The organism is Candidatus Krumholzibacteriota bacterium, assembly GCA_034520215.1.
Classification (GTDB): domain Bacteria; phylum Krumholzibacteriota; class Krumholzibacteriia; order Krumholzibacteriales; family WJIX01; genus JAGHBT01.
Genome location: JAXHNR010000001.1, coordinates 1,326,446 through 1,384,116 on the forward strand (window position 1 = coordinate 1,326,446; position 57,671 = coordinate 1,384,116).

The 57,671-nt window shown below is 42.3% G+C and carries 45 protein-coding genes and 3 tRNA genes (2 of these 48 running past the window's edge); 5 read left to right on the forward strand and 43 right to left on the reverse strand.

The genetic code is table 11. The features are described 5' to 3' along the window. From U5O15_05735 to acs, 14 genes are all read right to left on the reverse strand, one after another. Positions 1-595, reverse strand: the 5' end (the start) of a protein-coding gene (locus U5O15_05735) for a Smr/MutS family protein (protein ID MDZ7860154.1). 1,778 nt of this gene lie to the left of the window's left edge; the window shows 595 of its 2,373 coding nt (coding positions 1-595); it begins with the start codon at positions 593-595; its stop codon lies off the left edge, out of view. 48 nt (positions 596-643) lie between these two features. Then, positions 644-1,276: a CvpA family protein gene (locus U5O15_05740; protein ID MDZ7860155.1), complete on the reverse strand. Its 633-nt coding sequence runs from the start codon at positions 1,274-1,276 to the stop codon at positions 644-646. Positions 1,277-1,282: 6 nt separating this feature from the next. Continuing rightward, entirely contained in the window at positions 1,283-1,744 is a 462-nt protein-coding gene (locus U5O15_05745) for a GatB/YqeY domain-containing protein (GenBank protein ID MDZ7860156.1), read from the reverse strand. Between the two features lie 181 nt (positions 1,745-1,925). Next, on the reverse strand, positions 1,926-2,645 hold the full coding sequence (locus U5O15_05750; GenBank protein MDZ7860157.1) for a 16S rRNA (uracil(1498)-N(3))-methyltransferase: 720 nt from the start codon (positions 2,643-2,645) through the stop codon (positions 1,926-1,928). 68 nt (positions 2,646-2,713) lie between these two features. Beyond that, positions 2,714-3,871 (reverse strand): molecular chaperone DnaJ, encoded by a 1,158-nt coding sequence (gene dnaJ / locus U5O15_05755; GenBank protein ID MDZ7860158.1) that lies wholly within the window; start codon positions 3,869-3,871, stop codon positions 2,714-2,716. Between the two features lie 165 nt (positions 3,872-4,036). Then, positions 4,037-4,741, reverse strand: coding sequence for a nucleotide exchange factor GrpE (locus U5O15_05760; protein ID MDZ7860159.1), 705 nt, complete (start codon positions 4,739-4,741; stop codon positions 4,037-4,039). Between the two features lie 53 nt (positions 4,742-4,794). Further along, on the reverse strand, positions 4,795-5,817 hold the full coding sequence (hrcA, locus tag U5O15_05765; protein MDZ7860160.1) for a heat-inducible transcriptional repressor HrcA: 1,023 nt from the start codon (positions 5,815-5,817) through the stop codon (positions 4,795-4,797). 181 nt (positions 5,818-5,998) lie between these two features. Continuing rightward, positions 5,999-6,607: a signal peptidase I gene (lepB, locus tag U5O15_05770; protein ID MDZ7860161.1), complete on the reverse strand. Its 609-nt coding sequence runs from the start codon at positions 6,605-6,607 to the stop codon at positions 5,999-6,001. Between the two features lie 78 nt (positions 6,608-6,685). After that, positions 6,686-7,354 carry a DUF5683 domain-containing protein gene (locus U5O15_05775; protein ID MDZ7860162.1) on the reverse strand — a complete coding sequence of 223 codons (669 nt, stop codon included), beginning with the start codon at positions 7,352-7,354 and terminating at the stop codon, positions 6,686-6,688. Between the two features lie 110 nt (positions 7,355-7,464). Then, positions 7,465-7,562 (reverse strand) — tRNA-Sec (locus U5O15_05780). Positions 7,563-7,668: 106 nt separating this feature from the next. Then, complete coding sequence (locus tag U5O15_05785) at positions 7,669-8,046, reverse strand: RidA family protein (protein MDZ7860163.1); 378 nt, start codon at positions 8,044-8,046, stop codon at positions 7,669-7,671. A 146-nt stretch (positions 8,047-8,192) separates the two neighbouring features. Next, a complete protein-coding gene (gene glmS / locus U5O15_05790) occupies positions 8,193-10,025 on the reverse strand; it encodes a glutamine--fructose-6-phosphate transaminase (isomerizing) (GenBank protein MDZ7860164.1) in 1,833 nt (610 codons plus the stop codon). A 54-nt stretch (positions 10,026-10,079) separates the two neighbouring features. Next, the gene (glmM, locus tag U5O15_05795) at positions 10,080-11,426 is read right to left on the reverse strand and encodes a phosphoglucosamine mutase (GenBank protein MDZ7860165.1); all 1,347 of its coding nucleotides are present in this window, start codon (positions 11,424-11,426) and stop codon (positions 10,080-10,082) included. A gap of 568 nt (positions 11,427-11,994) precedes the next feature. Next, the gene (gene acs, locus U5O15_05800) at positions 11,995-13,956 is read right to left on the reverse strand and encodes an acetate--CoA ligase (protein ID MDZ7860166.1); all 1,962 of its coding nucleotides are present in this window, start codon (positions 13,954-13,956) and stop codon (positions 11,995-11,997) included. A gap of 368 nt (positions 13,957-14,324) precedes the next feature. Between acs and U5O15_05805 the strand changes: the two genes are divergently transcribed. Then, positions 14,325-15,929, forward strand: coding sequence for a citrate lyase subunit alpha (locus U5O15_05805; protein MDZ7860167.1), 1,605 nt, complete (start codon positions 14,325-14,327; stop codon positions 15,927-15,929). A gap of 125 nt (positions 15,930-16,054) precedes the next feature. Here U5O15_05805 and nifJ read toward each other — a convergent pair whose 3' ends face one another. From nifJ to uvrA, 16 genes are all read right to left on the reverse strand, one after another. Then, positions 16,055-19,624, reverse strand: a complete 3,570-nt coding sequence (gene nifJ, locus U5O15_05810) for a pyruvate:ferredoxin (flavodoxin) oxidoreductase (protein MDZ7860168.1) — start codon at positions 19,622-19,624, stop codon at positions 16,055-16,057. A 183-nt stretch (positions 19,625-19,807) separates the two neighbouring features. Then, positions 19,808-20,317, reverse strand: a complete 510-nt coding sequence (locus U5O15_05815) for a 3-isopropylmalate dehydratase (GenBank protein MDZ7860169.1) — start codon at positions 20,315-20,317, stop codon at positions 19,808-19,810. A 95-nt stretch (positions 20,318-20,412) separates the two neighbouring features. Further along, positions 20,413-21,663: a 3-isopropylmalate dehydratase large subunit gene (locus U5O15_05820; protein ID MDZ7860170.1), complete on the reverse strand. Its 1,251-nt coding sequence runs from the start codon at positions 21,661-21,663 to the stop codon at positions 20,413-20,415. 1 nt (position 21,664) lies between these two features. Next, positions 21,665-23,596, reverse strand: a complete 1,932-nt coding sequence (locus U5O15_05825; protein ID MDZ7860171.1) for an aconitase/3-isopropylmalate dehydratase large subunit family protein — start codon at positions 23,594-23,596, stop codon at positions 21,665-21,667. A 34-nt stretch (positions 23,597-23,630) separates the two neighbouring features. After that, on the reverse strand, positions 23,631-24,977 hold the full coding sequence (locus U5O15_05830) for an NADP-dependent malic enzyme (protein ID MDZ7860172.1): 1,347 nt from the start codon (positions 24,975-24,977) through the stop codon (positions 23,631-23,633). A 254-nt stretch (positions 24,978-25,231) separates the two neighbouring features. Next, positions 25,232-25,307 (reverse strand) — tRNA-Thr (locus U5O15_05835). A 145-nt stretch (positions 25,308-25,452) separates the two neighbouring features. After that, positions 25,453-26,622 (reverse strand): FAD-binding oxidoreductase, encoded by a 1,170-nt coding sequence (locus U5O15_05840; protein MDZ7860173.1) that lies wholly within the window; start codon positions 26,620-26,622, stop codon positions 25,453-25,455. Beyond that, positions 26,609-28,702, reverse strand: a complete 2,094-nt coding sequence (locus U5O15_05845) for an FAD-dependent oxidoreductase (GenBank protein MDZ7860174.1) — start codon at positions 28,700-28,702, stop codon at positions 26,609-26,611. Before U5O15_05845 ends, U5O15_05840 begins: the two co-directional genes overlap by 14 nt. 24 nt (positions 28,703-28,726) lie before the next feature. Further along, a complete protein-coding gene (locus tag U5O15_05850; GenBank protein ID MDZ7860175.1) occupies positions 28,727-30,652 on the reverse strand; it encodes a pyruvate carboxylase subunit B in 1,926 nt (641 codons plus the stop codon). Between the two features lie 44 nt (positions 30,653-30,696). Then, on the reverse strand, positions 30,697-30,897 hold the full coding sequence (locus tag U5O15_05855; protein ID MDZ7860176.1) for a hypothetical protein: 201 nt from the start codon (positions 30,895-30,897) through the stop codon (positions 30,697-30,699). Positions 30,898-31,086: 189 nt separating this feature from the next. Then, positions 31,087-31,162: transfer RNA gene (locus U5O15_05860), tRNA-Phe, on the reverse strand. Positions 31,163-31,214: 52 nt separating this feature from the next. Continuing rightward, on the reverse strand, positions 31,215-31,898 hold the full coding sequence (locus U5O15_05865) for a PAS domain S-box protein (protein MDZ7860177.1): 684 nt from the start codon (positions 31,896-31,898) through the stop codon (positions 31,215-31,217). A gap of 43 nt (positions 31,899-31,941) precedes the next feature. Continuing rightward, positions 31,942-32,352, reverse strand: a complete 411-nt coding sequence (locus U5O15_05870) for a response regulator (protein MDZ7860178.1) — start codon at positions 32,350-32,352, stop codon at positions 31,942-31,944. A 14-nt stretch (positions 32,353-32,366) separates the two neighbouring features. Next, a complete protein-coding gene (locus U5O15_05875) occupies positions 32,367-34,832 on the reverse strand; it encodes a HAMP domain-containing sensor histidine kinase (GenBank protein MDZ7860179.1) in 2,466 nt (821 codons plus the stop codon). 384 nt (positions 34,833-35,216) lie between these two features. After that, the gene (gene galE / locus U5O15_05880; protein MDZ7860180.1) at positions 35,217-36,194 is read right to left on the reverse strand and encodes a UDP-glucose 4-epimerase GalE; all 978 of its coding nucleotides are present in this window, start codon (positions 36,192-36,194) and stop codon (positions 35,217-35,219) included. Positions 36,195-36,209: 15 nt separating this feature from the next. Then, positions 36,210-38,960, reverse strand: a complete 2,751-nt coding sequence (gene uvrA, locus U5O15_05885) for an excinuclease ABC subunit UvrA (protein ID MDZ7860181.1) — start codon at positions 38,958-38,960, stop codon at positions 36,210-36,212. 176 nt (positions 38,961-39,136) lie between these two features. Between uvrA and mazG the strand changes: the two genes are divergently transcribed. Next, positions 39,137-39,925, forward strand: a complete 789-nt coding sequence (mazG, locus tag U5O15_05890; protein ID MDZ7860182.1) for a nucleoside triphosphate pyrophosphohydrolase — start codon at positions 39,137-39,139, stop codon at positions 39,923-39,925. A 125-nt stretch (positions 39,926-40,050) separates the two neighbouring features. Here the strand turns inward: mazG and U5O15_05895 are convergent, their stop codons facing one another. The 4 genes from U5O15_05895 to U5O15_05910 form a co-directional block, all read right to left on the reverse strand. After that, entirely contained in the window at positions 40,051-41,853 is a 1,803-nt protein-coding gene (locus U5O15_05895; GenBank protein ID MDZ7860183.1) for an OmpA family protein, read from the reverse strand. 103 nt (positions 41,854-41,956) lie between these two features. Beyond that, positions 41,957-42,367: a DUF1844 domain-containing protein gene (locus U5O15_05900; protein MDZ7860184.1), complete on the reverse strand. Its 411-nt coding sequence runs from the start codon at positions 42,365-42,367 to the stop codon at positions 41,957-41,959. A gap of 468 nt (positions 42,368-42,835) precedes the next feature. Beyond that, entirely contained in the window at positions 42,836-43,399 is a 564-nt protein-coding gene (locus tag U5O15_05905) for a cupin domain-containing protein (GenBank protein ID MDZ7860185.1), read from the reverse strand. A 36-nt stretch (positions 43,400-43,435) separates the two neighbouring features. Further along, positions 43,436-44,005: an XRE family transcriptional regulator gene (locus tag U5O15_05910; protein MDZ7860186.1), complete on the reverse strand. Its 570-nt coding sequence runs from the start codon at positions 44,003-44,005 to the stop codon at positions 43,436-43,438. 212 nt (positions 44,006-44,217) lie between these two features. Here U5O15_05910 and U5O15_05915 point away from each other — a divergent pair, with 212 nt between their 5' ends. Next, positions 44,218-45,261 carry a glycosyltransferase family 9 protein gene (locus U5O15_05915; protein MDZ7860187.1) on the forward strand — a complete coding sequence of 348 codons (1,044 nt, stop codon included), beginning with the start codon at positions 44,218-44,220 and terminating at the stop codon, positions 45,259-45,261. Between the two features lie 20 nt (positions 45,262-45,281). Beyond that, positions 45,282-46,586 carry a glycosyltransferase N-terminal domain-containing protein gene (locus U5O15_05920; GenBank protein ID MDZ7860188.1) on the forward strand — a complete coding sequence of 435 codons (1,305 nt, stop codon included), beginning with the start codon at positions 45,282-45,284 and terminating at the stop codon, positions 46,584-46,586. A 458-nt stretch (positions 46,587-47,044) separates the two neighbouring features. Here U5O15_05920 and U5O15_05925 read toward each other — a convergent pair whose 3' ends face one another. The 4 genes from U5O15_05925 to U5O15_05940 are packed head-to-tail and all read right to left on the reverse strand — an operon-like array spanning position 47,045 to position 50,746. Next, on the reverse strand, positions 47,045-48,529 hold the full coding sequence (locus tag U5O15_05925; GenBank protein ID MDZ7860189.1) for a sodium:solute symporter family protein: 1,485 nt from the start codon (positions 48,527-48,529) through the stop codon (positions 47,045-47,047). Positions 48,530-48,558: 29 nt separating this feature from the next. After that, positions 48,559-49,728, reverse strand: a complete 1,170-nt coding sequence (locus U5O15_05930; GenBank protein ID MDZ7860190.1) for an alanine racemase — start codon at positions 49,726-49,728, stop codon at positions 48,559-48,561. 13 nt (positions 49,729-49,741) lie between these two features. Beyond that, on the reverse strand, positions 49,742-50,215 hold the full coding sequence (locus U5O15_05935; protein ID MDZ7860191.1) for a GNAT family N-acetyltransferase: 474 nt from the start codon (positions 50,213-50,215) through the stop codon (positions 49,742-49,744). Positions 50,216-50,245: 30 nt separating this feature from the next. Then, complete coding sequence (locus tag U5O15_05940; GenBank protein ID MDZ7860192.1) at positions 50,246-50,746, reverse strand: MarR family transcriptional regulator; 501 nt, start codon at positions 50,744-50,746, stop codon at positions 50,246-50,248. A 152-nt stretch (positions 50,747-50,898) separates the two neighbouring features. On the opposite strand from U5O15_05940, the gene U5O15_05945 reads away from it, so the two are divergent. Then, positions 50,899-51,060 (forward strand): hypothetical protein, encoded by a 162-nt coding sequence (locus U5O15_05945; protein MDZ7860193.1) that lies wholly within the window; start codon positions 50,899-50,901, stop codon positions 51,058-51,060. A 281-nt stretch (positions 51,061-51,341) separates the two neighbouring features. On the opposite strand, the gene U5O15_05950 is transcribed toward U5O15_05945, so the two are convergent. From U5O15_05950 to purD, 5 genes are all read right to left on the reverse strand, one after another. Continuing rightward, positions 51,342-53,867, reverse strand: a complete 2,526-nt coding sequence (locus U5O15_05950) for a C1 family peptidase (GenBank protein ID MDZ7860194.1) — start codon at positions 53,865-53,867, stop codon at positions 51,342-51,344. A 425-nt stretch (positions 53,868-54,292) separates the two neighbouring features. Beyond that, positions 54,293-55,072, reverse strand: coding sequence for a C39 family peptidase (locus U5O15_05955; protein MDZ7860195.1), 780 nt, complete (start codon positions 55,070-55,072; stop codon positions 54,293-54,295). 722 nt (positions 55,073-55,794) lie between these two features. Then, positions 55,795-56,397, reverse strand: coding sequence for an L-threonylcarbamoyladenylate synthase (locus tag U5O15_05960; GenBank protein MDZ7860196.1), 603 nt, complete (start codon positions 56,395-56,397; stop codon positions 55,795-55,797). Beyond that, the gene (gene purE / locus U5O15_05965; GenBank protein ID MDZ7860197.1) at positions 56,382-56,849 is read right to left on the reverse strand and encodes a 5-(carboxyamino)imidazole ribonucleotide mutase; all 468 of its coding nucleotides are present in this window, start codon (positions 56,847-56,849) and stop codon (positions 56,382-56,384) included. The genes U5O15_05960 and purE overlap by 16 nt, the downstream gene beginning before the upstream one ends. A gap of 111 nt (positions 56,850-56,960) precedes the next feature. Next, positions 56,961-57,671 carry the 3' portion of a phosphoribosylamine--glycine ligase gene (gene purD, locus U5O15_05970; protein ID MDZ7860198.1) on the reverse strand. Its footprint extends 552 nt past the window's final position, so the window shows 711 of its 1,263 coding nt (coding positions 553-1,263); the start codon falls outside the window, past its right edge — the gene reads right to left on this strand; the stop codon is at positions 56,961-56,963.

Below are 57,671 nucleotides of genomic sequence, written 5' to 3' on the forward strand. Positions count from 1 at the left end.
ACACTACATATCTATTCCCGCGTACGGTTACAAATTCCCGTCCTCCCCCTCCTTCGCCGGCGGTGGCAAGAGCGGCAAACTTCTTTCTCAAGTTTTTTTGAAAACTTCTAATCTCACTTCTCAGTTTAGAAAGCCTTTTGCTGGCATCATCAACAATTTCGTAATCATCGCCTATCACTGATAATATTCTGGCTGCAAGCTCTTTATTAAGATCAAACTCACTTGAATAATTTGTCAGGACTGGAAAATTCTCTGAATTTTTCGAGAAATATTCCTTAACTTTCTGAGCCCGGTTCTCGCCCCACGCTATTTGAACTATTTTCCTGTTTTCAACAACAGTCCCCTTGGAAGATATCTCCTTTAAAACATCTTTGCTGTCTTCCCAGCCGGCTAAAGGTATAGATTTGCCTATATCGAGGAAATTTACAAGCTCAAAAACTTCTCTCTGATTGCGCTCTATATCCTCCGTGGAATTCAGAGGTTTGGTTGAATATATTTTTTCTCTTGCCCTGTCAGACCGGGCGTACCCGGCAATTATTCCCAGTACAGAGTCAAATTCCAGTTTCTTTGAGGTGTGAAAGAATTCTTCTTCCATGAGCGAAGTATACACAACTGTTTATTCCTTATATATATCTTATTGTAATTATGATTGTAAAGGATCTGTTCCCGGAACGGTTTCATTGATCTTATCTTTCTTTCTATCAATGTTATCTCTGATTTCTTGCATTTTCTTTCTGCTCTTTTCTATAAAGTGATTTTTAGATCGAGTTATTCTGTCAAAATCCAGTTCTCCAGGGCCTATAGAGGCTACCGCGTCAAAAAGTACCGGCAATACGGGCTTAACGAATGAAATTAATCTATCTTTTTGAAGCTCTTTCTTAAAACCAGGATTAATCGGAAGACTGAAAAGAATAACAAGAATCAAGCTCGAACATAACAACCCCTTAATCGCGCCGAACAGACCACCCATGATTCTATCGAAAGGACCGAGAATAGTCATATTAATTAATTTTTTTAAAGTCAGGGATATAAAATGAAAAAGTATAATAATTCCAACGAATAAAATCACCGCTGAAATTATCAGGGAAATATTATAAGAAAGTTCCATGCTTGATTCCAGATACGCGGCTAAACGATGGGCCAAATAAAATGAACCGATAAAAGCGGCGATAATGCCTACAACATCCAGGACTTGCCTTATAAGCCCGCGCCTGATTCCCGAGAGAAGAAAAAAGAAGATTATAATACTTATTACTATGTCAATTAAGGATTTCAATATAAACTACTCACCGGCTTTTAAAATATCAATTGCCATTTGTTTAACCAGACTGCCGTCGACTCTCCCCTTGAATTTGCTCATTATAGGTCCCATAACACGCCCCATATCCCTCGGGGTTGAAGCCCCTGTCTTTTCGATGATCTTCTCAAGCTCAATACGAATTTCATTTTCATCAAGCTGTTCAGGGAGATAGGCGGTTACAATTTCAAGTTCGGCGCGTTCATTAGAAACAAGGTCTTCTCTTGCGCCTTTTTGAAATTCCGCTATAGATTCGCGGCATTTCCTGGCATAGCTCGAGATAACTTCAATTTCCTTTTCTTCATCCAGCTCTCCGCCCTGCTCAATCTGGGCATTCTTCAAAGCACTGAGAAGCATCCGCAGTACTTTCAATTTCACCTTTTCTTTACCTCTAATAGCATCCTTCAAATCTTCCTGAATTCCAGCGGCAAGTTTATTTCCGGCCATAATTTTCCTTTGAATATAAACCAAATTTACAATAATTTAATATACCCCCGTAAGTCATCTTATGTCAACTGCGCAGTTTAAAATATAAACTCCAGGATATCTTATTTAATTATGATTTGAGGAATTTCTCTGAAATATAAATATTGCGGCCGGGTTGGGACGATACTTATGTATCTCTTTATTATTCACAGAATATTCTCATGTAAAATACCAGGCATATCGCCGCGGTTTCGCTTCGCAGCCTTGAATTCCCCAATGAAACAGGGATAGCTCCCCTCTCTTGAAGCATATTCTCCTCGTTCTTTGTAAGCCCGCCTTCAGGACCTGTGATTCCAAGAACCTTATCCGAAGTCACGCCATTTTCTGCTTTGCGCGTCCCGCCTCTTCGCGCCAGATATACTCTTTCATACTCATCAATTATATTTAAAAGATCATTAAAACAGATTATAGATTCAACTTCGGGGAAATAGGCCTGCCCCGACTGTTTGCAGGCGGCAATAACTTTACGATTTAATCTCTCTTTCTTCTTTGCCGCCTCTTTCTTCTCACCGCGCCATATAGTTCTCTCCGACAGATAAGGTATTATTCTACGCGCTCCAAGTTCGGCAGATTTTTCAACAGCAACATCCATCCTGTTTGCTCTTATAAGGGGTATAGCTATATCGGGCCTGAATAAAACTTCTGACTTTTTCTTGCATGTTATTTCAACAAGAGTCTTACGCGCGTCAGACTGCTTGACTCTCGCGTGGTATATACCCCCGCGGCCATCGAGCAGTTTAACTCTTTCACCCTTTTTGATTCTGCTGACTACAGACAGGTGGTGCGACTCACTCTCGGAAAGATACACATTCTTACTATCAATATTATCCTCTGAGAGATAAAAATAACGACTATCTGCCATTTTGACTCTGCGTATTTATTGTTAAAGAAAGGGCCATAAGGACAACAAGCTACTTGGTTAACTGACTGTCATGAATAGATCTTCTTCCCGCATTTTGGGAGTTTGCTATTAATATTCTTATCAAGTTCTTTAAAATACTCTTTATCCTTCTGGCTGAGGTTTTGAGGAGTCCAGGCAACGATACGTACTAACTGATCACCACGGCGTCTTGACTTCAATACGGGAATCCCCTTACCTTTCAATCTTAATATCTTATGAGAATGAGTTCCCTCGGGAATTTTTATAACCACCTTACCGGACAATGTTGGTATTTCAACACGGTCGCCTAGAGCTAATTGAGAAAATGTTACAGGCAAATTACACAAAATATCATAACCGTGTCTTTCAAATACCTCATCTTCCAACTCATCGATAATTATATTAAGAGTACCCGGGGGACCCCCTTTTGGGCCCGCATCCCCTTCTCCCCTGAGCGAAATATAGTTTCCTGAAGTCACTCCCGCCGGTATTTTGACTTCAACTGTTTTTGTACCTTTAACTCTGCCTTCTCCGCCGCATTTAGTACACGGATTTTCTATTACAACTCCTTCACCGCTGCAAGTTGGGCAAACTGAAACATTTATGAACTGTCCAAACAGAGAACTGGAAGTCTGTTTAACTTCTCCCCTTCCCCCGCATGTCGGGCAGGTCTGTTTGGAAGATCCCTTCGCGGCACCTGAACCCTCACAGGCTTTACATGGAACCATTTTCTTAACTTTAATCTTCTTTGTAATACCCTCTGCTACTTCCTTAAGTGTGAGCTTGAGTTTTATCTGAAGATCTCTTCCCCTTCTGACTCTACGTCCCCCTCTGCTTCTTCCACCGCCGAAAAATTCCTCAAACCCACCACCGAACCCCCCTCCACCGCCAAAATCACGCATAAACGCTCTTAAGGCATCACTTATATCAAATCCGCCTCCACCTCCAAAACCTTCAAAGCCCGAAGCGCCGCTTGCGGCACCTGAAAGACCCGCGTGGCCGAATTGATCATATTTGGCTCTGCTTTTAGTGTCCTTGAGGACTTCATAGGCTTCTGTGGCTTCTTTAAACTTCTCTTCAGCTTCCTTGTCACCGGGATTCTTATCCGGATGATATTTTATCGCCAATTTGCGGTAGGCCTTTTTTATCTCATCGGTTCCGGCACTTTTGTCAACGCCTAGAACCTCATAATAATCTCTTTTTCCCATATCTTAATAATTCTCTATTAATTTAGTCGAAAAATCAAAATTTACTCTTTAAAAGCGAACGAATTGATTTTATTACTTATCATTAATATCTGCACTGCTCAATATATCAATATTCCTGCTTTATTGCTAACCTTTATTTCTTTGTTATCCACCTGATAAAAACATTTAACAGTTATTTTCCTTCTTTTTCGCGACTATTACTTTCGCGGGCCGTATTACCATTCCATCAAACGTATAACCTTTCAAAACCACATGAGCCACATTGCCTGATTCAACCCCTTCACTCTCAACTTCACCCATAGCCTCGTGATATTCAGGATTGAATCGATTTCCTTCAGCATCGATTTCCTTAATACCCAGCTTCTCAAGAATACCGTTTAATCTGTTATGTATTAGTTTTATTCCCTTTGTAAAATCATCTCCGTGATTTTTTTCTATTTCAAACGCGCGATCAAAATCATCCAGAACCGGGAGAATATTTTCTAAGACATCAGCGTACATACGTTTTCTCCGCAAATCCTGTTCCCTGCCTATCCTCTTTCTGAAATTATCAAATTCAGCAATCATTCTAAGCAGTCTGTCCTCTTTATTTTTTAACAATTGTTTCGTTTCTTCGAGCTCATCCCGCATCTCCTCGATTATCTCATCCTTTTCATTTAAAGCGCGGACAAGCTCTTTATCACCTTTTTTATCAACTGACTTTTCCGATTTCTTGCTATTCGGACTTTTCTTTTCTTTACCCTTCTTGATGCCCGGAGAATTTTCAAAAACCTTGTTATTAACAGGTTTTTCTTTCTTTTTTACATTCTTATCCTTATCTTTTTTCCTCAATTTATTTTCTTTTCTAGATCTATCTTTTCCTTTAACCACTTAATCATACCCCCGCTTACTTAGAAAAATCATATTTAAATAACAACACAAAATTATTGTTTGCCCAGTTCCTTGACCATTCTGTCAAGAATTGGTAAGACCAATTTATAACTCATCCTAGTCGGACCCACTATACCAAGAAGTCCTTTGTTATCCCGTCTGCAAAAACTATGCGTTACAACAGATAATCTGTTCAATTCCACAGCCTGATTTTCACTGCCTATTGTAACCACGAAATTATGACGCATCCTCTTTTTCATTATCTTCAGCATTAATTCCCTTTGTCCCATTATTGCAACTAGATTCTTCAGGACAATCGGGTCCTCGAATTCAGGTGTATGCCGGGGAAGGTCCATATTTCCTATATAGTACTTTAAATCATAAGACCAATCGAAGAGATTGCCGGCTTCTTTAGTTACACACTCTGTAATCTCTCTTTCCACTCCCGCGCTTTCCCTTATAAAACTTCTTAACCTTCCGGCGGCTTCCTCAAGAGGACATTCAGATATTCTTTCATTAATTATACGGTTAGCCTCTTTTAAAACATAATAGGGATACTGTTTTGGAAATTCAATATATACACTTTTTCTCATGCCGGATGATAATTTTAAAATTATTACTCCACTCTTTCTTTCCTTCGGAATAATATCCAGTCTTATTATATGTCCGTAAGAGTGTAAGACCCCCATCATCAAACCCATGTAGTTTGTTAATTCCCCAAGCAACCTTGAAGCACTAAGCATGATATCACGCAAATCTCCAAAATCTTCCCCGATTCCATTATTTATTTCTTCTATAATGCTTTTCTTCAGCTCGCCTCTCTGCTTAATAGAATCAACATAGAATCTGTAGCCTGAATCGGTAGGAATCCTTCCAGCTGAAACATGAGGTTTGAAAAGAAATTCTTTTTCTTCCAGAGCGTGGAAAATTGTACGGATATTCGCGGTGCTGACAGGGAGTTTATACCTGTTTTTCAACGCCTTTGAACTAACCGGCCTGCCCTTCTTAATATACAGATCTACGGCTTTTGTCAGTATTTCCGATTCTGAAGAACTCATTTCCATGTAGTCAATCATTGTTAGCACTCTCCATGCCTGACTGCCAAACAGCTCGATAAAGTTAATCTTTCTTATACTCCTTGTCAAGTTTGATAACAAAGAGCATCATCAACCGGGAATAAAATCTGAACAAATTAAATGCCTTAAACCTCTAGAAAAAACCTTCAGCATAACGGGCTGTCTAAGTGTAACATATCCCTTATTTAATCAGATCACCTATTCTGCTGAACCTAGGCCAGTGGTTTTGATAATCAATGGAAAAATATAGAAAAAGGGCTTCTCCTCTCAGGAGCTTCTTATCCAGGGGGCCCCAGAAACGTGAGTCATAACTATTATCCCGATTGTCTCCAAGTACAAATATGTGTCCTTCGGGCACACGCGCAGGTCCATAATCTTTCTTCCCGCCCCGAATATATTTTGTGTAATCCTCTTCCAGCTTCTTACCATCGATATAAACACTCTTTCCCTTTATTTCCACAACCTCACCGGGTAGAGCAATGCACCTTTTGATATAATCTGTTTTTCTGTCACCGGGAAATTTAAAAATAACAACATCCCCCCTCTCCGGTTCTCTCACTGCTGGAAGCCTCCAGTCAACAAAAGGAACTTTTGCTCCATAAATAAATTTAGTAGCGAAGAGAAAATCACCCTTAAGAAGGGTATCTTTCATAGAACCTGAAGGTATATGATAACTTTGAATAATAAATGTTCTAACTATGAGGGCCAAAAAAACCGCGGTAACAATAATCTCGATATATTCTCTGATCTTTGATCTGTGTTTGGGCTTTCTGCTTTCTTTTTTAGCCATAATATCCTTTCTACTTAACTTCGATCACTATTTTTGCCGTTATAGCAGTTTTCCGATAACCTATGCGGTCTATGACATTTAAAAATCAATACTTATCTGGAAACCCGGAGTTTGCTCAATACTGACGCTCTCTACCTTAAAATCCATACCATGCAAATGCGCGTCCACATAAGCGTCGAAAATTAATATAACAAGAATTCCGGACGACCACCATAACCAATCAATCTTACGTGCTTTATATTCATTATACCAGGCGTTGTGATAACGCCAGCTTGAACTAATATAGTTATCTCCTGTATCAGATTCTATCCATTTATCGTAACTGTCCCGAATTTTCTTTTCCCTTTTTTCTTGGCGATAATTTAAAAGTATAGTGGTTAAGTACCAGGTTTCCAGTCCCATGGCGAGAGCCGCTTTTACAGGTCTTTCATTGTACATCTGACCCAGGCCTGGGAAAATTAGGGCACACAGCATAGCAACACGCGCGTTCTTTTTATCCTTCCAGTCAAGTTCTTCTTCCCCTCTGCCACCCGTTTCATTTGACAGTACTTCCTTTAACTCCTCCATTGTCCAGCCGGTTTTATGGGGTGATTCTCCTGTAGAATCACCCCTGGAAATTGATGAAAGTTCCGAGGAAATTCCCGATTGACAATATAGTCCTTCAAAAGCCATAGGGCTACGCGTAGTAATCAATAAAAAAAGTGGAAGAAACAAAAGGGTAAGAAGAAATCTAATAACAGTTTTCATATATATCAGCCCGCAAGTTATAGTATGAACAGACTACTGCTGCTTTTTCCATTATAAAACCGCTTTATATGACAAATATGATACAATAAAAAAATCCCAGTCATTAATAATGGCGGGAACGTGTGGGAATCGAACCCACCCCGGATGGTTTTAGCACCCGGCAGAAGGATTTGAAGTCCTCGGGATTCACCAGAACCCATCCATTCCCGCGAGTCCACTAAAGCTGTCCAATTCAGGAATAAGCGCGATAAAAACCACTCAGCCCCTATTTACAACAAGAAAAGTCTTGAAGGTAAAATAACAGCTTTGAATCTTTATTCAAAATACGCGACAGCTTCAATTTCGACTAAGGCTCCCAGGGGAAGTTTAGATACCTCATATGCTGCTCTTGCAGGAGGATCTTCCTTGAAATACTTCATATAAACATTATTCATTTCCTTAAAGTCGTCCATTGAATCAAGCATTACAGTAGTTTTTACTATTGATTGAAGCCCCCCTCCGGCAGCTTCAGCTACTGCTTTGAGGTTATGTATAACCCGCTCAACCTGACTTGACAGATCTTCAGCCAATTTTCCGCTATCGGGATCCATACCAAGTTGGCCTGAGATAAAAAGGAAATTTCCCGCACGAACAGCCTGATTGTAGGGTCCTATTGCTGCTGGAGCCGACTCGGTTCTAATAACTTCTTTCATACTTTTACCCTTCTTCTATAATCTGTACAACCAAAAATAACAAAAATATTATACCCTTATAACTAAAACAATAATAGAAGAAAAACTCACTTATTGAAAAATCTCTCCTATCTCAAACACAATATAACAAATTATTAACTTATTCCCTACTCAACCGTTACACTCTTAGCGAGATTCCTGGGTTGATCAACATGACATCCTCTCAGGACAGCAATATGATAAGCTATTAATTGTAGAGGGATTATCGAAAGAATTGGATAGAGAAAGTCAAGTGTCTCGGGTATGTAAATTACATGATCAGCCATATTAATAATTTCTTTGTCCCCCTCGGTAGTTACAGCGATAATTTTTCCCTTTCGAGCTTTAACTTCATTGATATTTCCCAGTATTTTCTGGTAAGCGCTGTCTCGGGGACAAATTATAACAACCGGCATATTTTCATCTATCAGGGCAATAGGTCCGTGTTTCATCTCCGCCGCGGGATAACCCTCAGCGTGAACGTATGATATCTCCTTGAGCTTTAAAGCGCCTTCGAGGGCCACCGGATAGTTCGGTCCTCTCCCGAGATAAAGAAAGTTGTTATGGTAACAACATTTCTCGGAAATAGTCTTAATCTCCTCGTTTTTATCAAGAATTTGTGATACCTGCATTGGTAATTTCTCCAGGGCTTCGATTATTCTACGCCCCTCTGATAATGATATATTGCGCATCCTCCCCAGCATTATTGAAAGGAGACTCAAAACAGTAATCTGTGACGTGAACGCCTTTGTTGACGCGACACCAATCTCCGGCCCGGCATGAATATAAACACCGCTTCCGGATTCACGCGCTATGGTACTTCCCACTACATTGCAAATTCCCATACACCGGGCGCCTTTCTCATGCGCTTCCCTCATAGCCGCCAGAGTGTCAACTGTTTCACCTGATTGACTGATTGCCATTACGAGTGTTTTATCCTCAATTATTGGATTCTTGTAGCGGAATTCACTCGCGTATTCCACTTCAACAGGTATACGGGCCTTTTCTTCGATCATATATTCACCTATAAGAGCCGAGTGCCAGCTCGTTCCGCAGGCAATAAATACAATTCGTTCAATTTCTCTCAACTCCTCATCAGACATATTTAAACCGCCAAGTTTTGACATCCCCGTTTCAGCCAGAATTCGGCCTCTCATAGCGTTTCTTATTGTTTCGGGCTGCTCAAATATCTCTTTCAGCATAAAATGGTCAAATCCGCTTTTTTCAATCATATCGAGATCCCAATCAACCATCTCGACAACATGGTCTACAGATTCGTTCCTTATAGTCATTGTAGAAAAATGCTCCGGGGTTGCTACCACCATCTGCTGGTCCTTAAGATATATGACCTGTCTTGTGTGCTTGAGTATAGCCGCGACATCACTGGCGATAAAATATTCATCTTCGCCGATTCCTACTATAACCGGAGAACCGTTTCGCGCGCTTACAAGTTTCTCAGGCTCAGAAGAAGAGATAACGAGTATTCCATACGTTCCTTCAACTAAATCCAAGGCCTTCTGAACGGCTTCTTCCAGTTTATCGCCATTATAAAATTCTTCGATCAGGTGCGCTAATACCTCTGTGTCTGTCTCCGTTACGAATTTATGGCCTTCGGCTTGAAGGGAGGTTTTCAAAGTCTGATAATTTTCAATAATGCCATTATGTACAAGCGCGATCCTCCCGCTGCAGTCTGTGTGAGGGTGGGCGTTCCGTGTAGTTGGCGGACCGTGCGTGGCCCATCTTGTATGTCCTATCCCAAGAGTCCCATTCAAATCAGACTCGATCAATTTTTCCTCAAGTTTCCTTATTTTCCCTTCAGTTTTTTTAATTAATAACGAGTCATCTTTGGCAATTGCTAAACCCGCGGAATCATACCCGCGGTACTCCAGTCGCTTCAAACCCTCGATGAGTATTTCACCAACTCGATTATTTTTCCCGATATATCCGATAATGCCGCACATAACTCCCCCTGGATTCTAAATTGATTTCAAAGTCAAATGAAGGATATTAAGATTCTAACTGAACAAGTGATCAGCTCTCCTTAGAATATCCTCAGTCATTTTCTCTGAACGCGCTTCAGCGATAACCCTTACAACGGGTTCCGTATTCGATATTCTCAAATGTATCCATCCTTTATCCATATCAATTCTTATGCCATCGGTAGTATTTATTTTTCCATTAAAGAGTTTTTCAGCTTCTTTCATTAAAACTGAAAAATCTCCTTCATAAGTATGCTTTTTCTTCACAATGTGATAACGGGGCATTTTACTCAATTTCTCTCCGAGTGTAAGACCCTGATTAGACAGTAATTGAAGTATTAACGCTATGCCTGTAGCGGCGTCACGTCCGTAATGAACTTCAGGATATATAACTCCCCCATTCCCTTCTCCGCCGATAACAGCGTTTGTTCTTTTCATAAGTTCTATTACGTTTGCTTCTCCAACGCTGGATCTGTGTAGTGATACATTATAAAGCTCCGCTATATCATCCATGAGTCTGGTTGTGGAGAGATTTGCTACGACGGGACCTTTCTCGAAGGTTAGAACAAATTCAGCGGCAAGAGAAAGTGTTAATTCCTCGCTGCAAACTGAACCACTTTCATCAACAAGAACAAGTCTGTCAGCATCCGGATCACAAGCAAATCCTATGTCGGCCTTTTCCCTGACAACGGCCTTCGAGAGATCACCGAGGTTCGCGGGTGTCGGTTCCGGTATATGTGGAAACGGCGCGTCAACATCCGTGTAGAGCTCAACTACGGTAACACCAAGTTTTCCAAGAAGCGATGGTATAATCCTGCTCCCGGCTCCATTAACACAATCAACAACGGCTTTTACATTCGACGACTTAATCTGTTCTATATCTATACAGTCAAGTTTGAGTATCCGGTTTATATGCACAGTATCACTATTTTCGTAAGGCTTACATTGACCGAACATATCAGGCTCAGAAAACAAATGTTCATCACTTTCTACACGCTGTTTAATTTTATCTATTTCTTCAGAAGATAAAAACTCTCCGTTACTGTCTAGGAATTTCAGGGCGTTCCAGTCCGGTCCATTATGGCTGGCTGTAACGATTATTCCACCTTCAGCTTTGAGTTCATCTACCATTATCTCAACCGTGGGAGTGGCTGCAATGCCCAGATTCACAACATCAAACCCCATAAATTGCAGAGAAGAACAAACGGCAGACATAAGAGAAGCCCCGGAAGCCCTGGCATCCCTCCCTACAATCACCCTTCCCTGATTTAATTCAGCCGCGTAAGCTGCGGTAAATCTCGATACTGTTTCAGGGTTCATACCACTGCTCAGCAACCCCCGGATACCGGAAATACTTATCATAAGTGACTTGTCGATCTTCACCCTTACTCTCCTTTAAAATCTTCTGTGAGTCCTTAAAAACAATGCTTAAGAGTAATAAATATTGCCGTTGGTGTCAATTGCTCACAATGTGGAGTTTTCCCAATTTTTATAACCTATAAGGTAGTCGATGATTTGTAACAGTATGCGGCTGATTGATATTTTCAAAATCGTGGTCGATTTCCCCGGCGAGGAAACCGCCACTCCCGCCTCGGGCTCGCTCTTTCTGCCCCTTCGGGTCAGAAATCCTTGCCCGCTCGCCCTCCGGAGGGTTTTGAAAATATCAATCAGCCGCACTCATCAGCAATGAAAGCCCTATTCCACTTACCAATCCTGATAACTAATTGTATCTCGCAATGTTATTACAATACTTGCCGAATTTTCGGGGGAACTCCAACTCACAATCTGCAGCTACCCCAATTTTACTTAGTATATTCAATATATTTTAACGCGGCATAAGGGTTGAAAAATAAAATATTTATTGTATCTAAAAATAATCACATATTTAAAATATAAAAAGGGGAGGAAATACAAACTTCCTCCCCTGATAATCTGTGCTTAACAGACCCTTTTACTTGCGTTCTTCCAACAGATGCTCTACTACGGAAGGATCCGCCAGTGTTGTTGTATCACCCACATCTTCCTTACCTTCCGCGATAGTCCTGAGTATCCTTCTCATAATCTTACCGCTGCGGGTCTTGGGAAGAGCGTCGGCATACTGAATCTTATCCGGTTTAGCTATAGGACCGATCTCAGTGCTTACATGCTTACGAAGCTCCTGAATGAGTTCGTCTGTCTTTTCCACTCCGTCACGCAGGGTTACAAAGGCATATAATCCCTGACCCTTAATCTCGTGAGGCATAGGAACAACAGCCGCTTCGGCAACGCTGTCGTGGCTTACAAGGGCGCTCTCGACTTCCATAGTGCCGATTCTATGACCGGACACGTTAATAACATCGTCCACACGGCCCATAATCCAGAAATAGCCGTCCTCGTCCTGCCTGGCGCCGTCGCCTGTAAAGTAAAGATCCTTAAAACGGCTGAAATAGGTCTGCTTGTATCTTTCATCATCACCCCAGATAGTTCTGAGCATGGCGGGCCATGGTTTTTCGATAATCAGATAGCCGCCCTCGTTGACGTCGCACTCTGAACCATCTTCCCTGACTACCTTAGGGAAAATTCCGGGGAAGGGCAGAGTTGCAGATCCCGGTTTGAGAGGATAAGCACCCGGCATAGGAGTAATCATGATTCCTCCGGTCTCTGTCTGCCACCATGTATCTACTATCGGGCAGCGGCCGCCGCCAATCTTATTGTAATACCACATCCAGGCCTCAGGATTTATAGGTTCTCCAACTGTCCCAAGGAGCCTCAAGGATGAAAGATCGTGCTTTTCAGGCCACTCGTCGCCACTCTTCGCTATAGCCCTGATCGCCGTGGGAGCAGTATAGAAAATGTTTACCTTGTACTTCTCTACAACATCCCAGAAACGGTCCGGTTCAGGATAGCTTGGAACACCCTCGAACATGAGGGTTGTGGCTCCAAGACTCAACGGTCCGTAAACGATATATGAATGACCTGTAATCCATCCGATATCAGCTGTACACCAGAAGACATCGTCATCCTTAATATCGAAAATCAGCTTTGACGTAAGGGTTACATAAAGAAGATATCCGCCTGTTGTATGTACTACACCCTTCGGCTTACCGGTAGTTCCGCTTGTATAAAGGATAAAGGATACATCTTCAGCGTCCATTTCCTCTACAGGGCAGTCCGGACTGGCATCTTTCATCTCGTCATGCCACCAGAGGTCTCTTCCTTCAACCATTTCGATATCATTCTTGGTTCTCTGAACAACGATCACATTCTCAATCGTGGAAGTCCCCTTGAGAGCATTGTCAGCGTTATTCTTAAGCGGAATTGTCTTTCCGTTTCTGAAAGAACCGTCTGAAGTAACAAGGAGCTTTGCTTCCGCGTCAATGATACGGTCTTTAAGTGATTCCGCGCTGAAACCGCCGAATACTATGCTGTGGATAGCGCCAATTCTTACAGTGGCGAGCATAGCGATGGCAAGTTCCGGAATCATCGGCATATAAAGGCAAACGCGGTCGCCTTTCTTTATACCGTGCTTCTTTAAAACATTGGCGAATTTGCTTACTTCAACTTTAAGATCCTTAAAGGTATATTCTATCGCGTCATCTTCAGGTTCCCCTTCCCAGATAATCGCTTTTTTGTCGCCGCGTCCATTCTCAATGTGACGGTCAATACAATTATAAGAGATATTCAGTTTACCGCCTTGAAACCATTTCGCGAAAGGGGGCTTCCAGTCGAGAACCTTATCCCAAGGTTTAGACCAGTCTATGTATTCCTCAGCTTGTTCAGCCCAGAAACCTTCAAGATCTTCTTTGGATTTATTGTAAATCGCCTTGTACTCATCAAGGTTTTTTACATATGCATTACTCGAAAACTCCTCAGAAGGCTCTATTTTCCTTTTTTCGTCGAGCATCGAGGTGATAGTTTTCTTTTCCTCACTCATGTGTTACCTCCCATACGTGGTAAATAAAAATAAATACAAACAAACTGCTTCTGATTATACCCCAACTCAAGGAATATAATACTAATTCGGACAATCCATCATGTCAAGAACTTGCAATCTAATAGTCCTTTTTTATGATAAATAATCGAACAACTAATGGGTTTATAACGGCAATACTATTTAATCAGCCGAAACAACTATTCCGCGCACTTTACTGAACGCGCCGGATTTATAAAATCACGTTTCTAAATAAAACAAAATCGGAAGGACTTTTCAAGCCTTGACACAAAAAAAAATATGATTTAAAAGTTTTATAATGAACTATATTTAGCATTCTCAAACAAACAGCACAAAATCGGGAGGAAACAATGGATTTTACACACAATGCCATCGGCAGAAAAGTTCCCACTAAAGTCAATGGAAGAAAGAAGAAACCATTCAAAGAAGCATTTGATCCCGAATACAACGACCCGCTGGCCGGCCGGCCCGGAAACGCCAGCATGCACACTGGTGAAAGCAAGGTAACTACACTTGCTAATGTAATGGAACTTATTGAAGACGGCGACACAATCTCATATCCGCATTACTACCGCCTCGGAGATGTATGCCTTAAAATTATCATAGATAAGCTGAGGGAAACCGGCAAAAAGGATATACGCATACTCGGCAACGCCTTTTTTGACAATTGTGTTCCATGGCTTCCGGAAGCCTTCAAGGATGGAACTGTCAGCGGAATTACAGGCAGCTGCTACAGAGCTATGGGCAAACATGTAATGGCGGGAGATTTTCTCCCCTGGGTCATAAACCGCTACGGACACGGCAACCGCGTAAGACGGTTCCATACCGGGGAAGAAAGAGTAAAAGTAGCTTTCGGGCCCGTTCCTATAGCTGACAAGTGGGGAAACGCAAACGGATTGATGGGTAAGCCCGATTCATGGGTCGGTCCCCTCGGACTCTTCCTGGCCGACACGCTTTGGGCTGAAAATGTATGCCTTCTGGCGGGAGAGGTCTCCGACCGTTATCTTTTTCCTCGTTCGCTCTCCATGGTCGATGTTGATTTTGTAGTACCGGTTGAAGATCCCGGCGACAGCTCGGGAATAGGTTCCGGGACACTGAACCTTGATAAAATAAGAGCCAATAAATTCAACTCGGTAATCGCGAGGCAGGTACTTGACGTAATGCAGGCCGCGGAGACGATCTTTAACGGTTTTAATTTCCAGGTAGGCTCGGGGGCCGGACTGATAGTTTTGGATGAAATCAAGAAGATCCTTAAAGAGAAAGATATCAAAGCCGGATTCGCCATAGGCGGCTGCACATCTCTTCATGTGGAGATGCTTCAGGCGGGGCTGATTGAAAATCTTCTGCACGGCCAATGCTTCGAAACTTCAGAGAAAGTAATAAAGTCTATGCTGTACGACCACAACCACTATGAGATTTCCACCGGAGAATATGAAGATGTGGCAAACAGGGAAAATACGGTTAACATGCTTGATGTCGCCGTCCTGACGGCTCTTGAAGTAGACACGAAATTCAATGTCAACAGTATCTGCGCTAATGGACGTATACTCGGCGGAATAGGCGGAGCGCAGGGTGTAGCGGCAGGTTCAGACCTTACGATCATGTTTCTGCCTCTCGCGACAGGGAAAAAGGAAAAATCCCTTGGCTTTCCAAAAATAGTCGAAGATGTCTACACAGTATCTGTGCCGGGAGAGGTGATTGACGTAGTTGTCACGGAAGACTATATCGCGGTAAACCCCGAAAGTAAATCAAGCCATATTGACGCTCTCACTTCCAACGCGGATAAGTTTAACCTCGATATCGTAGGTATTGACGATTTGCGGAAATTGTCCGATAAAAAGGGCGCGGAGTATGGTAAAACTCCGCCTCGCCCGGAACTGACGGATATTCCGGTTGAAGCAATCGAATGGCGCGACGGCACACTGCTTGACACAATCTTTAAACCCGCTGAATGATTTTAACTCAAGCGGAAAGATTATTAATAGAAAGGCGCCGAGATTCAATCCGGCGCCTTTCTAAATCTCAGTATTACCCAAACATTCAACAATCCGTAAAAGTCACCCCATACGAAAACAGGATTCTACTTATCACCATTACCTGTTCCCGGCATTGCCGCCCAAGTTTCATAAATTTTCCATCTTCTATCCGTCTCCTTCTGGGCATTCCTTAAGAGTTTGGATGCTACCTCGGGATTCGATTTCTTTAATGATTTGTATCTGTTTTCGTTATACATATAGTCCTCAAGCGGTATACTCGGGGCTTTTGAATCGAGTTGGAACGGGTTTTTCCCCTCGTCGATCAGATTCGGATTAAACCTGACCAATGGCCATAAACCCGATTTTACTGCCGCCTTCTGCTGATCGGGACCGTTAACCAGATTGTATCCCTGACCAATACAATGCGAATAAGCTATAATCAAAGAAGGTCCGTTATAGCTTTCAGCTTCCAGGAAGGCCTTTATAGTCTGACTTTCGTTTGACCCGATTGCCACTCTGGCAACATAAGCGCTGCCGTAGATCATTGCCATCATCGCCAAATCTTTCTTATATGTCGGTTTGCCTCCCGCGGCGAACTTGGCTATCGCTCCCATAGGGGTTGCCTTAGACATCTGCCCGCCGGTATTGGAATAGGTTTCTGTGTCAAGTACGAGTATGTTTACATCACGCTGCTGAGCTATTACATGGTCAAGTCCGCCGTATCCTATATCGTATGCCCAACCGTCGCCTCCCAGGATCCACACGCTTTTCTTTATCAACACATCGGCGAGTCCCAGAAGGTCCTTTCCTTCGGGAGATTTAATTCCCTCGAGTTTCTTTTTAAGCTCTTCAACATTTTTTCTCTGCTGAATTATACCCGACTCTGTCGACTGATCACAATTTTTGATCTTACTTACAAGTTGATCTCCGATTGAAGATGAAAGCTTATCTAAGAGCTCGGCGGCATATTCTTTCTGTTTGTCAAGGCCGAGGCGCATTCCGAAACCGAATTCCGCGTTATCCTCAAACAGCGAATTATTCCAGGCGGGGCCCTTGCCTTCTTTGTTGAACGTATATGGCGTGGCGGGCAGGTTGCCGCCGTATATTGAACTGCAGCCGGTAGCGTTTCCAATCAAAGCTCTGTCTCCGAACAGCTGTGTTAGCAGCTTAACATAAGGCGTTTCACCGCATCCCGCGCAGGCGCCTGAGAACTCAAATAACGGTTCAAGAAACTGCACTCCTCTTGTAGCTTTGTGATTTACATTCTCTCTGGAGATGTAGGGAATATCGAGGAAAAACTTCCAATTTTCCTTTTCCGCTTCCCTTATTGGAGACTGAAGCTCCATATTTATCGCCTTCTTGTCAGGGTTGGACTTGTTCTTGGCGGGACAACCCTTAACACACTGACCGCAGTTTACGCAGTCCTCAGGAGCAACCTGGACTGTATATTTCATACCTTTATATTCTTTCGCCTTCGCGTCAATTGACTTAAACGCTGAAGGGGCGTTTGAAAGAATCTCGGGATCATAGACCTTGGCTCTGATAGCGGCATGGGGACAAACAAGAACACATTTTCCACATTGAATGCAAGTTTCCGGGTCCCACACAGGTATCTCAAGCGCTATATTTCTCTTCTCCCACTTAGTAGTGCCGCTTGGAAAGGTTCCGTCAGGTTCAAACACGCTTGAAGGCAGGTCATCTCCTTCTTTGGCAATCATCTTCGCGGTAACATTCTGTACATACTCGGGAGCTTCTTCAGGTACTGTGGGAATCATTTCCCGACTGCCGGTCGCTTTTTCCGGAACTTTAATCTCTTTGAGATTCTCAGGAGCACTGTCTACGGCGGCATAATTCATCTTAACGATTTCTTCACCCTTACTTCCGTATGTCTTTTTGATAAATTTTTTGATCAGCTTCATTGCTTCATCCGAGGGAATAACATCACTGAGCGCGAAGAAACAAGCCTGCATAATCGTGTTGATCCTCGGACCGAGACCGATCTTCTTGGCAATTTTGTAGGCGTCAATGACATAGAATTTGAGCTTCTTGTCAATTATTGTCTGCTGTACTTCGCGCGGAAGTCTGTCCCATGTTTCATCTGTGGGATAGGGGCTGTTGAGGAGAAATGTGGCTCCTTCCCTTGCGATCTTAAGGACATCAAGCCTTTCGATAAAGGCAAACTGATGAAGACCCACAAAATCAGCTTTACTTATCAGATAAGGTGAATGTATCGGTTCAGGGCCGAATCTCAGGTGCGAGACTGTAAGCGATCCCGCTTTTCTCGAATCATATACGAAATACCCTTGAGCATAATTATCAGTCTGTTCTCCGATTATCTTGATCGAATTTTTATTGGCGCCTACGGTCCCATCCGATCCCAATCCATAAAACACGGCTTTTGTAAGCCCTTCATATTCAAGGCCGAATTCCTTGTCATATTCGATACTTGTATTTGTGACATCCTCATTAATTCCCACCGTAAAGTGTATCTTAGGTTTATCCTTCTTCATTTCATCAAAGACACCCTTAGCCATCGCGGGGGTAAATTCCTTTGAAGAGAGTCCGTATCTTCCCCCCGTAACCCCTGGAATCTTTTCGAAATGCTCAGGGGCGGCGCTTCCCTCTTCATGAAGAGCTGTTACGATATCTTCATAGAGAGGTTCGCCGAGACTTCCCGGTTCTTTTGTTCTGTCAAGAGCTGTGATAAGTTTAACGGTTGAGGGGAGCGCTTCGATAAAATGCCTGCCCGAAAACGGCCTGTATAGCCGCACTTTAAGAAGCCCTACCTTTTCACCTTTTTCCATCAAATGATTTACAACTTCATAGACAGGTTCTGCGCCTGAACCAATTACCGCGATTACTCGCTCGGCGTCAGGGGCTCCGTAATACTGGAATATCTTGTACTTTCTTCCCACAATATTTTCGAATTTCTCCATCGTTTTGATAACAATCCCGGGGCAGGCGTTATAAAATGGATTCACCGTCTCACGAGCCTGGAAAAATGTGTCCGGGTTCTGAGCCGTCCCTCTAATAAATGGGTTGTCGGGTGAAAGAGCCCTTTCGCGATGAGCCCTTACGAGATCGTCATCGATCATGGCTCTTATATCTTCCTCTCCTAAGAGTTCAACCTTTGCTATTTCATGAGATGTTCTGAACCCTTCGAAGAAATGCAGAAAAGGAACTCTAGACTCGAGTGAAGCTGCTTGAGCAATCAGAGCCATATCCATAGTTTCCTGTACAGAATTAGATGCCAGAAGCGCGAAACCCGTCGACCTTGTGGCCATAACATCACTGTGATCTCCGAATATCGAAAGGGCGTGTGTAGCAACGGTCCTCGCCGAAACATTAAAAACGGTAGATGTCAATTCTCCGGCAATCTTGAACATATTGGGAATCATCAGAAGGAGGCCTTGAGAAGCAGTGAAAGTTGTCGTAAGAGCTCCTCGTTGAAGAGCGCCGTGCACCGCCCCCGACGCTCCACCCTCACTCTGCATCTCGGTTACCTGGGGTATAGATCCCCAAATATTCTTCTTACCCTCGGATGACCACTTATCAGCAAGTTCCCCCATTGGCGAAGACGGAGTAATAGGATATATGGCAATTACTTCATTTATTTTATGCGCTGAATATGTGGTGGCTTCGTTTCCGTCGATCGTAACTTTCTTCTTTTTCATAAGAACCCTCGCGTTGTTAATAAATAAAAATATCTTAAGTGATTAAATTACTTACAGTAGATTTAACAATCCTTCCGATCAAATCCTACATGAAAAGGATAATAATTATTTTTCGCATGTCGAGGAAAAAATTATCTTTAATCGGGGATTTATCTGTTTGTTCGGCAAAAATGGATTCAACAACTATCCAATCTTTCCCTTTGTATATTCTACCAGCCCTCCCGCTTCGAATATTTCGAGAGCTTTCCCGCTAAGGGGTGAAAAGTTGAAAACCTTTTCTCCGAAGGCAATCTTTCCGTCCAGCGGGCTTAAAGAAATTTCACTCTTTTCAAGCTCTTTGGAATGATCTCTCGCATATCTGGAAGCATCGGGGCATTCAATAGGATAAAGAGCTTGATTAATTGCATTTCTATAATAGATCCTCGCGAATGAAGCTGCTATCACGGCTTTCACACCGGCGTATTTGAGGCAGGTTACGGCTTGTTCCCTTGACGAACCGCAACCGAAGTTGCCGCCGGCGACAATCATGTCACCTTCGCGAACATTCTCGGCAAAGTCCGGATCAAAATCCTCGAGGGCGTGGCTGGCCATTTCCTCTTCAGAGAAGAGTTCATAAGTATACTTACCGGGATATATCACATCGGTGTTTATATCATCGTCATCGAGTATCCATATACGTCCCTCTAACTTCATATCTACCTCCCCTTATTTTCATTCTCGCTCAAACGGTTGACAACCTGGAAATGGCAAAAATCATAATCATATATCGCTTAAAAGCGGGTTCTATCTTAAAAATAAGATACTATCCTTCCCTCAAGAGCCGAAGCCGCGACAGTGGCAGGGCTGGCAAGATATACTCCAGTATCATCTTTGCAACCCATTCTCCCCTTGAAATTTCTGTTGGCAGTTGAAACACAATTCTCTCCCGGCGCGAGAATTCCACCATACGCCCCAAGGCATGGACCGCAAGCAGGAACGGCCAGCTGGGCGCCTGACTCGATGAGAACGCTGATTATCCCCTCATCTAAAGCTTCCTTTAGCACTTTCCTTGAAGCCGGATAAACAAGCAGCCTCACACCAGGGGAAATCCTTTTCCCCCTTAGAACGTCCGCGGCCTGTCTTAGATCTTCAAGCCTGCCGTTTGTACATGTTCCAAGAAGTGCAACGTCAATCTTTGTCCGATCAAGTTCCGAGACGGGAACCACGTTGTCTACCTTGTGGGGTCTTGCAACCTGAGGGGTTATCTTCGAACAGTCTATATCCAGCACTTTCTCGTACACAGCGTCATCATCCGGGAAAAGGGGCGAATACTCTTCGTCTGTAACCCTTTCCAGCCAGTCCTCCGTTATTGAATCGTATGGAACCATCGCGGCTTTCGCTCCCATCTCAGCAGCCATATTACAGAGAGTCATCCTTCCGCTCATATCCATCTTTTCGGCTACAGAACCGTGAAATTCAACAGCTCTATAAGTAGCGCCGTCAGCGGTAACTCTGCCTATTATATATAGAATAATATCCTTTGGTGTCACTCCCTCTCTGACCTTGCCATTAAGCTCTAATTTTAAAGTAGGTGGAACCTTCAGCCACGTCTCTCCAAGCGCCCATACACTGGCTGTTTCAGTTCTTCCTATAGGTATTCCGGCTGCTCCGAAAGCCCCATGCGTGGTAGTATGAGAATCCGAACCGAAGATTACTACACCGGGAAGTACATGTCCAAATTCAGGAAGCACCTGATGGCAGATTCCCGTCCCCCCCTCATAAAAATAGCGTATCCCCTGCTCTCTTACAAAATCTCTTATCATAGTATGGCTTTTAGCTTTCTTTGCGTCCGGCGGGGGTACCGCGTGATCAAGGGCGATAAATATCCCGTCTTGATCCCAGACTTTTTTGCCGCCGAGTTTCTTGAATATTCCAAGTATCGCCGCTGAATTATCATGGGAAAGAATTCTATGCGGCCGGGCAAAGAGTATATCTCCGACTGATGCCGATTCTTTGCCTGAAGATCGAGCCAGAATTTTTTCGATCATTGTTGACCCCATATTAGTCATCTCCTTTTAAATAGCCGAATAGCCCTCCCGATCTGTAAATGTCAAGCTGTACTGAAGGAGGAGAAGCTGCCTGAATAACTTCACCGTTGGAACGAGTGATTTTTCCTTTCGAAAAATCAACTTCGATTTGCTCTCCATCTTCTATACCTGACTCTTTCAAACCTGAAGCCTCGAGAAATGGAAAGCCGGAATTAATAATATTCCTTTTGTAGATAGCTCCCGTGGATTGTGTGATCACCATGGAAACACCCAATGAAATAAAACAATCAACAGCCTGCTGCCTCGATGAACCGGACCCGAAATTAGAGCCGGCGATTATAATATCCCCACTCTTTACTGTGGACGCGAAATCGCCGTATCCCTCGAGCGTTTCAAAAGTGTGCTGTCCCATTTTGTCAATCTCAGTAATAGAGAGGTATTTGTTGTGAAAAATCATATCAGTATCAATATCATCCATCAGAGAGCCGTCCGGAGTTGTAATCAATCTCGCTCTTCCTGTTATTACATCGCCTGAAAAGGATCCTTTATCAACTCCGGCAGCAGACTCTTTGGGAAGAACAGGACTTGAGCTGTCAGTTACTTTGCTTTCATCGCGCCATGAGATAAAAGACAAATCAGGGTAGCCGGTAAATTCTTCATCCGGAATGAAATCAATAAGCTTGGGGGCTAAATCGACCGGCGAAGAAATCTCTCCGGCTATAACAGATGCCGCGGCAGTAGAAGGACTTACAAGATATGTCTCCCCTTTTCCCTGCTTGCCAGCAAAATTCCGATTGGAAGTGCTAAGCTGTATCTCTCCCTCTCCAATCATACCGATCTGACCCGACGCGCAGCCTCCACAACCGGGATTGCTTATAAGAGCACCGGCTTCGATGAATATTTCAATAATTCCTTCTTTCAGCATTCTAAGATATACTTCATTAGTGGCTGGAACTACTTTAAGACTAACTCCTTCTTTTATTCTTTTACCTTTCAGTATCGAAGCGGCGTGAACCATATCCTCAAATCTGCCGTTCGTGCATGATGCCAGGACCGCTGTGTCTATCCTGGTTCCTTTGATTTCAGAGACTTTTTTGACATTTGAAGGACTAAAGGGGCAAGCTGCCATTGGTTCGACCTTTCCAAGATCAATCTTCAATGTTCTGCCGTACTGAGCCTCTTCGTCGGGACTAATATCCTCGGTAAGCTCTGTTCCCGAGCGGGAAGCTATGTAGTTTTTAATGCTACTGCTGAGAGGTATCATTGCCGCGACAGCTCCCATCTCAGTAGCCATAGAGGCCAATGTTATCCTGCCGGCAAGACTAAGCTCCCGGGCGCCCTTACCCGAAAACTCTATGACTTTACCGAGAGCTCCTGATGAACCAAGCTGCTGAATCACGGTAAGAACAATATCTTTTGCTGTTACGGGATATTCTATCGTGCCTTCCAGTATAACCCTCATCGAAGCGGGAACTTCGAACCAGTTCTGACCTTGAGCCCAGATATAGGATATATCACGATCTCCCATACCCTGCCCAAAACATCCTACAGCTCCCATGATATTGAGGTGACTATCTGTTCCAACAAATATCTCCCCGGGTTTTACAAGTCCTCTTTCAATTGCCACGTGAGAACCAATACCAGCCGCTACATCGAAAACCCTGATCCCCGTTTCTTTCGCGAAATCCCTGCATATCTGCTGATTTTCAGCGTAGCCGATGTCTTTCGCGGGAACATTACAGTCAAAGGTGAAAAATGTCTTGCTACGATCATTTACAAAGGGAGGGTTGTAATATTTCTTAAGATTATGAACAACGCTCGCTCCGCCGAAATCCCTCGCGGTTCTCTTGTCAATATCTATCCAGACAACATCCCCGGCCTTTACTTCCCTGCCGGAATGAGCTGAAAGAATCTTTTCTATTATTGTACCGGCGATTTTGACCACCTCCAATCGATATCGAGTTCACTATTACATTCTACTACTTAACAGGAAGTTTTATGAACCCTTCATTCTGAAGACATTCGAAAGATTCGCGGGCATTCCTGATGACTCTTGACGCCTTATCATAAATTTCCTGTTTTGTAAGATCCAAACGGGCTACGCCCTGTTCTATCGCTTTACTCCCCACTGCCGCCGCTTCCCGGGGGAAAACTTCCCATTCATCCATTGTCGGAATAAGATAATCCTCATTCATGCCCTTATCCTCAGCGCACTTTGCCAGTTCTCGAGCGGCTGCAATGCACATCTCGTCTGTTATTGTTTTAGCCATCACATCGAGAGTCCCCCTGAAAATCCCCGGAAACCCCAGTGAATTATTAACCTGATTTGAGAAATCGCTTCTTCCCGTAGCTACAACTCTCGCGCCGGCTTCCTTGGCATCCCAAGGCCAGATTTCAGGAATAGGATTCGCGCAGGCAAAAACAATCGCGTCATCGGCCATAGAGGCAATCCATTCCTTCTTGATCGTATTCGGACCAACCTTTGACAGCGCGATAACTACATCGGAATCCTGCATCGCTTCCGGAATCCCCCCCGTCTTTCCCTCACTATTTGTCTTCTGCGCTAATTCCCATTTCTCTTTGTACTTATCCCTAAGCTCCTCTTCCCTGCTTTCATGAAGGATGCCTTTACTGTCGCACATGACTATATTCCCGGGAGTAACTCCCGCGACTATAATCATCCTGGCGATACAGATATTAGCTGAGCCTGCGCCTACCATTGCCACTTTAACTCTGGAAATATCCTTGCCGACTATCTTCAGGGCGTTTATCAAACCCGCGACTGTTACAGCGGCCGTTCCCTGCTGATCATCATGCCAAACGGGTATTTCACATTCCTCCCTTAATGTATCGAGGATTTTGAAACATTTAGGCTGTGAGATATCTTCAAGATTGATTCCACCGTATGTTGGCTGAAGTAGTTTAACAATTTCTATAAGCTTATCAGGATCCTTAGTATCCAGGCAAATTGGAACAGCATCAACTCCGCCCAGATATTTGAACAGAAGAGCTTTACCTTCCATAACGGGCATAGCCCCGGCGGGACCAATATCGCCTAGTCCAAGCACTCTCGTGCCGTCGGAGACCACTGCTATCATATTCGCCTTATTAGTGTGCTGAAATACTTTCTCGGGATTGTCCCTTATGTCAATACACGGTTTCGCGACGCCCGGAGTATACCATATAGCAAAATCATCAATGCTGCGAATACAGCACTTAGGCATTACTCCGATTTTTCCCTTATAAAAAGGATGAAGTTTCATGGCATCTTCACCCGGTTTTTTTGCTTTTTCAAGAAGCTCTTCTTTAGTAACCTTCTCCGCCATTGATTAACCCCCCAAGACTTTCATTAATAAACAATTCTAATAATCAACTATTTGATTCACGCGCACAGGGGAAGTATACATAAAACAGCTGCAGCTGTCAGCAATCTTTTTGTTTTACCCTTAATTTTACCCTGTTTTCGTACGATCGGTGATTGATATCGCGAGATTCCAGGTGGAAGACGAAAGGGTATAATTTTTTTATTTGCATCAGGAAATCAAAAAGACCGAGAGGGCAATATGTACGGATGGTGATTTGGAGCTGGTGACCGGAGTTGAACCGGTGACCTACGCATTACGAATGCGTTGCTCTACCTGCTGAGCTACACCAGCTCCATAATAGTTAAGGCTAAAGGAGCTTCCCATAGTAATTCAATATATTAGCTTGTCTTCTCTTTTCAAGGAGATTTTTTCCTGTTTACTTTCCGGCAATAAACTAAATGGATGGTCCAGAATACCATTTAAGTCAAAATCGTTCTTACTTAAGAGTTTCGGACCGTTTTGAATGGAAATCACGATAAAAGGAGAGAGAATCGAAAATTTCCTGATCGATCTGGGGCTTTCCTCTGATTATTAGAGAAGCGATATTCCTGGCTACCCCCGGCCCGAGCATAAATCCCTGTCCACACATTCCAACCGCCAGATAAAACCCTGTCACCTCCCTTACACGGTCGAGAATAATTATTCCGTCGGGAGTCATTGGGTAAAGACCTCTCCACACTCGCCGCACCAGAGTATTTTTAAGTCTCGGAAGGAGAGATATCAATCTTCGCGAAACAACGGGCATGAACTCAGAGGTTGAAGATCTGTTCTCGCCCGTAAAGGACTCGGCCGGAGTGTAACAGAATATAATCTGCCCCAGATCGTTCTGCCCAAAGTAGAAATTAGCCGTCTTTCCGTCTTTACCGGGCCTTATATCCACAACTAGTGGTTTCAAAAACTGCACAACTGGAGAAGTTATACCCGCTTCGTGACTTTCCGGGACAACGGGGATATCTATACCCGCCATGCGGCCGATTTCCTTTGCCCCTGAGCCCGCGGCATTTACTACAACTGGTGAATAATATTTTCCCTTATTCGTTCTTACTCCCTCTATTCTGCCGCTGCCTATAATCAAATCCGTTACTTTTTCGTTGAACCTGAATTCCGCTCCTCTCTTCCTGCTCTCCTTCCAAAAAGCGGCTGACGCGATAAGCGGAGATATCTGTCCATCTCCCGGAGAGTATGTTCCACCGCGCAGACCCCCGGTATTAATACCGGGAATCAGTCTTTCAACTTCATCAGGGACAACCCAGTCTATCTCCAGTCCGTAACTTTTCTGAACAGGGAGAAGTTCCTTCAAAACTTTTTCGTCTTTCTCCCTGTATACTGGATAACAATACCCCCCGCCCTTCCAGCCAATATCGGTTCCATATATCTTACGCCAATTCGTAAAAAGTTCTATACTCTGAAGACAGAGTGATATTTTAGCGGGGTCGGAATGAGTCGCCCTAACACCTCCTATAGCCGCTTTATTTTGTCCCTGACCCGGTGAATGTTCACTGTCGACAACCAGCACCCTAAGGTCTTCGAGGCTTAGAAAATAAGCCGTTGGACATCCAACGCTTCCCGCGCCAATAATTATAGCATCAAAGTTATTCCGCGTCATTCTCCTCACCATCTTTAGTTCCGGCAAAAGTGGAAAGCGGAATTTCTGCTACAAAGGGCCTGTCTGTAGGAGGTGTTACCTCTGAAAGTTCAACGCCGCATTCTCTAAATAATCTTAAAATAAGATCGGTACACGTCTTCCCCCCGCATGATCCCATACCGGTTCGCAGGGTCGCTTTTAGAACATTCATATCCCTTACACCGCTTAATATCTCTTTCTTTATTTCGCCGGCTGTTACGCGTTCACATCTGCACACGATAGTATCATCGTCTGTATATTCCATTTCCTTTTCCTCGGGGATGACTTCTTCAGGCTCCTGGATCCTTATACCGGCAACGTCGAGTGCTGTTTTATCGGGTACTTCCAGTGTAACAAGCAGGCGCCTTTTATCGTCAGGGGACCTCCTGAACTTCACTATCTCGGCTTTACCCAGCGGGGCCCCTTTCATCCCCACACTCATAACCTTTTTCCCCTCAGCAAGCAGTTCCTCTTCAAGTTCAAATGGAATTACAACGTGAGATTTACCCCTTTTCTCAGAGGGTCGAATCAGAGTAATGGCAAGCGCGGGACAAGAGGAAACGCATTTCATGCATCCTATGCAATTACCGTCGAAAACGGGCAGCCCCATAATTGAATCACCCCTTAGACTAATAGAATGTACGGGGCATGAATGTACACAGGGGTCGCATGGAATTTCCTCGACGCATCGAATAATCGGATAGGTATCTATAGTACATTCTTCAGGTTTAAAATCTATCGTCTCTCCCGGTTCACTGCGCAGTACCCTTTCTGTATCATTCCACTCCTTAGGGATAGTTGTACTATTGCCGAGAAAGCGAGCTACTTTTCTGCCGGTTATTTTGCCGCTAAATATTGCCGCGGAAGCTTCGGATATATCCTCGGAATCTCCACACGTAAAAACTTCAATACCAAACTCTTTCAGTTTCAGATATAATTCATTAACGGGCGACAGGCCCACGGCAATCAGAAGAGTGTCAACTTCATAAGTCCTGAAAGTACCCCGCAGGGGATTAAAATTACTGTCTATCCCGGCGACGGTAATCCTCTCGAGCTGCTCTGAGCCTTCAGCTTCGACTACAGTATGGGACGTAAATACAGGAACACCAAGCCTGAGTAATTTATCGAGGTGTACCTTGTACCCTCCGCAGCTTTGAAGCGCCTCGGCGAGTCCAACAACTTTAATCCCGGCCTGAATCGCGTGATATCCGGCGATGAGTCCAACATTGCCTCCACCTACTATGAAAAGCCTTTCTGTTGGACGAATCAAATCGCGGTTCAGCAAAGTCTGAAAAGCTCCGGCTCCATAGATTCCGGGCAGGTCACAGCCGGGGAACGCGAGACTTTTCTCTCTAGCGCCGCATGAAACTACCGCTGCTTTCGGAGATACCAGAATATAACGTCCATCTTTATACAAACCGACGACTTTATCGTCAAACGCTCCAACCGCAATTGTGGAGTTAAATACCTTAACATTATTATACTTTTCCAATTCTCCGGTGATTTTCTCAGCGATATCGATTCCCCTCTCGCCGGCATAGCAATCCTCAGTTGAACCAAAAAACGGATGAGTCTGCAGGGTAAGTTTACCGCCAAGTTCTTTCTTGTCATCTACGATAAGAACATCCGCCCCCAGCTTTCCAAGTTCAATAGCGGCATTTATACCGGCAGGGCCGCCTCCTATGATCAAAACTTCCGTTTCGATCATTTCCGTTTCCCGGAAGCTGGCTGCCGCATCATCCTCAGGTAAAGGGGGAACCCCCTCACAACTCGTAACTCTCATGCCGGGGCGAGCAACGGTCATACACGATTTTAAGGGAACACCATCGACAAGAACCGTACACTGACTGCACTGTCCGTTAGCACAAAAGATGCCCTGAGGCGCTCCGTCAACACTGTGATGCCCGAATACCCTAATACCGTTCGCGAACAGGGCTGAAGAGAGCATCTCACCCTTCAGGGCAAAGATACGCTGACCATTATAAGTAAATGGTATCTCTTCACTTTCTTTGACGCTCAAAATGGGATGAGACTTTAATCTGAAAAGTCGGCGATCTATCAAAACTTCTGATTAACTCCTCTATGATTATTGCGCAATTATTAATAATGCCTGATTTTTCTCTACGGAATTTCCTGGAGGAATCCTGATTGATTTTACAATTCCTTTTACATTGGAAGTTACACTATTTCGCATTTTCATGGCTTCAAGAGTCAAAAGAAGGTCTCCTACATCTACTTTATCCCCTTCTTTTACGTTATATTCGAGTATCATTCCAGGCATCGGCGCTGTCAGGACAAACTCTCCTCTTTCTGAACCTGCCGAGTTTTCCTCAGACTCAGCCTTTTTCTTTTCTGACCCCTTCTTCTTATCCTTCTTAATAATAGGTTCAGTTCCCCCTGTACCTTTGAATTTAACTTTTCCGCCTACTTCTTCAACTTCAACATTAAAGTATTCTTCGCCTACGAACACATTGAAACTTCTTGTATCTTTCCCTTTTAACTCTCTTTTCGAGGAACTATTTATATTATAATCACCGCTCTTTACGCGCTCGACTAGTTCTTCTTCTTCTATTACCTCCTGGATTGTTTTAGGTTTTACTTCCTTCGGAGGATCCTCCAGCCCATATTTCCACCGCAGGAATCTTAACCCCGCGGTAGGGTACAAAGCACATATCAGTACATCACGCGTATCTTTGGCGATTCCCTTGCTGATTTCCGAGGCTTTACCCAATTCCGGTTCGATAATATCCGCGGCCCTGCAGGTTATCGGTTTTTCACCCTTGGGATATCCCTTCAAGGCTTTCTTGCGAATCTTTTCATCCATAGGCAAAGGTGGCCTGCCGTATAAACCATAAGCGTAATCTTTTACCTGCCCTGTGATCATCTTGTAACGTCCGAATAACACATTCTGCACCGCCTGAATCCCGACAATCTGACTTGTAGGGGTGACGAGAGGAGGACAACCCAGCTCCATCCTTGTAACCGGCAGCTCACGGTAAACATCCTCTATCCTGTCAAGTGCTTCGGCCTGTTTAAGCTGGCTGACAAGATTTGTAAGCATTCCTCCTGGAATCTGATGCTTGATTACACCCGTATCTATTACGGACATGCGGGTTGTATTTAGATAATCCCGATACTTTGGAACTACCTCTTCAAGGTATGAGCCGAGTTTGAACAATTTTTGAAGGTCCAACCCGGGATCCATGTCAGTTCCTCTCAAGGCGGCGATCATGGATTCCACTGAAGGCTGTGAAGTCCTTAGAGCAAACGGCGCGAGAGTACAGTCAACAACATCCACGCCGGCTTCGATTGCCTTCATATAGGTCATCGACGCCATTCCGCTTGTATAATGACAATGAAGTTGCAGAGGAATATCTATAGTATCTTTTAATGCGGAAACAAGATCATAAGCATCGTAAGGGTTTAGAAGACCCGCCATATCTTTTATGCAAAGTGAATCAGCGCCGAGCTCTTCAATTGCTCTGGCTTTTTCCATATAGTAATTCATATTAAAAACTTCGCCGCCGAGACGCTCTTCAGTAAGTGAATAAGATATAGTTCCCTGAATATGTTTGCCGCTCCTCTTTATGGCTTTGAAACAAGTTTCAAAGTTACGTTCGTCATTGAGAGCATCAAAAACACGAAATATATCGATGCCGGCTTTAGCGGCTTCTTCCACAAACTTTACCACAACATCATCCGCGTAATTACGGTATCCGACGAGATTCTGTCCCCTGAGAAGCATCTGAAGAGGAGTTTTCGTAATCTTCTTCTTTATATCCGCGAGTCGCTGCCAGGGATCTTCATTTAAAAAACGTATCGCCACATCAAATGTCGCCCCTCCCCAAACCTCCATAGAATGAAAACCAATTTCATCCATTTCCCGGGCAATAGGCAGCATATCTTCGGTTCTAAAACGAGTTGCCAGAGTAGACTGATGTCCATCCCTGAACGTAGTATCAGTTATTCCGACTTTTCTCTTTAAATTATTTCTGTTGTTATCATCTGACATAAGTTCTCATTTTCATCAATATTAATAGATCATGACACACACCGTTAAAGGAAAGAATACCCGCGGAAAGCAACTCTGGAAGAATTCCCTCCACGGGGAATATTAAATCGATCCGTTATCTCTCGGCGCCCCCGCATCCTCCACTCACTCAAAACCCGATCAGGATAACCCTGACCCATTCTCTCCTCAGTCTCCATATAAGCTCTGACGGCGGAAATTACGGCGACTTTTAATTTATCGACCATTTCTTCTCCTTTATAATACAGACACCAGAGATAAAAATAAATCAGCTGTTTCCCTACTGTCAACATTAATCCACTAAACACATTCCGCGATACAGCGAAATAAACAAACAAAATGTCAGTTAGAATAACTATTATATAGTGTTCTTAAAGGAATTATAAGGATTGAGAATATTTATTTAAAATGTAAAATGGTGGGAAGGGGCGGAATCGAACCGCCGACACACGGATTTTCAATCCGTTGCTCTACCGACTGAGCTACCTTCCCACGTGAGGAAATCTTAAATAATTTTTAACGATTGTCAACACTTTCTTGATAATCAAGGGGTAAAAGTTTTTTCTGATACGGATGAAGCTTCAACATCAAGCATTTTCTTGCCATCTATATATTCCTTGAGGGTTGGTTTTACTATTTTGCCAAGTTTATATGTTATTTGTTGAATTCTATATATTTGTTTTTCAATACTCTTTAGTCTTTTTGAATTTGCCGGATCAATATCATTATTCTCCATGAGAATCAATTGAATATTCCCCAGTATAGAACATAGAGGATTATTGATTTCATGTTTTACACTGACAGCGGTTTCTGTTATTGCTGTGAATCTCTCAGCTTCCAATAGTCCTATTTGCATATCTTTTACTTCTCTCATATCCACCGCGGTCAGCAGGTACCCCTCAATTTCGCCGCACTCATCTTTCATGGAAGAAATTCTCAGTCTGACGGGAACCTCTTTTTCACATCTGTTTATAAACCTTGTCGGATATCCCATCAGTGGAATCAATTTCCCGTCTCTTATGTTGCTAAATACCTTTTTTAATCTATTCCACTTCATAATCGAGCTGATTCTTCGCCCATAGAGAAAACTGTTTGGATAACCGACCAATTCATTCGCTGCCCGGTTGATCATTGTTATTCTTAAAGTCCTGCTCAGATAGATCATCGCCACGGGAGAACTTTCGAATAGCCTTTCAGTAAAATATAATTTATCTGCTTTATCTTTCATGGAATTCCCTGTTATTAACCGGCATTCACACCATAAGGATGGCTTACACTCCTGAAATCCGGGATTTCTCCCCGGTATGATAATCTATTCTCTCCACTAGATCTTCCAGTTCAAAGGGTTTGTACATATATTCGTCCGCTTTTGACCAGGTAGCGAGGAAATCTTCCCTTTCGGCACTATTAACCCTTCTGGCCGTAAGCACAACAATCTTGAAAGGATTTATCTTTCCTTCATCCATTTCATCTTTGAGTATCCTTGAAACCTCATATCCGTTCTTTCCGGGCAACATAATATCCAGAAGCATAAGATCGAATTTTCTCCTTCTGGCTTTCCTCAAAGCGTGCAGTCCATCAAAGACGGCATCAACTTCGAATCCTCTGAGTTCCAAACTGTACTTTAGAGTTTCAACAATATCTTCATCATCCTCTACAATTAATATTTTATTCGCCCGCATAATTAACTCCTTTTCTAAACCGGTATCTCTTGAAGATTTTCCAGTTTCTCCTTTGCACTCATTATCAATTCTCTAGTATTACCTCCTTCATGAAAACTTATCCCCCATCCAATTCTAACACGTTCTTCCCAGTTACAATTGGCATATCCTGATCCATTTTTATTACCAGAAAACAACTCTTTAGGGTCTGACAGATATATTCTTTCTGACGCGAGAACAAACGCGCACCTTTCCCACAAAGGCCAAGTAAATATATCCGCGTTCAATCCCTTCGTCTCATCCGGATACACAGAAGGATATTTGTTCCACATGCCTATTAGATCAAACCAGCATTTTGTATCCTTCTTCGTCAAAATGTATAAGATCGGAGTATCTCCCTTCTTTATCATTTCTCTTATCATATTATCTATACTGAAGACCGTTTTCATAACAGTTCTCGATTTCAAGTCAGCCGGAAGATAGACATGAGATGAGCTCCCCCCGTTATCGTTATTGCCAATCCTTAATATCCCGCCGTGTAATCTGGCTAAAGTGCCGGATATATAAAGCCCCAATCCGATTGTTCTCCTTTTACGCTCTAAATAATCTACAGCCATGCTGTTCACATTCTTAATCACATCAGGAGGAAATCCTCTGCCGCTGTCTTTAACACATACATCTATAATTTGAGGGCTGGAAATGTACTCCCACGGAAGAGCTGAAATCAAGGTATCGGAAGGAGGGGATACGGGCAAGACTGAAAGCTCAATTTTGCCTCCGGCAGGCACATTCTTACAACTGTTTGAGAGTAAATTTTGAATGATCTGCTCCATTTTGTGCAGGTCTACTTCAATATCAGAAACATTATCGTCAATATTTATGCTTAGAGTTATCCCTTTTTTATCTAGAGGACCTTTAAAGATATGGGTAGCAGATTCAATAAATGAACGCGCCTTGGCTCTCTCGATCTTTAACGAGTTGGCTTTGATCCCTTCTGAGAATACATCAACTAAACCGTCGACAATAAGGTTCAACCTGTCGGCCGTACGCAGAGCAGTCTCGAAGAATTTTTCCCTTGAAACATTAACACTCTTCCCTGTCAGCTCCCTGGATGATACGGATTCCTCCTGAGACAGTATTTTCAGAGAATTTTTGAGGGCGGAGATTGGTGTTCTTATTTCATGTGCTATAATTGATAGCATTTTTTTATCGAAATTACTTTCTTTCTCCGCGTAATCTATCATTAGAATTGAATCGAACTCTCTTGAAATACCTTTAATAGAAATCCAGTTCACAATAAGAACTTCTTTATCTGATTTTGCCGATACTATTTTTCTGTCGTTTATTCTGTCTCTGAAAATTTTTAATTCATCACACAAATCCTGGAAATTGTACCCTGTTAATCTGTAAATATCCGCTACTGATCTATAATCGGCATCACCCATTTTAAGAATTTTACGGAATTTGGGATTGTTATAAGAAATATCGCCGTTTTCGGAAACAAGCGCCGTCCCAAAGGGCAAAATATTAATAATGTCCTTCAAACTCTCTGCTTCGCCTCCGCCACTATATAATACCGTTTCTGTATTACACCTGGTTCCCCCCATATCTTTGAAATATGATATATCATTTGCTGTAAAAGCCCTTTTTCTGAAACTTCCGAAGAAAACGATTCCCCTTATCGATGAATCGCGCGTTACAGGCGCAAGAAAATAGCTCTTAATCGAAGTTTTACCTACAAGATACTTTATATTACTTCTTACGGTTCTGTAATATACTTTCTCCGAATATTCCGAGGAATCCCTGCCTGAATCGGCAACTTTGGCGAAGGCGCTTACGACTTTATTAGTAATATCTGGAACTTCCGAATTTAGTTCTTTCCCATCCAGCATAATATGCACATTTCTGCCGGCATCTTCTGAACAAAAAGCACAATATTCGGCACCTGAAAGATCCATCATTCTCATTAATGTTGAACGCATTATACTACTGTCTTTCAACCCCCTAAAAAGCCTCCGCCTGAGAAAGTCACTTTCATTCTTGATGATATTCCGACTGGATGGTAATATAAACTGAACTACTAAAAGGGATAAAATCTCCGATAGAAGTTTGTTTTTTCTATCATTAAATTGAGTTGAATCAAGATCGCTGATCAACATTGAAAAATGACCAAAACATTCATTTTCATGATAAAGTGGGATATTTACAGCCCCGATAGAAGTCATCTTATTTTTATTAGAATGCTTTTTGTTGATAACTTCCAATCTGTAATTATCCTGTTTTTCCAGCCGGAGAATTGGACGAATATCACTCTCATCAATACCTGATATCGCGTTAGAAAGGTAGATTACATTCTTAGAAGGGATATCAATAGCGCAGGCGTAAATTCCGCGGTAGTGATCCTTGAATTCTGAATCAAGAATAGATAAAAGGGAATCTATCGTTTTTGGAGATAACCTTCTTATCCTCTCTAGAATATGTGTATACAAATCAAACATCATTACAGATTCCTGAAAAACCAATAAGGCTGGAAAAACAAATAATATATAGTTCTGCTTAATTGTTAAGGGCAATATACATGCCATTCATTGGGCGGCTATATATTTTCAAGGTAAAATCGCGTGAAACTGTAACTATTACGCATAGTATTGCTAATAAATCAATTAGCAAACTTACGCTACTATAATTGCGGGGATTACAATATTATAAATATCAATTATTTAAATCTTTTCCATTCACTGGCAAGATATCTTCCATTTTACTTATCCTATAAGGTAACTCATTTTTTGGTTATATCATTGTGAACTGACCGCTCCTCAAAAAAATAAGGGCTGATTAAAAAAAAAGAGTATGGCGGGATATTAGAATTATTTTTTAAAAGATAGTTACTTACGATATCCCTCTGAAAAATTCTTACGCCAGTTTGAGGCGTCCTCGATGATATTCTCAATTTCGGAGAATAATCTCTTCCAGCCCAGAACCGAATAAGCTCTCTCAGATGAGGCCACAAGGGAAACAGGATCACCCTTACGTCTCGCTCCAACTCTGTAGTTTACTCTCTTTCCCGTAACTTTCGACACCGCTTTGACTATTTCCAGGACTGAAACTCCCCTGCCGCCCCCAAGGTTAAGAGCTCCGGAATAGCCCTCGGAGAGTTTTTCCAGTCCAAGGACATGAGCTGTCGCTAAGTCCTTAACATGAATATAATCCCTGATGCAGGTTCCGTCCTCCGTGGGATAATCATCACCAAAAACAATCAGTTCCTCCCTCTTTCCCTCCACAACATCCAGAACCAGAGGGATCAGATGAGATTCCGGATTGTGATCCTCTCCGTGGAGTTCAGTCGCGCCTGCCGCATTAAAATAGCGTAAAGAAAGGGGTTTCAGTCCCCACGCCGAGGAGCAATCCTCAAGGAGTCTCTCTACAGCAAGCTTAGTATTACCATATGGATTTACGGGGTTAAGACCTGAGTCTTCAGTAATAGGAATTATTTCAGGCTCTCCATAAACAGCGGCCGTGGATGAAAAAAGAAAAAGGCGAACTCCAGCTCTCTTCATAGAATCAAGCAGGGATATTGCTCCACACACATTGTTCCCGTAGTACTTTAAGGGATTTGTCATGGATTCACCCACCCTGGAAAAGGCGGCAAAATGACATACAGCTTCAATGCCGTCAGCTAAAATATCTTCGAGCGATTCGGAGTCAAAGAGATTCAGCTCAAAAAATTCGGCCCTTTTGTCAACCGCGTCTCTATGCCCGGTAGACAAGTCATCAACAATTATAACCTGATGACCTTCGTCGAGCAGATATTCACTTACAACACTGCCTATATATCCAGCCCCGCCGGTTACAAGAATCCTCATTCAACTCCCCTTTCATTATTTCCCGAGATATTTTTTCAAATATTTACCGGTCTTCGACTTGTTTGATTTCATTATATCACTGGGTAACCCGGATGCCGTAACAAAACCTCCATTCTCACCGCCCCCGGGTCCAAGATCAATAATCCAGTCAGCCCATCTTATGACATCCATATTGTGTTCTATTACAACAAGTGTATGACCTGAATCAACCAGACTATCAAAAACCCTCAATAGATTCTCAATATCACTCATATGCAAACCTGTTGTGGGTTCATCCATAATGTAGAGATTTATCTCATCTTTTGATTCTGAAAGTTCCCTGGCAATCTTAATCCTCTGCGATTCACCTCCGGACAACGTGTTTGAGGGCTGTCCCAGCCTTAGATAACCCAATCCAACTTCGGATAATATCCATAGTTTCTCGCCAAGCTTCGGGATTTTATCAAAGAAAATTATTGCTTCATCAACTGTCAAATCCAATATCTCACTGATATTCTTTCCCTTATACATAATTTCAAGTGTATCTCTGTTGTATCGCTTACCGCCGCACTCCTCACAGGGAACAAAGATATCAGCCATAAAATGCATTTCAACTCTTCTATATCCCATTCCGCTACAGCGGGGACACCTTCCTTCCGGCTTATTGAAACTGAATCTTCCCGGTTCATACCCTCTCCTGACTGCTTTATCCTGCCTGGAAAACAGTTCTCTGATATAGGAAAAACCTTTTATGTATGTTACGGGATTCGAACGGGGAGTGCTGCCAACCGGCTTTTGATCAACAAGAACAGTATCATCGATTCTACCGTCTAATTTCCAATCACCGATATTAATATCAGAAAGCCGTTTATTTTTCATTACATTATATAAAACATCAACCACCAATGAGCTTTTCCCCGAACCTGAAATCCCGCTTACAACTACAAGATTGCCAAGGGGAATCTTAACTTCGATATCCTTCAAATTATGTTCTGAAACACCTCTCAGGGTTATAGCTCCGTTTCGTTCTCTGGGCTTCGATTCTTTCTTTATTCTCTTTACATTACCGAAAATATAATCAAGCGTTTTAGAACGAGGATACTTCTTGCCTTTAAGTAGTTCTATATATTCGCTGCATAAAACTTCGCCCCCCCGGCTGCCGGGTTCAGGTCCTAGATCAACAAGATAATCTGACGCGCGGATAATATCCGGATCATGCTCCACGACTATTACGGTATTACCCAATTTTTTAAGCTTTTTCATCACATTGATCAAACGCTTATTATCAGAGGCGTGAAGTCCCACGGAAGGTTCATCAAGGATATATACCGAGTCGACAAGATTAGCTCCCATTGAATTGGCCAAATTTATTCTCTGCGCTTCACCGCCCGAAAGGGTTCTGGAAAGTCTGTCCATCGTCAAATATCCCAGGCCGACATCTATCATAAACTCCAATCTTGAAATAAGTTCATTTATAAGATCTCTGGAAATGATCTTTTCCCTTTCTGAAAATTTCATTTTGTTAATAACGTTGATTATCTCTCCGGGAGTCATTCGAACAATATCACTTATTGAAAAGCCGGACAATTTCACGTACTCTGTTTCCTGTCTCAGCCTGGTTCCGCCGCAAGTGCGGCATACAGTAAAAGACATATACCTTCTTGTAAAGAATCTGTGCCCCTTTTTATAAGACTTTTCTCTCATTTTTTCCAGAAAAGGTATAACACCCGGATAGTCCCCTTTACCTTTGAAAATAAGATCCTTATGGCGCGGTTCAAGTTTGTAAAAAGGAATATCTACCGGTATTTCCTTTCTTTTACAGAATTCAATAAGTAACATGAAAAAATATTCGAATCTGTCTCTCGCCCAGGGATCAACAGCCCTCTCCATAATAGATTTATCAGGATCAGGTACGATCATTTTTTCAGAAAATTCCATACGGTTTCCATATCCCCTGCAATCCGGACAAGCTCCATATGGATTATTAAAAGAGAAAAATTGCGGGGTGGGTTTTTCAAAACTTCTACCGCATACTGAACACAAGGGATTACTGGAGAACTTCAATTTAGTGCCATTATCTGTATTTACCACCTCAACCAACCCTGAATGCTCGCGGTAAGCGAGTTCAACCGCTTCGACAATACGGCCCGAATTCTCTCGAACAGCCTTAATTCTGTCGATCAGGACAAATAGATCCTCCCCCTCATAACTTGCTGGATCTAAATCATCTATCCTCACACTGCCTCTGGAAGTGAACAATCTCGAAAAACCCCTGGAAATTAAATAACTTCTGTTTTTCCCCCAGGTATCCTTGTTGATATTTCCTTTCGGCATCAATATGTAGACCCTGCTCCCATTGAATCTCTTCAACACCTCGTCAGAGACATCACTCGGCGAATAGGATTTGACTTCTTCTCGGCAGTCGGGACATACAATCTTTCCAATTCTCGCAAAAAGCAGTCTGAGACAATCGTATATCTCTGTCGATGTTCCCACAGTCGACCGGGCACTTTTAACTGAGTTCTTTCTCCGAATAGCTATAGTCGGGCTTATCCCTTCCATGCTGTCGATATCAGGTTTTTCGAGTTTTTCTATAAACTGTCTCGCGTAAGTGGAAATTGACTCAATATATCTTCGCTGTCCCTCCGCGTATATAGTATCAAAAGCAAGGGAAGATTTCCCGGAACCGGAGACACCGGTAATAGATATAACCTTTCTTCTTGGTAAATTAAGGTTAATACTCTTTAGATTATTCTGTCTAGCGCCCTTTATTATTATCTTATCCATAAATATTCGAACCCGGTATCAAAAAACTATATCAAAAGAAAGGTGCAAAACCCCCGCTGATTAAACGAGGTAAGCTTAGATTATATCATTTATTGAAAAATTATTCAATTCCGGATATAATCTGGAAGTTGCAGTTTATAAAAGCTTCGTCGGACTTTTTCTTTGACAAATATCATATGAAAAAGAAAAAAAACACAATTTCTGATGAAATAAATAAACTTAGGGCAACCTTGAATGCTCTCAGAGAACCCGGCGGATGCCCCTGGGACAGAGAGCAATCCATTGATGACCTCACATCTTACCTTATCGATGAAGCTTATGAGCTTCAAAGCGCCGTAAAAAGTAAAATAGCAAGTAAAATAGAAGAGGAACTAGGGGATACTCTTTATATTTTGATTTTTATCCATCTACTACACAACCAGAACAGAGAAGTTTCGCTGTCAGAAATCATCCGCAGGGTCCACAAAAAAATAATCGATCGCCATCCCCACGTCTTTGGTTCATCCAGCGCGAATAACACAAGGGAGAGTCTCGCTCACTGGGAACGGGCAAAAAGAAAGGAAAGAAAAGGGAAATCACAGATGGATTCTCTGCCGGAACAACTTCCCCCCTTAAGAAGGGCGGCAGCTATTCAGCGGAAAGCGGCTAACATAGGCTTTGACTGGGTAAACTATGAAGGTGTCATAAACAAACTCTACGAAGAAATTGAAGAGCTTAAAACCGCTATAGAATCGGGCGAACAGGAAAAAATAACAGAAGAGCTGGGGGATATATTCTTCACTGTAACTAACCTGTCGGGCCGTCTTAACGTCGACCCCGAAATATCAATTAGAGAAGCCGCTGATAAATTTACGGCAAGGTTCAAAATTATGGAATCATTATCCATGGATATGGGAATTGAACTCTCAGACCTCGATATTGACCAACTCGAACATCTTTGGCAAAAGAGCAAAAAACTCATGTAATTAACAAGGTATATCTTAATCTCAAATCCGAACAAATCAAATTCAAGTTGGACGAAAGTTAAAAGGGCCGCGGTTAGAACAAACCGCGGCCCTGTGCAAATTCTTCGATTTTTAACAGGCAGAAGCTAATTCAATCTATGAAATTCTATCCGCCTGTTGGAAGCTCTTCCTTCGGCAGTTTCATTAGATTCTACCGGATCAGCTTCACCATACCCCTCAGTAACCAACCTGTCTGAAGCGAGACCTGAATTAAGCAAATATTCTTTCACGGAATTTGCGCGCTTTTCCGAAAGCTTTAGATTCGCCTCCCAACTTCCCACACTGTCCGTATAACCTCGAATTTCCACCTTCACTTCGGGATAGGCCTTCAAAGTCTTTACAACACGGTCGAGGACAGAATATGAATCCGGTGTTAATTTGGAAGATCCGCTCTCAAAATGTACACCCTTTAGAATGAACTTCTGCTTTATCGGTCTTTCATCCGGACAACCGTCTTCATCCTCATATCCATTGAATGTTTCCGGCGCGTTTGGACACTTGTCCTTATCATCAGGTATTCCATCGAGGTCATTATCGAGGTCGGGACAACCGTCTTCATCCTGATAACCATCGGGATCTTCTTTCTTCTCGGGACATTTATCTGAATCATCAGGAACACCGTCTCCATCAGTATCTTGAATTACATCCGGACAACCGTCGCTATCCTGGATGCCGTCGAAATCCTCAGGCTCATTAGGACATCTGTCATCGACATCCGCTATCCCGTCTCCATCATTATCAAGGTCGGGACAACCATCTTCATCTTCGAACCCGTCAAAGTCTTCTGCCAGATCGGGGCACTTATCAACTACATCCTTTATTCCGTCTCCATCATTATCAAGGTCGGGGCATCCATCCTCATCCTCAAAACCATCAACGTCCTCAGCTTCTTGGGGACATTTATCAAGTTTATCCTCGATGCCGTCCTTATCCGCGTCCTGCGGGATTACAAACCCGCCAAACGACAGAGCGGCATAAGCGAACCAGTCCGGCGGGTTCTTTACGGAAGGCGAATCCTCTGAGTTCAAATTGATCTCAATAGCCATTAAGAGCTCAACCCCGTCCGCTGAAGCCAAACTGAATCCGGGAGTTATCGTATATGTACTAGTATTTAGTGAATCACCAAAATCAGCATTTCTGAATTCATCCCATACAAATTCAGCAAAAATTCTTGATCTTTCCTTCAGTATAAATTCAACGCCAGTCCCCAAACGGAACATATCATTATAACTGCTTTCTTCACCATCTGGTGTAGCCGGATAAGCCGGCGGGTAAAAACCTTCTTGAAAAGGATTCAACGTAGTTAATATTCCAAAACCATTCTCATTCCTGTTTACATGATAACCTGTATTCAAATGTACTCTTGTAGGAACAAAATCAGTAATATCTGTTAAATCCAATGTGGCTAACCCCGTAATACTGTAATCAACTGCATCCGTTGAAAACATCCTGTCCTTTTCACCGGTAGGAAAACTCGCTGAAGTCAAAGCCCCCAGTTTTATACGCTCTGTAGGTAGAGGCAGACATAATTTCAGGTTAGCCCTTGTGTCTCCGAGCCCCCCGTAATACCAGGTATCATCTGGACTCTGCAATATCCAGTTTCTAACATCAATAGCGGCTGAAACCTCCATATACCTGCTTAAACCGAGAGTTACTCCCGCCCTGGAAATCATAAAATTGTAATCAACAGGATCTGATGAAAATTCTAAATCCGAACGTCTTGAATATGAGGTGCCAAGCGAGAATACGAGTTTACCGCTTCCTATTGTATTAGCTCCGTAAACCCTCAAGAGGCCGGCAGTGCCGTTCCATGAAGTATTACTACTCATTAGATCAACGGGTGTCATTATTACGGCGGCAATCATAAGTAAAACGACTAGTGATTTCATTTTTTCAACCCTCCTTTTCAAACATTCACCCTAAATACTAAATAAACGGGGGAAACCTATCTACGATTTAAATGTTTTCGTCTAAATCAATTTTTAACATTAATTATTCTTTGCTCTCCTTTTCTTCTTTTGATTCTGATTCTGATTTTGATTCTGATTCTTTTTCGGTTTTATTTTCGTCCTCTTCTTCATCCTCTTCAACGTCTTCAGCATTCTCGCTTTCGTCCTCTATGTCCTTTGTTTTCAAGGCTTCAACATAATTCATCTGCAATTCCATAATTATTCTATCAAGAAGCTGTTTTTCGTTTTCTTCCAAATTTCCTTCTGTTTTCATCTGTATCATCTCTAGCATATCTATCGTTATCTTGGCCTGTTGCAAATCTCCTTCCACTTCTCCGCTAATGGGATTAATTAATTTCCCCATCTGCTGCAAGGCGAGGCTTTGAAACATCGCGACAAGATGGTGAAATAAATATCCCTCTCTATTATGATCTTCACCTACATTTTCATTCATTGTCACGTCTCCTTTCTAAATCATCCCCTTGAACTTACTTATAAAACTATAGGTTTAATTAAATTTACCTGTCAACAAAAATATAGATTTGGAGTTTCCCCGATTTGTAAATTGGATTTATTTTTAAGCATTTCTTACGGCTTCCAGTAGATTGAATTTGTCAAAACCGCGGTCGATTTCTCGCCGGCCGAGAAAATCGCCGCTCTGAGCTTTCGGGCTCGCTCTTTCTGCGCCTTCGGGTCAGAAAGCCCTGCCCGCTCGCCTGGGCGAGGGTTTTTAAAAATTCAATCAGCCCCTTGCGAATAGAATTAAAATAAAATCTATTGTAATAATATATAACTGAATACCTGCTTTAGGGTCTGTGAACCTGAAGAATGTATTTTGGAAAACCTGCTGATAAACCCCTATTAAATAAAGGCGGAATTAAGTTCAAAAAAATATGCCTGCAACTTGCGTATCTGCAGTTAGTTATCTTATATAACGTTCTGAGCCAACCCATATTAATTTGGCTTCTTCTTTATCGGAAACATTCCGAAAACCATGGCTCTGATTTCCAACGATATAAATGCTGTCGCCACTCTTCAAAGTGTAATTCTTATCTTCGACCTGAAAAGTAACATAACCTTCCAATACAAGAACAGTTTCATCACCCTCATGAGCATGTATGTCAAATTCCCCTTCTCCATCGGGGACCAAAGTAATCAGGCGGGAACTTATTCTGCCGCCGGGTATTGAGTTTGTGAGCTCAGAAGAAACTCCATTCTTTCTTTCAAGATCTATGGTTTGACGATCTTCAAGAGATATAAAAGAAACATCCGGCAGCTCTTTCTTCTCAAGAAAATAAGCCGGATCCTTCTCCAACGCATCGGCGATACGAATAAGCGCTTTTATAGTAGGAGAAGTTTTACCCCTCTCAATTTCTGAAATATGAGTAGCGGAAATACCAGCCTCGGCTTCTAGCTTTTTAAGGGTCATATATCGGGCTTCCCTAATTTTTCTTATCCTTTTACCAACCTGGTTTGTCTTTAACATCTTCTACCTTTTTCTCCAATATCAGAAATTAAGTCTTCACAGTATAAACGGCGGCATTGTTACCCAAATAGCGCGGCATGTAACTCCCCCGATATTCCTCATCGCGTGGGGCTTGTTGGCCATGTAATGGATACTGTCGCCTTCTTTCATAATATACTGCTCATCTCCAATTAGTATCTCCATAACTCCTTTTATTACAAACGCGAATTCTTCCCCTTCATGGGAACTTTTCTCTTCGGGACGTTTAATTCCGGGGTCAAGTTTGACTTCCAGCAAAGAAATCTTCGGATTGCTGATATCTTTTGTCATAGAATAATACGTTGCGCCCCAATCCTTGAACTGCATCGGTTTACGTTCATTTCTAGATACAATGGACATACCGGAAAAATATTCTTTTTTTATCAAACCGGAAAGCTCAATGCCAATAGCATCAGTAATTTTTGATAAAGCCCCTATTGTAGGCGAAGTCATCCCCCGTTCAATCTCCGAGATATGAGTAGCAGAGACTCCGGCAGAGGATTCTACTTCTTTTAGGGTCAAACCCTTCGCGAGCCTGTGCTCTTTGAGCCGCTTTCCAATCCATTTATCTCTTACCATACTTACCATTCCTCATCAGACTCCATATAACAATATTTCACTCATGCAGCATTGAATACCCATCAATATAATTAATTAAATTTTATTAATCAAATCATAGACAAAAGTAAAATATACTAAACAAAATAAGATATAGATTTTTGTAAATTCTTCCTATATATTCATCATGTTTTAATATAGTATTCCCACATTAAAGCAAATTCCTTAATTGGTTGGATTTTATGGATTCAGAAGATCTGAAAATTCTTGTTATCCGGTTCAGTTCGCTTGGGGATCTTATCTTAATGCTGCCTCTCTTAAGCAGGCTTCGGGCTATCTTTCCAAATAGCGTTATTGACCTCGCCACTAAAGAAGAATACAGCGATTTGTTCGAAGGAAATAAAAATATCGACAATTTGCACACTTTAAATGAAGGGGGCTTTCGTCAACTTTTCGTGCTTCGGAAAAAAATTCAACAAAATAAATATGATATTATTCTGGACGCTCACAATGTAATCAGAAGTAATTTTCTCTACCACACAACCCGCGCGAAAAGAAAAGCTCAGATCACAAAAGACCATATAAAAAAATTGCTGCTTATAAAATATAAAATCAATCTCTACAAAGAAGCCGGAACTCAGGTAGAAAAATACCTTGATTTAACAAATTTATTTGACGCGTCGTACGGAAAAGGGGAGGAAAATAAATTCCAGCTGCCGCGCGAAGCACTTGACACGGCGGATACTATTATCAAAAAAGCTGATTTTGGAGAAAAAGAAATAATCGCAGTTGCTCCGGGAGCAAAGTGGGATACGAAGAAATGGCCTGAGAAAAAATTCCGGAATCTTGTCTCAACTCTGGGCAGAAACAACTTTAATATTGTGATTGTCGGAGGGGCTGAAGAAAAAACATTATCCAACATAATTGCCGAGACAAGCCAATCACCCTTAATTAACACAACTGGAGAACTGAAAATATGGGAAACGGGAGCCATTCTGAAGAAATGCATTCTTCTGGTCACAAATGACTCCGCTCTTCTACACCTTTCAGAATATGTCGGCACACCTGTAGCGGCTCTTTTCGGCCCTACCGTGAGAGAGTTCGGTTACTACCCCCTCCTTGAAGAAAGCAAAGCTGTCGAGATCGATCTGGATTGCAGACCATGCTCGAGGAGTGGATCAAACGTATGCCCGATCGGAACAAAAGAATGTCTGAAATCTATAAGCGTAGATACTGTTATTAAAAATATCGAATCGATACTCGCTGAAAAGATAGTCATCAGATGATTTTAAAGGAGAGCTCCTTGATGTTTTTAAGAAAAAATACATATAGAGCGCTCAGTTATATTGCCCCTCATCTTGCCAAACTGGCCGGAATATTCAATAATAAAATCGCTGAAGGAATTCATGCCCGTAAAGGAATAAAATTAAGGTGGAGAAATAAATGCCGCAATCTCGATAGAAAAAAAAAGATCGTATGGTTTCATGTAGCATCTGTGGGCGAATTTCTTCAAGCAAAACCAGTGATTTGTCTTCTTTCTGAAAAACTGGGGTCTTCAGTTGATGTAGCCCTTACGTTCTACTCACCTTCCGGGATAAAAAATTACAGCAAGTTCAGCCTCCCCGGGGAAACGGAAATAATTAATTTCGTTGATTACCTTCCGTTTGACACTCCCGCCAACGCCCGTTTCTGCCTAAATAATCTTAACCCCGATATTATTATCTATGTTCATTCAGATCTCTGGCCTAATCTCATAATGGAAGCTTCTAAAGTCGATATTCCGCAAATACTTATTTCCGGAACCTTGTCTTCAAAGTCAAAAAGACTTTCACCACTGGTTAGAAGCTTTTATGGAGAGCTGTATTCACTTCTTGATTCTATTGCCGCAATTTCGGAAAAAGACGCGGCAAGATTTAAGAAATACGGCCGAAAATTAAATATATTTACTGCCGGTGACACAAGGTTTGATCAAGTAATCCAGCGAATAGAGAATTCTGATGTGAAACCTCTTGGTATTCCAACCACCGGACAGAACGATTTTATTATCGCGGGGAGCACCTGGCCTGAAGATGAAAAAGTGGTGATACCCGGATTCCGAAAGCTGATTAGTGATTATCCTGAGTTGAAACTTATACTGGCTCCCCATGAACCTACAGGGAAACGTATCAGCAAGATCAAAGCTGCTCTTAAAGATCAAGGTATCGATTATCACCTTCTTTCCTCTATCGATCAAAAGAGTTTTGATACTAAACCTGTAATAATTGCTGACGGTGTGGGATATCTTGCCGAACTTTACCGCTTCGGTTCTCTCGCCTATATAGGAGGAAGCTTCACGACAGGTGTGCATAATGTCATGGAACCGTCAGTTTTTTCTCTCCCGACTCTTTTCGGTCCGAGAATCAATAATTCTTTTGAAGCTCTGAAGCTTATTTCTTTTGGCGCCGGAACGATCGTCGAGACTCCCGAAGAATTTGCTGAAACCGCGTCAAAATTCCTCAATGACAGGAAACTTCTTGAAAAATACGGAAAAATAGCCTCGGAATTCATAAGGAACAATAGCGGGGCTTCAGAAATATCCTGTAAGTTAATCCTTAATACCCTTTACCGTTAAATATCAATAATTCAGGACATTCCTCGAAAATCAGGGCAATATTTGAGTAATGGCATAACTATCAAGTAATTACCCATATTGATAAGTGGAATTGATGTTTAGTTTCTATCCGGCTATTGGTATTGTCAAAAACGCCGTCTATTTCCCCTGCGAGGAAATAGCGTCTCCCGCTCTTTGGGCCCGCTCTTTCCCATTTCCCTAAAGGAAATGGGAAAACCATGCCCGCTCGTCTTCCGAGAGGGTTTTGAAATACCAATAGCCGGATATACAAAGGAATGTTAAAAATTGGGGAAACTCCAATCAATAATTATCTATATCCCAGCCGCTAAAATTCCATAGTATAAATAACTATGATGATACTAAATCACTTACTGCTTCATTATATGATAGATTTCTGTAGTTGACACAAAACCCCGTTGTAACTGTTTAAGCAGAAAAGATGTTAAGAAATATTATGATTATGATTCACTCTGAAAAGAAAATGTGTTTAATGCTCTGGATAATATTCTAATAACAAGAAACACCAGACATGACGTAATTACACCTATTACAGCGGGGTCAATAGTTACAAGCTTCTTAAAAAATTCGTTGAAACCGCTCGTGTCAACATTACCCTGATAGAAGATAAACCTGTACGTTAGAGTTGTAAAGATTGCGGCAAGCATTGAAATCATTATATGATTATTAAGCTCTCTTGTTTTCTCCTTATAGAATACCCCAATAATAATTGGCAGAATTATAGCCGGAGCCCACAGATGATATGTAAAGAGGAGCAGACCTATGATATCAGACCAGAGAATAGCAACACCCACAGCCGCGATACCAAGTGACGCTGAACAGATCCTGGCCAATCTGAGCATACGCCCATCACCTTTATCCTTCCAGCCGAGCTGATGTTCGAATAGATCCTTCACAAAAATAGCGGTTGATGAATTCAAGGCTGAATCGGCTGAGGACATAACGGCCATTAGTAAAGCCCCTATTATTAATCCACCGATAACCGGATTGTTCAGTTGGCGCACAACTTGAGGAAGCGCCTGCTGAGGATCTATATCGGGAAAATGAATCCTGGCGTACAGAGCTATAAAAAATAGAACAACAGGGAAAAATACAGCAAGGAAGAATCCAACTCCCGCAATCCCGATCTTAGTCTCTTTAATATTTTTACCAACACAGTACCTTGTAGCGTAACCCGGAGCAAATGTTTCACCGAAGAGAAAAGTAAGAAAAGTGGTTATTAAAAAAAGCCACCCCTTCCCCCCTTCCAGCATAAAGAATTCCGGTTTAACAGTATTTCTAACTGAATGCCAGGACCCCACGATATCAGGAACGCACCATATGAGTGTAATTATAAAACCCGCGATAAGAATGATAAACTGAAACATATCGGTGTGAATAACCGCGAAAAGTCCACCAGCAGTACTATAAATTACTACCATTGTTCCACCTACAAAGATTGACCATCTTAGAATATTCTGCGCGTCCGCGAAATTAGGAAGAACAGCGGAGAGAACACTTCCAAAAGCCGCCATCTGAGCAGCAACTATAAATACCGAGAAGAGGAGAGAAAGAATCAAAACAATAAAACGGGGTCTTTCCCCAAACCTGTGTCCGAAATAACCGGCAACAGTATATAATTCAGCGTCTCTGAATTTCGGGGCTACAAACAAACCGCTGAATATAAAATGCAGATACCATCCGGTAGAAACCAGAAGCATAAGAATGCCCCAGTCATATGTCTTGGCGATAGCACCTATAGAACAACCGCCGCCTATAACCGTAGCACCCATTGTGCAAAAGAGGAAAAACCATGTTACACCGCGGCCCGCTACCAGAAAATCGTCTGAATCCTCGATCTTTTTGGCCTTAGAAACGCCTTTGATAAATATAAAGGCCATATAAGCGATTATAATGCCCCAGAGGATGAGATTATTATTCGTCATAATATATCGGCAGTTTCAGTATTATATTATTATTTACCAACATTAATATCAGAATTCTCGTTCGAAAGGGATACCGGCATATTAAGCGCCTTTTCACCCTTTATTCTATACTCAAATCCTTCAAGTGACGGTTCAACTACTTTCTTTACATATTCACTATTCATAAGTCTTAAGAGGGCCGCGTAGTTCAACTTAAATTTAATATATCCCCCAACCTTAAGATCGGAAGGGTTATCACCCACATTAACAACAGTAATATCACTACTCGCGCCGGCTATTTTGTAAGATTCGTTTACAGGTGTAAGTCCGTTGACATTTGTGTCGAGCTGTCCGACATTTACAAGGGCTCTGTAGCCGCGCTGCCCTACTTCGTAATCCTCTTCAGATTCAATTTCGAAAGGCGCCAGTGAACCTGTTTCCCCGGTAGAGGCCAGACTTTTTTTCTTGATTTCAATAACTTCCGCTTCAAGGACAACAATGTCGTTTCTGAAATCGGGTAATGTTCCTCCGTTAATAAGATCATTTCCAAGAAACACTCCCTCTCCAATTCTAAAATGATTTATACCCCTGGGTAAACGTTTCTCGATCACGAGAGGAAGTGTTGCTGTTGTTCCTGCTGAGATAAGGGGCAGTTTGCGATCAAATTTCAATTCCAGCAATTCCTTGTATAATTTTAACTGCATAAACTGGTCGATTGTTGGAATAGCTCCAACCAGACAGCCCAGATTCGCTCCTATACCGATCACATTAATATTGGAAAGGTGAAATATCTTCTTATAGAATTTAACGAGTGACCCCGGGAGAATACCCTCCCGGAGATCACCAAGTTCGATCATAATAACAATATGATGTAATTTTTCCTGCCTTCTGGCTTCTTTATTCAATTTCATAATGATTTCATATTCACTGTTAAGACTTACTTCAGAGAAATTAATCACTTCTTTAATAGCGGACATACTTGGAATTCTAAGGTACCAGGTTTCAAGATCAGGTACGTACTCCTTAAAAGACTGAAGATTCCTGAATCTGGATTCACCTATAGACTTCACGCCGCTTAGGACAAGCGCCCTTAGAGTTTCAACATGACCGCACAAAACCTTAGTTACCACAGTCCAAGTCGCACCCTGCGCTAACATCAACTCATTAGCGGCAATTAAATTCTGCCTCATAGCCTCAAGATTAATTCTAATTCTATTCATTTCACCTCACCTTTTAATTGCCTTCTTTCAAATATCTCATATCCGCATATTTATTAACAAAACCAAGCCTCTCATACAATCTCTTGGCCGGATTATCATATTCAACATGAAGATTTACATCACCATCGGCACGGTCAATAGCCTCCATGATTATTTTCCCTCCAATACCTTTACCCCTCTCCGTGGGTGTTACAGCAACAAAAAGAAGCAGATAATCCGGAACATACCCCGACATATTAGTCTTAAGCATAACTACTGAACCAATCGGCTGTTTATCCTTCAAGGCAAGCACGATAAAACCATTCTTAACATCTGTAGATGAAAGCGCGTAGTCAATTCCGCTTTTTACCTGCGGCAAAGGATCTTCGAAGGGTTTAAGACTTTCATACAGAAATTCAGCTAAGGTGTCGCGATTCAGCCACTCTGGAAAATCATTATTACTCCTGAGTTCATGGATTTCTATTTCATTATTTTCAAATTTGCCCATAATTTCTCCCTTTTAATACCACTTCAATGTTTATGGTTTCAGATTAGCGGCACTTTTAACCCCGCCGGAAATAACATGCCCGGCTTCAAGAGCTTCCTCCTCCATCATAGATGCAATTACATCTAACGCCGCGCACAAATCGTCTTTCTCTTCAGTTTTCAACTTCTTGAATTTATCAATAAACCTCTTCTGCAGCAGCGAAGGGGCATTAGCTAAAACCTCTTCACCCTTTTCCGTGAGAAAAATAAGAACTTTTCTTCTGTCATACTTATATCTTCTTTTATGAATAAGCATTTTCTTCTTAAGACGGTCAACAATATCGCTAACCGTCGCTGAACTCAAGTTAACTACACCGGCAAGTTCGCTGACAGTTATCCTATTCGAGCGTTTAATCTCTTTAAGTAACAAAAGTTGAGGCACAGTGAGAGCGTACCTTGCCGCTATCCCCTTTGAATAAATAGAAACAGCTCTGATAATGCGTCTCAGCGAGATAAGTACTTTATCACTGTAATCATCCATATATTTACCCAATGGCTGAAAGAAAATAAAATATTAAGGGTACTTATTATCAGGATACTAAATATATTGTATCACTTCAAGAGTATTTATTACAGGACATTCCTCGAAATCAGGCCAATATTTTAGTAACGGCATAACTATCAAGTAATTATCCATATTGATAAGTGCAATTGATATTTAGTTTCTATCCGGCTATTGGTATTGTCAAAAACGCCGTCTATTTCCCCTGCGAGGAAATAGCGTCTCCCGCTCTCAGACTCGCTCTTTCCCATTTCCTTAAAGGAAATGGGAAAACCATGCCCGCTCGTCTTCCGAGAGGGTTTTGAAATACCAATAGCCGGATATACAAAGGAATGTTAAAAATTGGGGAAACTCCAATATTTATTAAAGTGAAGTTTGCCCAATTTTTATAACCTGTAAGGTAGTCGATGATTTGTAATAGTACGCGGATGATTGATATTTTCAAAATCGTTGTCGTTTACTCGCCGGCCGAGCAAGTCTGCGGGCTCTGCATCTCGGTCTCGCTTTTACGCGGTTTTTACAAAGGTAACCTATATAAATGAATTTAAGCTCTATATTTAGGTAAATAAATTTCCCAAGTATAAATTCATCTCATTAGTACCATTTTAGAACTTTTTTCGAAATCATCTGAAATCATCCTGCACAGATATACACCGGATCCAACTTTATCTCCTCTGAAATCGGTTCCATCCCAAATAATTTCTCTTTGTCCGGGTTCAACTTCTTTATCAAGTAAAACACGAATAAGACGTCCCGCGACATCATATACAGAAATATTCACATTAGACCTGCGTGGAACATTAAACCTGATTGTTGTAATAGGATTAAAAGGGTTAGGAATATTCTGAGATAGAATAAACCGTCCAGGTTCTGGATTGTCCGGCTCACCTGTTATTACTTCCGTTGAAAAATTGCCGTCTGAGTTATCGTACTGCGCGAGGCCCGCGGCGTCCCTCGCGATAACTCTAACTCTGTTGGAAGTACTCACGCTGTCGGAAACCAACCACGTATAAAGACTGTCGTTTGATTCTCCGGCTGCAATTGTGTCGGGAAAGCTCATTCCCCCGTCCCGGGACAAAAGTATATCTACAGAAGTTATTCCCGTATTATCAGAAGCTGCCCATGATATTTCACATTCCTGCCCGCACCTGAAAGTTTCACCGCCATCGGGCGCAATAACTTCGACTTGAGGTTGTTCTAAATCGGGCCATGAATCAACCAGCCATTCGAGGCTTCGCCTGATCAGAGTATCACGAACGGCTGAAATATTAACAGCTTCGAGTCCGAAAGCACAATAAATCAGTTTGTACGAACCGGTGTATCTCAAAGCCCCTTCTATTCCCGATTGGTATTCAAAAACCGCTTCCGCGTTAACCAGAGGTTCAATCTCACTTGGCCAGTTTTGATTGCAACTTCCGTCCCCTCCTCCAATATCAAATGACAGCCCGTCACCTACAGGATCTCCAGCTATTCCGGTGAGACTCCTGTATCCTGAATCATCCTGTATGTAATTAGCCCGTAGATAGTCATTGTAAAATGCTATCTCATCGCTGTTCCCTTCATAATTAAGCTGCCAGCCTACATCCTGACCTGTAATAAGTAAATTCCCCCCCGACCCTAAAAATGAAGTAATCGCGTTCCTGTTTGAAGACTCTATATCACCAGCCGTACCTGTCATCCAAATTACGGAAGAATAATTAGCCATTTCAGAACCGGTAATATAACCATTTTCCACTTCCTCCCAAACCTCATAGAAATAACAGTTGTTATCCAGGGATTCTTTAATATAACTGTCAATTCCTGACCCGTCATCGTCATCGACAAGGAGAACCGGTGGGTTCCCTATAGCTATTTCGAAAGTATCAGAAGAGGTGAACCCGCCGTCCGCGGTTATATTAAGAACAAAAGGAATATGGGTTCCGGGTTGAGCGAATTCACTTACAGTTATTTCATAAGAAGGTGTTCCGGACGAATAATCACCGGGATTCATTGTTCCGTAACCGGAGCTGGATTGAATAACGTCAATTACGCTGCCGGAAGTAGAAATGCCTGCTTGCACGTTCTGTCTCTGTTCTGAGAGAATATCGCTGAATAGTGTAACAGTCAGTTCTACACTCTCACCCGGATCCGCTCTTCCGTCTCCGTCACCAGTTGAGTCGCCGATTGAATACTGATCGAAGACCAGTTGATTTCCAGTACTGTAGATTACCCGCTGAGTGGCGGTTCCAATATTACAGGAACCATACTTTATCCAAAAATATCCTGAATCTCCCCAGCTGCTCCCCCAGCTGTTTTTAACAAGCCACGCGCCCTCATTACCGCACATACTGTCGGCCCAGCCCACAATAACTACCGCGTGATTTATCGGGTCATCGCCCGAGTGCTCATAACATCCTCCACCATACGATCCGAAATCATCATAAACATGAAAAGTAGTAGCAACCGGAGAAATAAGTACCTGTTCTTTTATCTCATCGACGTTATTCTGAACGTCTACCCAGCCATTATTTGAAGCAACTTTCTCGCAGGAGCCATCATCACATGGCACAGTATCATCAGCTTCGTAGGGCATACACAATTCAAGCACGGCGCCGCTGTTTCTGATATAATCCCACACAGTCGCATACCATCCTCCACTGCATCCCGATCCCGGCGTGGCACATGAAAGTATCTGCTGTTCAGAGAGATCATACTCAACAGACTCATTGATTGCCAAAACAGCCTCTAAAGCTCCAATTCCGGCAAAATCCCAACAGCTTCCACATGATCCCTGATTCTTTACAGGCGTTACAATATCATAATCCCGCCAATCAAAACTTGAAGGAAGAAGCCGTGATTGAAGCTTTGGAATAATTGTCTCATGCCGACTGTCTATCCGCTTCTGTAAATCCTCAGGTATTCTCGCGCCGAGAAGCCTCTGGAATTCTTCATCAGAAAGATCTGTCACCCATGTTCTCTCAGCTGTCCAATTATATCCTTTGCTGTCAATTTCCCGCTGAAGAGATGCAATCTCCTGATCTTCCGCGGCTGAGACCCCGCCCGCTGAAAAGATCATTGAAAAGACTGCTATTACAATTATAAATATATGTTTCCCTTTTTCAGGCAATTTCATTTTCTCTCCTGTCTTTTCTTTCCAAACGCTAACCTCACAGAAATTATAACATATTCAGCAGCAATTTACCACGACTTGGCGTGAAATATTTTCTGTTTAATCACCTGGTTATCATAAAAAAACACTTCTTATACGCCCACTGGATATTAAACTTGATTCATCAAAATAGTGCCTGTCTAATAAATATTACGGATAATTTTTACAGTAGATTCAATACTTTCGTCCCTTATACACCAATCACTTTCTCCACATTTCTCTGTAAATAAATATTAAGGGAATTACAGTTGTGCTTTAAGTAGAATTCCACTAAGCGGTCTTTACTATATCGCCTCATCAGGCAGAAAATAAAAGAGGGGGACAGGTATATACCCCTGCCCCCCTCTTTCTCTTCCCCATTATTTTAATAAACGAATATTTGTATCTTACTACTCGTTATACATACTCTTTATCTTGCCCCAAGAACTTATCCCCGCCGGTGATTCGGGTGAATAAGTCGTAAGGAAAACATCATTCGTGTTATTTAGCACACTGCTCTGGGAAACCCAGTTGGGTGATCCCGAAGTAGGCCAGGGATCGAAGATGTAGAATGAGTCATCCGTACAATCCTCAGGGGTATCTTTATCATCATACCCCGCGATGATTTTACAGTGACCCGAATCGTAATAAAGCTCACTGGGCACAGTCATATCTGAAGGCCAACCTGCTACATCAATCCACAAGAATATCTGATTATTATCTATGTAGAGCTCTATCATAGAACATGTCAGCAAAGGATTTGTCGTTCCTCCAGGACCAAACTGATAGGGAGCAGAGCCGACACCATATGTAAAGGCGTTCTGAATCTCAGGTGGGTTAGATGCTAGACCGGCGTACATCCCGACACCGTGAGTTTCAAGAATACCATTTCCAGTTATCTCTCCCTGAGAACTCTTGCCGTTATCATAGATATCATCCTGCTGTATAAAATTGCCGGTTCTTCCCGAAAAAATGGCATACATAGCCACTGAAGCCGGGCCGCAGTACATGTCACAATGGTTACATCCGGGTGAATGCACTGGATGTGTAGCACCCGCTCCACACACATTACAGAACATGTTTGTATCTTTGTGCTGCCATACCTGAGTAACCGCCAGTGTCTTCTGAATCGCATGCGCGGAACCAACAGCTGTAATCAAAAATATAAACGTGGCTGCTGTTATTAACATTTTCTTCACAGAAAACCTCCTTAACTTCTGTCTTTAAAGAATCGGGCCGATACTAATTTAAACCGTTATAATAGGTACTTGCACCTATATTTTACCTGTGATTATATTTTTTGTCAACGATTTTTTCTCAGTGAAGTTTCCCCAATTTTTATAACCTATAAGGTAGTCGATGATTTGTAACAGTATGCGGCTGATTGATATTTTCAAAATCGTGGTCGATTTTCCTGCATACCAATTTAGAATTACATAATTTCCGCATAAAGTAATATCAAATAAATAACTACTGTAGGCCCATACATTAAGTTTATAAATCTTTTCCGGTAATCTATTTCAGGAAGTTATCAATTATAGATCAAATAACAGAGAAAATTGCTTAAATTAACCGTCGAACGCTGTATATGTGCCTGAATTACGGCTTTTTATCAAGTTTTTATATTTAAAATATCCTGACCTATTAAAACATTATACCGGCAAATATTGTAAAAGTCTGGTTCTTGATATTAGAATTTTCTTCTTCACTCGCGACTTCTGTCAAACCCATACTATACCTTGCTTCAAGTGTATAAGTTACAACATCGAGTTCGAAATCAAATAATTCACTCCTTGCAGTACCTATATTCGGCAGTTATTCCTATTCTTTGATTTAACTAAACAAATTATAGAACTCGATATAAATGTTAGAACCATCTGATTGGGAAAACACTTCTTAATACCTTACAACCTCAACCATTAGACCAATTATAAGCTCCGTGCCTCAATACTTTCGGGGTAGGAATCCCAAATTCAACAATAGTTGAAGGCCGAACGGGAGTTCTCCCTTTCCTGGAAATATAAGCCCCCAGTCCGGGAAAAACTGTAATTATCTCAGATATCCTTGTAAGAGGTTTACAGCCGGTTTTGTTAACACTGGTAGACACAAGAGGATACCCGAGTATATCTATTATATCTCTCAGCTGCTTCTTTGCCGGAATCCTTATAGCTACTTTTTTTCTGTGTGTTAACAAAGGATCGACAAACTTAGAGGCGGGAAGCACAGCGGTCAACGGCGCGGGCCAAATCGAAGAGAGCATTCCGCGCGAAGAATTCCTCCAGGATGAAACCCAGCCGTCAGCCATCCTAATATTTGAAAAGAGGAGAACAAACCCTCCGCTTTTCCTGTTTCCCTTAAGAGAAAGAACCTTCTCTACTGACGATCGATTGACCGCCAGACAATGAAACCCGTAGATTGTATCTGTCGGAAGTACCGCAATATCACCTTCAGCGAGAAGCTCAGAAATCACGTTTATACCGACATATTCAAAATATCCTCTTAGGGTTTTCTCCATTCTTCCCGCATCTTTCTTATTTTCTTTCTTAAACTTTCGTCCTCAACAGCAATTATCTGAGCTGCCAGAACCGCGGCGTTCTTCGCTCCGGCCTTTCCAATGGCAACTGTGGCAACCGGAATACCCGGAGGCATTTGCACCATCGAAAGCAGTGCATCCATTCCGTCGGGTAAACCGCTCGGGATAGGAACACCAATTACAGGCTGCACTGTAACAGAAGCCGTAAATCCCGGCAGGGCGGCCGCCATTCCCGCTCCGGCAATGAACACCCTGGCTCCACGCTCAACAGCATTTTCAATGTACATCCTGGTTTTATCAGGGTTCCTGTGGGCGGAAGAAACAACAAGTTCAGATTCCAGGCCCAACTTTTCAAGCTGCTCGAGGCAAGATTCCATTACTTTCCTGTCGGACTCACTGCCCATTATCACAGCAACATCAATACTGCCGTTCATATACGACTCCTTTCAATGAAGCAAAAATTCCCACACGTTAAAATACAACTTTCATTTCTTTTATATTATATCTTGCTACTTACCGGTTCAACACATTACAACCGCGTAAAATCAAACACCCTTTAAAGCTATATCTCTTCTTGAAAATGAATCATTAAAACTTATCAAATCCACTCCCCGGTAGGCCTTTCTTATGGATTCTTCAAGTGTCTTTGAAACGGCGGTTACTCCCAAGACTCTGCCTCCCGAAGTTACAATTTTACCATTCTCTTTTTTTGTTCCCGCATGAAAGACAAAACATCCCTCCTCCAGAGCTCTGTCAATTCCCTTTATTTCATAGCCCTTCCTGTACGACACTGGATATCCCCCTGAAGCAAGAACAACACACACAGCCGCGTCAGAACTGTTTCTAAAATCAACAGAGCTGAGATTTCCGTTTGTTGCCTCAAAAAGAACCTCAAAAAGATCGCCGTCATAAAGGGGTAAAACAACCTGTGTTTCCGGATCCCCAAACCTGCAATTATACTCGAGAACCTTCGGGCCGTTACTGGTACAGATAAGCCCAAAATAAAGTATTCCCGCGCCCTTGATGCCTTCTTTGGTCATTCCACTGAATGTCGGTTCGATTACTTCTTTTATCGTTCTTTCCCTGAGCTGTTCCGTATAAACAGGGACGGGAGCATAGGCCCCCATACCGCCCGTATTTGGACCTTCATCTCCATCATAGGCTCTCTTGTGATCTTGTGAAGGTACAAACAGACGATAATCCTTACCGTCAAAAACGGCCATTATCGAGATTTCCTGACCTTCGAGATATTCCTC

Bases quoted from the DNA above. Each gene is read 5' to 3' on its own strand.
- glmS (MDZ7860164.1), bottom strand. From the start codon at position 10,025: ATGTGCGGCATTATCGGATATATCGGGAAAAATAATCGAGTTGGTGAA.
- U5O15_05935 (MDZ7860191.1), bottom strand. From the start codon at position 50,215: ATGGGCAAATTTGAAAATAATGAAATAGAAATCCATGAACTCAGGAGT.
- nifJ (MDZ7860168.1), bottom strand. From the start codon at position 19,624: ATGAAAAAGAAGAAAGTTACGATCGACGGAAACGAAGCCACCACATAT.
- U5O15_05870 (MDZ7860178.1), bottom strand. From the start codon at position 32,352: ATGCGGGCGAATAAAATATTAATTGTAGAGGATGATGAAGATATTGTT.
- U5O15_05830 (MDZ7860172.1), bottom strand. From the start codon at position 24,977: ATGGCGGAGAAGGTTACTAAAGAAGAGCTTCTTGAAAAAGCAAAAAAA.
- U5O15_05775 (MDZ7860162.1), bottom strand. From the start codon at position 7,354: ATGAAAACTGTTATTAGATTTCTTCTTACCCTTTTGTTTCTTCCACTT.
- U5O15_05900 (MDZ7860184.1), bottom strand. From the start codon at position 42,367: ATGAATGAAAATGTAGGTGAAGATCATAATAGAGAGGGATATTTATTT.
- hrcA (MDZ7860160.1), bottom strand. From the start codon at position 5,817: ATGATTGACTACATGGAAATGAGTTCTTCAGAATCGGAAATACTGACA.
- U5O15_05955 (MDZ7860195.1), bottom strand. From the start codon at position 55,072: ATGTTAATAACAGCAGCCACGTTTATATTTTTGATTACAGCTGTTGGT.
- U5O15_05910 (MDZ7860186.1), bottom strand. From the start codon at position 44,005: ATGGTAAGTATGGTAAGAGATAAATGGATTGGAAAGCGGCTCAAAGAG.
- U5O15_05865 (MDZ7860177.1), bottom strand. From the start codon at position 31,898: ATGAAAGATAAAGCAGATAAATTATATTTTACTGAAAGGCTATTCGAA.
- U5O15_05905 (MDZ7860185.1), bottom strand. From the start codon at position 43,399: ATGTTAAAGACAAACCAGGTTGGTAAAAGGATAAGAAAAATTAGGGAA.
- U5O15_05750 (MDZ7860157.1), bottom strand. From the start codon at position 2,645: ATGGCAGATAGTCGTTATTTTTATCTCTCAGAGGATAATATTGATAGT.
- U5O15_05925 (MDZ7860189.1), bottom strand. From the start codon at position 48,529: ATGACGAATAATAATCTCATCCTCTGGGGCATTATAATCGCTTATATG.
- galE (MDZ7860180.1), bottom strand. From the start codon at position 36,194: ATGAGGATTCTTGTAACCGGCGGGGCTGGATATATAGGCAGTGTTGTA.
- U5O15_05895 (MDZ7860183.1), bottom strand. From the start codon at position 41,853: ATGAAATCACTAGTCGTTTTACTTATGATTGCCGCCGTAATAATGACA.
- U5O15_05820 (MDZ7860170.1), bottom strand. From the start codon at position 21,663: ATGGGGTCAACAATGATCGAAAAAATTCTGGCTCGATCTTCAGGCAAA.
- U5O15_05915 (MDZ7860187.1), top strand. From the start codon at position 44,218: ATGGATTCAGAAGATCTGAAAATTCTTGTTATCCGGTTCAGTTCGCTT.
- dnaJ (MDZ7860158.1), bottom strand. From the start codon at position 3,871: ATGGGAAAAAGAGATTATTATGAGGTTCTAGGCGTTGACAAAAGTGCC.
- lepB (MDZ7860161.1), bottom strand. From the start codon at position 6,607: ATGGCTAAAAAAGAAAGCAGAAAGCCCAAACACAGATCAAAGATCAGA.
- U5O15_05745 (MDZ7860156.1), bottom strand. From the start codon at position 1,744: ATGGCCGGAAATAAACTTGCCGCTGGAATTCAGGAAGATTTGAAGGAT.
- U5O15_05805 (MDZ7860167.1), top strand. From the start codon at position 14,325: ATGGATTTTACACACAATGCCATCGGCAGAAAAGTTCCCACTAAAGTC.
- mazG (MDZ7860182.1), top strand. From the start codon at position 39,137: ATGAAAAAGAAAAAAAACACAATTTCTGATGAAATAAATAAACTTAGG.
- U5O15_05930 (MDZ7860190.1), bottom strand. From the start codon at position 49,728: ATGAATAGAATTAGAATTAATCTTGAGGCTATGAGGCAGAATTTAATT.
- U5O15_05840 (MDZ7860173.1), bottom strand. From the start codon at position 26,622: ATGACGCGGAATAACTTTGATGCTATAATTATTGGCGCGGGAAGCGTT.
- U5O15_05920 (MDZ7860188.1), top strand. From the start codon at position 45,282: ATGTTTTTAAGAAAAAATACATATAGAGCGCTCAGTTATATTGCCCCT.
- U5O15_05850 (MDZ7860175.1), bottom strand. From the start codon at position 30,652: ATGTCAGATGATAACAACAGAAATAATTTAAAGAGAAAAGTCGGAATA.
- U5O15_05815 (MDZ7860169.1), bottom strand. From the start codon at position 20,317: ATGAAGTTAGAGGGACGTATATGGATACTCGATGACGATGATATAAAC.
- U5O15_05960 (MDZ7860196.1), bottom strand. From the start codon at position 56,397: ATGGAGAAAACCCTAAGAGGATATTTTGAATATGTCGGTATAAACGTG.
- acs (MDZ7860166.1), bottom strand. From the start codon at position 13,956: ATGAGTGAGGAAAAGAAAACTATCACCTCGATGCTCGACGAAAAAAGG.
- U5O15_05785 (MDZ7860163.1), bottom strand. From the start codon at position 8,046: ATGAAAGAAGTTATTAGAACCGAGTCGGCTCCAGCAGCAATAGGACCC.
- U5O15_05855 (MDZ7860176.1), bottom strand. From the start codon at position 30,897: ATGGTCGATAAATTAAAAGTCGCCGTAATTTCCGCCGTCAGAGCTTAT.
- U5O15_05950 (MDZ7860194.1), bottom strand. From the start codon at position 53,867: ATGAAATTGCCTGAAAAAGGGAAACATATATTTATAATTGTAATAGCA.
- purE (MDZ7860197.1), bottom strand. From the start codon at position 56,849: ATGAACGGCAGTATTGATGTTGCTGTGATAATGGGCAGTGAGTCCGAC.
- U5O15_05875 (MDZ7860179.1), bottom strand. From the start codon at position 34,832: ATGATGTTTGATTTGTATACACATATTCTAGAGAGGATAAGAAGGTTA.
- uvrA (MDZ7860181.1), bottom strand. From the start codon at position 38,960: ATGGATAAGATAATAATAAAGGGCGCTAGACAGAATAATCTAAAGAGT.